This window comes from Sphingomonas paucimobilis NBRC 13935 (assembly GCF_000739895.2).
In the GTDB taxonomy this organism is placed as follows: domain Bacteria; phylum Pseudomonadota; class Alphaproteobacteria; order Sphingomonadales; family Sphingomonadaceae; genus Sphingomonas; species Sphingomonas paucimobilis.
The window spans coordinates 111,111-168,573 of sequence record NZ_BBJS01000043.1; the positions used below are offsets into that span (position 1 = coordinate 111,111).

Consider the following 57,463-nt stretch of genomic DNA (forward strand, 5'->3'; position numbering starts at 1 on the left):
CGCAGCGAAGACGCTCCCCGTGGCGCCAGCGTGATGGTTCGATCCATGTGCCGGCGAAGGCCCCTGCCCTGCTCGCCTTCGCTTGCGCGAACGCTGCCCGGTACCGGGTAGCGCGACCGGGGTCGTTCTTCAGATACTGGATTTCGGGCACGGCAAGACCGGCGCGGATGAGGCGTTCGCCGAGGTCCTTGCCGGCCATCGTCACCGTCGCGATACGTCGCCCGTAAGAGTTGGCAGCGGTGAGGCGGATCACCGCGGTCCTCGAGCGCAGGGCGTTCGCTGCGAGATCCTGGGCGGCCTTGCCGCAAGGCCAGCATCCGGAAGCGCGCTGGCAGAGCTGTCGGCGCTCGAAGGAATCGACGCCGAGCAATCGGAAGTCGACGGCAACGGTGTCGCCGTCGAGCGCGCGCGCCTGCGCTTCAAACGTCTGTGCGCCGCTCGGCGCGGCCGGACCGAGCATCACCATCGCGAGAAGGGAGGGTGCGAGGAGGCGCATCAGGACACCATCTCGACTTCAACACGCTCGCCGCGGCAGGGCATGGTGCAGACGCGGAAAGGCTGCAGCGGATTGCCGGTTCGCACGATGCTGACGCGGCCGGGCTGCAGGTCAAAAAGGCGCGTAGCGACGCGCTGGGCATTCTCGCGACTGCACAGGAGCAGACGCTTCGGCGAAAGGCCGGGGTCGGGAGCAAACATGGGGGTTCCTCTTCGGAAGACATGATACCGGCTCACCGGCTCAGGCAAAGATCGTCTTGTGGACCTTGGTGGTCGGCACAATTTGCCACTGCCGATCCATGAAGCGGCTGATTCGGTAACGACACCCGGTCTCAGGATTCCGGAAGCACAGCTTGCGGCCGCGCTTCTCGACAACAAACTCCTGGCCGACGTGACCATCGTTGAAGGTGAGCGGCGTCTCCAGCCTGATCCGATCGCCATCCTCGAGCTTGCGGGCCCGCCGCTTCAGATTCTCGGCGCAGCGCCGTCGCCAGTCGATGGCATGCTCCCGGTCGGTGGGGGTGAGAAGATCGAGTATGTGCCGCGGGCAGTGGTCCTCGCATGGTCCCATTGCTTCGGTCAGTCGGGTAGGATTGGTGCTGCTCATGGAGTCAGCCCTGATCCCCCCGCCGAACCGCACGTGCAGCTTTCACCGCATGCGGCTCTCCACTGTGACGAACCATCACTTTGCCGTAGATCGGGCAGGCGGCCTCTGTGAGTATCCCAGTGGCATTGCTCGCACAGGACCACCGTCCTGCGGGCGCGTGCCACCTTCATTCTCACGACAAAACCGCGGTGCGAAACATCGGCCATCCCCCGGATATGGTGCACCTGACACGGAACATCGGATCGACCGCAAGCCTCGCATTGCTTGGCATTCTGACGATCAACCCAGTCCGTACGTGAGTGGGTGAACACCTGCGTCCAAGGCTGGATATCAATCCTGGACGAGGTGGCCGGATCACGTTTCAGATGAGCCAGTTTCCAGACTTTGACCGATCGGGGCTGGCCATCGACGTCGTAGCCGATGGTGAATTCCTGCCCCGTCCTCATGCGGGCCACGACCGCTCGCACATTGGTTTTGTGCTTGCTGGCCAAGGTCTTGAACAAGCTCCACCGCTGGAGAAACTCAAGCCTGTTCAGCTTGAAGCTCACATCCTTGGCGAGAGCATAGTAGTTCGCAAAACCCCGCAATTCGGCGTTGTAAGCTAGGACGATCTCAACGTCGCTGCAGCTGAGCAGCAGGCTACGATGACGCGGCTTCAACACCGACAGATCACCATAACCTTTTGCAGAAGCGAACGCGTGGACCTTCTCCCAAGGGACATGCAGCTGCATCACTTCCGACGGCGGCCTACGAAGGAAGCTGACGGAACCTTGTCGGCTCCGGACAACCCGTTGGCGTGTCGTATATGTGCGGACCTCATATCCAAGGAAGGCGGCTCCATCGCTCGCCTTGCGGATACCGCTTTTCTCCTCGGACACCGTGAGCGCCAGCGCCTCGGTCAGGAATGCCCTGACTTCGGCGAACACGCTTCGTGCATCCTCCTTGCTACCGATAACCCCAATCATGAAGTCGTCCGCGTAGCGACAGTAACGAAGTCGGCGATAACCGGGGTCCATCGCGTCTCTCGACGGGATGGACCGCTTTTGCGGCAGTAAGGTTTGGATTTTGGCCAAGGAGGCCGCAACCTTCACCTCGTCGACATTGTCTTTGGCCCGCAGCATGGTGACGCGCTTCCGTTGTTTCTGGATGCGCCCAGCCAGTCGCCCATATTCCGGGTTCGTGGCACGGACCTTCCCCCTCTCGAAAGCCGCGATCCGTTCCGCCATGAACATATCGAGTTCATGGAGGTAGATGTTGGCCAAGATTGGAGAGACGATACCGCCCTGCGGAGTGCCGCTGTAGGTCCGGGTGTGAACCCGGTCTTCCATAACACCCGCCTTAAGCATGCTGCCGATCAAGCCGATGAATTTCTCGTCATCGATCCTTTTCCGCAACAGCCGCAGGAGGATGTCGTGGTCGATGTTCTCGAAGAACCCCGCGACATCCACATCTACGAGCCATTTCACCCCCGTCCATACGGCTTTGACGTGTTCAAGCGCCGTATGACACGACCGGCCCGGCCGGAATCCATGGGAGGCGTTCGAGAACACCGGTTCATAGATCCGTTCGAGCAGTTGCCGCGCCACTTCCTGAACGAGGCGGTCGTCGCGCGTGGGAATGCCCAGCGGACGCCGTTTGCCCTTGCCTTTCGGGATAAACACCCGACGCACTGGTTTGGGATCATAGGTCCCTGCCGTCACGCTGGCGATAATCGGGTCGAGGTCTTCCGGTCCGAAGTCCGCGAAGGTCTCGCCGTCAATACCCGGCGTCATCGCACCCTTGTTGGATCCGATCTTCTGGAGCCCCTCCTCCCAAAGGAGGCGAGACCCCATCAGACGATAGAGTCCATTCACCCTTTTGCCCGACGCAACGAGCGCCGGAATGGCCTCCAACCGGCCTTTCACAGTTTCTGGCAGCATCAGCACACCCCATGATCGGTGGTTGAAGAATCACAGCTGCCGCCCTTCCCCCGGTCTTCCCCGCTTTCGGCCCGATCGCTCGAGACCTTATACAGTTGCACCGCCGCCTCCGAAGAGGTCGATGTCCCGGGCATTACCCCGGGCATTTGAGTAATATGGCGGCTCCGTACCCATGCAGGCCGGCAGAAGCCGCCTGTTTAGGGCATCCCGTAGTTACGCTGAATGGAGATGCGGCGCGGTTAGGTGTCCCGTTCGTCCACTAAACCCCTCGACGAGAGGCGCACCGGATGGGCTGAGAAACAGGCGGCCAAGACATGAGACCGCTGTCATCATCCGGACCTGGCGTGACAGTCGCTTTCGCCAGTATCGCTATATAGATTGCTGCAGACTGGGATTTAAGCAGTGTAGCCTTCACCATACGCACCTTGCCCTGACCGTCATCGCCTCCATTTGCGACTAAGACGCATCTGGCCTTTTCCGAACATGCTATTGTTCCCCGTCCCTTTCGGGATTTCAGACCTTGTGAGGCCCGAGGTTAGTCCGGCGAGCAGAGGCATTCTCAACTTACCTCATCATCACTGATACTCCATTTCAGCGCCGCAACGGCGCACTGTCCTTGTAACCGAACTGCTCGCCCGACTTGCTGGCGGGGTTCCAAAGCACCTTGCAGATGACCGCGAAGACTTCGCCCCCGACCCCGTTCCTCAGGACCTGGACCGCGGCATAGTAGGTTCGGTTCTGCGGACAGGATGAAGCGAGCACTCTCAGGCCTGAGGTGCCACCTTCCACCTCGCGGATATAGGTGAACTGGTCATCGAGATAAGCTTTCGCCGTGGCGTGTCCGCCCATCGAACGGAGCGGCATCGTGAGCCATCCCATAGAAGCATCTCCTTTGCTGGTGGCGGGTCGGCGGCGCGCCTATGCGACTGCGGCCAACGGCTGCTCGGTTGCCGCGACCGGATCGATGCTGGTCGCACCCACCTGCCCGCCGCTGAAGCCGAGCAGATAGTTGAAGGCCTGCTCGGCCTTGGAAGCGGCATGAATGATCGCGGTCTTGTCCGCCCGCAGAATGCCGAGCCAGTGTGCGACGTAACTTGCGTGACTATCGTGGAGCTCGTTCGGGAGCCCGAGATGTGCGCACACCAGGCCGCTGCCGATTTCCGCGACGAGCTCCTCGAAGCTATAGGCCTGATCCCCGAAACGCTTGCCGAAGGTCCGGGCGAGACGGCTGGTACCGCCCGACCAATGGGTCGTCTCGTGCGCACGGACCGAGGCATAATGATCCATCGTGCTGAACGAGCGCTGGTGCGGCATCTGGATGTAGTCGAAGGTCGGATGGAAGAAGGCGCGGTCGCCGCCGTGGCGGACCTCGGCCGGGATGGCGTCGAAGAAGGCGTCGATGGCGCTCTGCCGGACCGACGGGTCGACGGGCGCGATATCGTCTTCGGCAGGATAGAAATAGGCCGGCAGGCCATCGATCTGGTCGGCGTTGAAGACGATGTAATGGCGCAGGAAGCGAATGTTGCGCTCGCTCTCGGCGCCCGTGACCGGATTGGCCTCTGTCTTCTTGAAGCTCGAGTAATAGACCGACAACGAGCCGGTCTCGCCCCGGCGGACATGCCCCCCGAGCGCTTCTGCCTGACGATAGGTCATCCAGTAGCGCGACCGGTAGCCGTTCGCATCGGCGATGGCCCACAGATAGACGGTGTTGATGCCCGTGTAGGGCGTGCCGCAATGGCGCAGCGGGCGGCCGCCGGCGCCGCCGACGCGCCAGGGTCGGCTCCAAGGCGCGACGCCTTCCTCGAGCTTGCGAATGATAAGACCGGTGATCTCCGCCGCGACGTCGCGGCTCGACCTGGATTTTGCGGACATGGCAGTGGGCTCCAAGTGGCAAGGAAGCACCGCCGACGCGCAAGGCGCCGGCGGCAGGTTGCTGAGGAGGTGATGGTCGACGCTGAAGCCGGTCCAACGCCGGCGCCAGCGGCCGGCTGAGTCAGGCGTCAGCGCCTTCGAGCTCTCCGGCGGCTGAACCTCCGGGCACGCCCGGCTCGCCGCCGTCAGCGAAGTCATCGCCGATGTCGGACGCATCTTCGGTCGCGGGACTGGATGCCGAACCGGTGTGGGCATCGGGGAAGCGCATCGCGTTGGGCACCCAGGCGAGCGCGGCCGCCTTGACCTCGGGTTCGACGATCGACTCGCCCGCGAACAGCTTCTGGCAGCTTTCCGAGATCTCCGTCTTCTTGAGCGAGGCATGGCGGGCGGAGAGCGCCGGACCGCCGACGTCATGAAGGAGGCTCATGATGCTGCCCTTGTTCACTCGATCGAAGAAGTTCGCCGACGTCGGGCGCCACCAGCTCGCCACATCGATGTCGAGGATCGAGGCCATTCGATTGTGCAGCGGGATCTGCTCGTTCGAGAGGCCCGGCTTGGCTTCGAGCGACATCGCGACGATGTAGGCAAGCCAGTTCGCCTTGCTGTCATCGTCGAGCGCTCGGAATGCCTCGAACCGGTCGACCTCGCTGTCGAACTCGGTCCAGCCCGCGTCGAGACCGTCATGGGCTTCAGCGAGATATTCGCGCGCGCGAGACGCCGGCATGTCGCCGGTCGCAGGATCCTGCGGACCCATGGCACGGATCGTCGTGCCGTACTCGGTCGAGCTACTGGCGAGACCGCCCGACGGATTGGTCCGGGCGTCGACCATCACGAACAGAGCATAGTCGAGCGCCAGCGCAGGCTGTGCCAGGAGGCAGGAGGCGAGAATGTCGCGGCGCTGGACCGCGAGCTCGTCATAGAGGCGCGCGCTGAGCGGCTTGCCGCCGGGCGCGACCGCCTCGTGCCGGTAGGTCGGTTCGGCCGGAGCGCCGCCGCCGACGCGGAAGCTGCCGGACGGCTGCTCCGGTTCATCGCCTTCCGCGACATGGCCGCCGTTGTCGTCGGGCCGCTCGATCAGGATTTCCTGCTCGCTGTAATACTGCGTGTCGAGACGCATCTCGCCCTGGGGCGTCAACAGCAGGAAGGCGCCGACATGAGGCCGCAGTTCGTCGGGAAGCACCGGCGCGCGGTTCTCGATCGCTTCCGCCTCGGCGATGAGCCGGTCATCTTCCTGGTCGAGCAGCTTGAACGCCTCTTCGGTGAGCTGCTCGTCCTGCATCGCCACCTCGAGGACGCCGCGACGCTCCTCGATCTCGACGAGGCGCGCTTTCTGTTCGTCGCTGAGAGGAGGTGGTTGGAGAATGGCGCGGTAAAGGCCGTGGGCGGCGTTGTGCGCGTAGTTGCTGGCGATCGGCCGGATCCAGGCAAGCCCGGTTTCCTCACCGATGCGCTTCGCCTCCGCTTCCATGATCTCGCCGGCAAGCCGATGCGCGATCTCAGGGTTGATCCAGCGATCGTTTCCATCGGTGAAAAGGTCGCCGTCGATCTTGCCGCCGGCGTGGCGGTAGCGCGCCTCCCCTACCAGCATGGCGATCGGATCGCTCGCCTTGAGCGTTTCGTTGGCGATCACGCGCCGGATTGTGTCGGCCGTGACGTGGCCATGCTGATAGCTGCTCCAGACGAGGAGCTGCTTGTCCTCGCTTTCGGTCGAGGCGTAGGCCTTTGCGATATCGAGCGTGATCTCGCCCTTGCTCAGCGCTTCGAAGATCGGCTCCGCGAGCGAGGCAAGGCGCAGGCGGCCTTCGACGAAGCGCCGGGTGACGCCGAAGCGCTTGGCGACCGCGTCGATGTCTCCGGTCGTGCCGATGAAATGCTGGAAGGCGCGGCATTCTTCCGCCGGCGTCATCTTGAGCTGGTGGAAGTTCGTTGCGGTCGAGGTCTCGGAAAGCTCGGCATCGTCGCCGGTCAGCACCATGACGGGCACGTCGAAGTCGGCATCGCTGATCGACCCGCGATCGGCGAGGAGGCGGAGCGCGCGCCAGCGACGTCCTCCGTCGAATACCTCATAGGTGCCCCTGGGCTTCTTGGCCGGCGTGACGAGCAGGTTTTGGAGGACGCCCTTGGCTTCGATGCTCGCGGCCATGGGCTCGATCTGGAGCTGCTCGTCGGGCGCGGTGCGCACGTTGATCGGCGACAGGCGCAGCTTGTTCAGTTTGACGGTCTGGATCATCGGGGGAACTCCTGGTGGCGTCCGGCATCTCCCGGACACCACCCCCGCTCCCCCTCCCCTTTCCCGAGACGTCCCGACCCTCGGCAGAGTCCGGTCCGTCAGCCGCTGCCGGCCAGGATGCGCTCGAGCACCTCCGCGGCAGCGGGCACCGGCAGGAACACCCGCGTGCGGTACTGGATCACCTCGGTGAAGCAGCCGATCGACTTCAGCCACGCGATCTGCTCGGCAGGCGCGCCGACCAGCTCGATGCGCGGCGATCCGTTCACAAGCGCGCGCTTGATCGTCATCGGGAAGGGGCGGCTGAGGTCGACGCTACGGCCGGAGAAGGCCGATTTCGCGATGTCGCTCGCGGGCAGGTCCTCGGCGCGATCCAGGCCGAGCTTGGTGAAGAGCTGAACAACATGCTCGTCAAAGACGAGACGGCCCAGCCAGCTGTTCCCAGCCTTGTCGGCGATGCGGTTGACGACAAGATGGTCGCTGGGCAGCGCCGACCAGATCGGCAGGAGGAGGCCGGTCGCAAGACGGATCGTCTCGGTGTCGACCTTGTTGGCGGCGCGCTCGGCTTCCTCCAGCCATTTCGCGCAGAAGGCCTCGCGATCAATCATCGTCCAGGCACTCTCGAAGAGCTCCTGCTCGCGCAGATATTCGCGGCGCGTCGGCCGCGTCAGCTCGAAGCGCGGGATTGGGGTGCCCTCCTTCTCCTCCATAAGCGAGCGGGCCCGCGTCTGGAGGGCCACCATGCCGGACTTGCCGTTGACCAGGAAGGCGGCGGTCGCATCGGCGTCGGCGATGTGGAGGATGCGTTCGAGCGGGACCGGCGTGCGTCGATGGGCGATCTCGATCGTGAGAAGATGCGAGGTCGCGCCGCTGACCGGGTCGGTTCTGAGCAGCGTGTCGTCCGTCAGCGTTGCCGTGTCGACGAGGATGGTCTCGACGCCGACGTCGAGCCTGCCGGCGTCGCGCGCGGCCGAGACCCGGGTTTCCACCAGCGCAAGGAACTCGTCGAAGATCCTGTTCTGGAGCGCGATCGGAAGCGCTAGGATGCGATTGAGCCAGCGCTGGATGGGCGGGAGCTCGTCCTTCATGACGCCGTCCTTGTCGCAGAGCTCGAGCCCGGTGCGCCGCTCGAACTCGGCTTGGCTGACGCTGGTCAGCTTGCCGCCTACGAGCAGGTGGAACCAGCTCACCAGCGCCGCACAGGCATATTCGCTCTCGAGATTGTCGGCGGGATCGAAGAGGTTTTGGCCGCCTGTCTGGCGCTGGCCGCGGGTGAGCGCGCCGAGGCTGTCCAGCCGGCGAGCGATCGTGCTCGTGAAGCGCAGCTCGCCCTTGCAGTCGGTCGTGACCGGCCGGAAGAGCGGCGTGCTCGCTTGGTGCGTGCGATGAGTGCGACCGAGGCCCTGGATGGCGCGATCAGCGCGCCAACCCGGCTCGAGGAGCAGGTGAACGCGCTGCTCCTGGTTCACGACATCGCGGGACGCGTGGTACGACCGCCCGGTGCCGCCGGCGTCCGAGAAGATGAGGACGCGCTTGCGGCCTTGCGTGAAGGCAGCCGCCTCGGCCTGGCTGGTCCTGCTGGAGCGGGTCTCCAGCTTCTGCCGACCGTCTCCGGTCGAGATCAGCCGCTTGGTCCGCCCGGTCACCTCTGCCACATTGTCGTGGCCGAAGTGCTCGAGCAGGCCATCGAGCGCCGACATGATGGGCGGCAGCGCGCAGAGATGTTCGATGAGTTGGGTGCGCGCCGCCTCGGCTTCGGGGTTGTAGACGGGATTGCCCGCCTCGTCCTCCATCGGCACGGAGCGCTGCGTTCCCGTGTCGTCGGTAAACACCCGCATCTGCCGGGTCGGGAAGGCGCGTTCGAGATAGTCGATCACATATTCGCGGGGTGAGAGGTCGATCTCGAGGTCGGCCCGCTCGTCGGGGCTCAACGCGCCGAGCCGGCGATCGAGGATGGACTCGGCCGTGGTGACGAGTTGAAGCACGACCGACTGGCCGTTTGCCAAATGGTCCTGAACCGCGGCGATCACGGTCGGCAGCTTCATCGAGAGGAGGACCTGGCCGAAGAAGCGCTGCTTGGTCGATTCGAAGCGTGACCGCGCGGAGGCCTTGGCGCCGCTGTTAAGCGTCGTGCTTTCCAGGCCATCGACGACGCTGGTCAGCTCGAGCGCCCGCTCCATGTTCTGGTGGATGATGGCCCAGGCATCGGCATAGGTGTCGTAGACGGCGATCTGCGCGGGTGTCAGCTCGTGGCGCAGGATCTCGTATTCGACCCCTGCGAAGCTGAGCGCGCGTGCCACGTAGAGGCCGGTCGCCTTGAGGTCGCGCGCGACCAGCTCCATCGCGGCGATGCCGCCTTTGCGTATGCCGCTGATGAACTGCTCCCGGTCCGCGAACGCGGTTTCCGGGCCCCAGAGACCGAGCCGCACCGCGTAAGCGAGATTGTTCACGTCGGATGCGCCGGTCGCCGATGCATAAAGCACGCGCGCACCTGGCAGCTGGTTCTGGAGGAGGACGCCGCAGACTCCCTGCTGTGATCCTTCCTTTGCGCCCAGAGCCCCCTCCCCGCCCGCCACGCCGCCCATCTCGTGCGCTTCGTCGAATGCAATGACACCGTCGAAATCGCCGCCCGCCCAGTCGACGATCTGTTTCAGCCGGCTGTGATCGCGGCGCAGCGAGCGCAAGGTGGGATAGGTGACGAGAAGGACGCCTTGGTCGAGCCTGATCGGCTCGTCGATCTTCCAGTTGGAGATGGGCTGGATGTCGCCGCTGAGACCGCCAAGAGCGGTCCAGTCGCGGCGCGCGTCTTCGAGCAGCGGCGCGTTCTTGGTGACCCAGATATTCCGCCGGCGTCCCTGGAGCCAGCTATCGAGGATGCAGGCCGCGATCTGTCGACCCTTGCCGGCGCCGGTGCCGTCGCCAAGGAAGAATCCTTTGCGGTAGGCTTCGCCGTCCTCGGCCAGGATCAGCCCGACGCCTTCCTTGTCGGGCTTGAAACGTCCCGGGATGGTCTGCGCCCATGCGTGCCCGGCATAGACGACGGTCTCGAGCTGCGAGGCGGATAGCAAGCGTTCGGCGACAGTTCGCTCGGGCAGTGCAGGCAGATAGTCGGGGATAGGCGCGGGTATCGATCCCATCGCCACCGATTCCACGAGCGGGGTCGGGTGATCGCCGGCCTTGGCGAAGAGGATGCGGCTCGGCCGATAGGGGAGGTAGACGCCCGTCTGCTCGAGGAGGGGCGCCGGCGTGTCCAGCTTCTCATATTCGACAGGAAGTACATCGTTGCGGACGGGCGCGTGATAGGCGCGGGGTGCCGGGCGGCTGCTTTTGACGGCCCGAAAGAACGAAATGCCACCCGAGCGGTTGGGCCGTGTCACGGTCGGCTCGGCCCGCGCCGCCGATCGTTCGGAGACGCTGAGCGTGCCGAGGAGATCCGCGATGGAGGAGCGCTGAATGGTGGCGGCCGGTGCCTTGCCCGGCGTCTTGTCGATGACGAACATGCGGACCGCGATCGAGGTCCCATGTTTGAGATAGCAGTTCTCGAGCCTGATGGCGGTCCGGACCGTGACGTCGCGCAGAATGGTTTCATACTGATCGCGCATCCTGGCGCTGGGGCCGAACCAGTCCGGCATGATCGCGACCAGTCGTCCGCCTGCCTGCAGCCGTCGAATGGCTGCCTGGAGATGGCGGACGGCAGCATAGTCGTCTGCGCCGCGGCCGAGAGAGCGCGAGAACGGCGGGTTCATCAGGATGAGCGTCGGGCGGTCGCTTGCCGAAAGCACGGAGTTGATGGTCGCGCCGTCGTGGCCGGTCACCGCAGCGCTGGGGAAGACGTCTGGCAGCCGAACACGACGCGAGCGGTCGAGTTCGTTGAGGTGGAGCGCCCGGTGGGCCGGGATCTGTGCCACCAGAAGCCCGTTGCCGGCGCTGGGCTCCAGGATCACATCGTCGGGCTGACTGTTGGCGAGCAGCACGGCAACGGCGGCAATGTCGACGGGGGTCGAGAACTGCTGCCATTCGATCTGCTCTTCGCTGCGCACGGTCTGGGTCGGCAGCCGAGAGGAAAGGTCGATCAGCGCCGCGACGTCAGCGAATGAGGAGAGGCTTGGCCCGGCAGCCCGCAGGTGGAGCGCGACCGCATGTTCAAGAACCTCAAAGCTGGCGCGCTGAGTCCAGCGACCTTCGGCGTCGGAGCCGCCGAAGGCTTCGACCATGGCCTCATTGAGCAGCCGACGGGTGATCGTGTCCCCTGCGCGCAAATGTGGAAGGAGGAGGCGCGCGGCGCGGCGATCGGCGCCTTCGGCCGCATGGATTGGGGTCGTCATGTGGGGGTCTCCTGCGTGGCTGCACCCTCGGCAGCTGCACGCCCTCGATCCCCCTCCCCTTTTCCGGCGCGGCGAGCCTAGCCGCGCTTATCCCGTTCACGGGCATCGAGAACCTTCGCCCAATCCTTGAAGCCATGCGGTGGAGGTGCCCGACGGATGGCGAGATCCTGCCGGGCATAGCGTTCCTCGGCCTTGTGCGCGGCGCGTCGGCCCTCCGGGTCGTTATCTTGCGCAATCATAAGCGTCGTGACGCTGCCCGGGATGGCAAGCTGGTCGAGGCGGCGCGCGCCGAGCGAGGCCCAGCACGGGATGCCGTGGAGCCGGGTGAAAGCGGCCGCGGTCTCGAAGCCTTCGGCGATCGCGAGGGTCGCACCCCCTTCCCCGCCCCGCCACGCGCCGCTTTGCGGCGTTCCGATCATGAGCTTGCGGGTGTAGTCGGCCGTGGCAGGATCAAGGAAGATCCGCTGGATCGCGACAAGCTGGCGTGGACTGCGGACTGCGATCAGCAGTGCCGGTTCGAAGACCGTCCTGGGCCTCGGAAGATAGGGGCAGCGCGGGTGGAAGCGAATGTCCGAGGGGGGTGGAAGCAGATGACGTCGGCCAAGATAACGTTCGGCGAGCGTGCCGCGCACGTCGACGGCCTGGTCCCAGAGTCGCGACACGTTCCCAGTCCGCGGTGGGCCAGCTTCGGTGGGGCTCGGATAATGGCGATCGGCGCGCACGCGGCGCAGCTCGCGCAACACGTCGTCGCGAGCGCACCCGGCGAAGCAGGTGACGAGAATGTCGCTATCGCCCTGGCGGATCGAGAGACTCGGAGTGGCGTCGCTGTGCGCCGGACAGCGGCACATCGCGACATAGCGATACCAGGTGCCGCCGAGGGTGCCGACGAGGTCGACCAGCTGCTGTGTTGGACGTCGTGCGGTGAGAGGCATTAATTTTCTCCGGGCTCAGACGCTCGGTCCCCCTCCCCTCTTCGTTCTCAAAAAAATATCAAAACCACCGCTGCGCCAGCAGCGGGAGCGATTCTCCGATTCTAGAGATTCTGATTCAGGCCGAGATTACTGCCTGCTTTCAACAGGTTGGTAGACCATTCCTGACCGCTTGGGGGAGATAGCCTGACCTGCTGGGGGCTGTTTCCTGCCGAATCGGGGGCTGAATCCTGACCTGCTGGGGCCTGCCTGTCCTCGTGGGGGCGCTTCAATTTCCGTCGTTTGTCCACTGCTTGCCGGAGCTAATCGGTTGCGGTGTGCCGATCTGATGCGACTCGCGGACTCGGGCCGATTCCTCGGCGTGATTGGGGCCCTTGTATCCTGACCACTTGGGGGCTGTCGACGGCCGCCATTCCTGTCCTGACTTGACGTTGCGGGTCAGGTCAGGCAGCCAACAGGCCCGGAGCCAATGTATGGATGATTCGCCGGTACAGGATGTCGAGCTAAGCGACGACGAGCAAGAACGCGCCGGCCGTGCTATGCGCGTTGCGCATGCGCTCGCGTCCAAGCAGACCGAAGAATTCGCCAAGCCGGGGAAGCTCGTTGAGGTAAGGTTCGTCAAGGGCCAGTCGCTCAGCCTGACCGCATCCCGCTTATTGGCGCTGATGATCCTGGCTGCGGGCGGCGATGCTTGGCGCGACGTGTCGCACCGGATGCGCAAGGCAGATATCCGCCGGGGTCACAAGGGCAACGAGCGCATCTCGGATATGCTCGAGGAGCTTCATCGCACCCTATTTGCCGAAGACGATCGAAGCTGGCGCGGCCGGAAGGCGACGCGTCGCTTCCCGCTGATCCAGATGTCGAAAGAGGAGGTTGAGGACGAAGACGGCGTGGAGAGCGGTTGGATCGAGTGGGAGTTCACGGCAGACGCTCGCAAGCTAATTCAGGAGTCGGAAACATACGCGGTCCTGAATAGACAGGCCGTGCTCGGATTCCGATCGAGCTACGCCCTCAAGCTTTACGAGATCGGCGCGCTGCGGATCTATCGGCGGCAGCCGACCTGGCGCTGCGACATCACGGCGCTTCGGGCCGCGCTCGGCATAGCTCCCGACGTATATAAGGATTTCGCTCAATTGCGCCGCAAGGTGCTTCAGACGGCCAAGAGCGAGATCGACCAGCTCGCGCACTTTCGGGTTGAGTGGAAGGAGACGCGGCAGGGAAGAGCCGTCGCCGAAGTCGAGTTCCGTTTCGAGGCAAAGGATGCGCCTGCGCAGATCGGGACGGTGGACGAGTTGGAGCGGCACTCGGCGGGCCGGCGCGCGCGGCGCGAAGGTACGGTCGAGACGGTCGCAGTCGTCGAGACGCCGCGCCAGGTCAGTCCCCAAGTACGGCTACCTGTTGTTATTGGGCGAGTGAAGGACGGAACCGGTGGTGCGGTTGGCCAGGGGGACGACGCCGGCTCGACCGAGCGCGCGGCTGCCGTCTCGGACCTAGTGCGTCAGGCCGCGGGGCGGATGAGGTCGGCCGACGCGGAGCGGCCGCCCACGAAGTTCGCAAGCTTCCCTTCCGGCTCACTGCGTTGGTCGGGAGCGGAGGAGTTCCTGGCGATTGGTCGGTCCCATGGCGGTGGCTGGGACGTGGATCTCATTGCCGAGGCTTATCGCGGCCATATGGGAGACCGCCTTGCCAGGTTGAGCGGCGCCAAGCTGCAGAAGTCGTGGCAGGGCTTTTGCGAGAGCTATGTCGCGCGAAAGGGTCGGCCGAGCTGAAATTGCACCGGTGCAAATTTGTTTAAAGTAGGTCGAGGACGGCCCCCAAGCGGTCAGGCAAGCAGTACTCCCTGCAGGTCCACGTGTTGGCTTTCGAAATATAGCCTACCGTTGACGGAAAAGTGCAAATGCGGCATGCCATGCTCTCCTAGCGAAAGGACGGCCTATGGCGACCGCAATTGCGCGGGTCAGACCGGATCAGACCCGAATCAGCGCGCTCGCCGAGCGATGCTCGAACATTCTTGAGAAGCTGCGGGATGGCGCGCAGAGCAAGCGCGCCGACGAGCGCCGCGAACCGATCTTCACGATCGGAAAGGCGGCTGACTTGGTCGGGCGCACGCCGGCGGCGATACGCGAGGCTGAGAAGGACGGCCGTCTGCCTGAACCAGGGCGCACCGAGACGAACCGCCGGGTCGGCTATACGCTGGCACAGCTCAACGACATGCGAGGGGTGTTCGGCACGCGCCCTTGGCGCGCAGCGGACGATCGCTGCGCCATTGTTGCCGTCCAGAACTTCAAGGGTGGGGTCGGTAAGTCGACGATCTCGGTGCATTTGGCCCAATTTCTGGCGATCCGGGGCTACCGGGTGCTGCTGATCGACTGCGACAGCCAAGCGTCGGCAACGACCTTGTTCGGTTACGTCCCGGACCTCGACCTTCAGGAGGAGGACACGCTCTATCCGTTCCTGCGGCAGGACGAGCTGGGGAGCCTCGAATATGCCATTCGCGCCACGCATTTCGACGGTCTCGACCTGATCCCGGCGAATCTGCGGCTTTTCCAGTCCGAGTACGAGCTGGCGGCCAGAATGGCGCGGGGGCAGGGGACGCTGCTGGATCGGCTGCAACAGGGCATCGCTTCGGTTGCGGACCGCTACGACGTGGTTGTCATCGACCCACCGCCGGCGCTCGGCGCGATCTCGCTCTCGGTGCTGCGGGCTGCCAACGCCCTTGTCGTGCCGGTACCGCCCACCGTCATGGATTTCTCCTCGACCGCCGCTTATCTCGCGATGCTCGATGAGACGATGCAGGTTCTCCTCGATCACGGCATGAACACCGACCTCGCCTTCCTCCGCTTCGTGGCGTCGAAGGTGGACGAGAACAAATCGATGCAGCGCGAGCTGATGGGACTGATGGGGCAGCTCTTCGGCAATGCGCTCGTCCGCACGCCGCTCAAGGATTCGGCGGAGATCGACAATGCCAGCGCGCGGTTGATGACGGTCTATGAACTGGAGGGCCCGACGACGAGCAGGTCTGTGCGTGACCGGTGCCTGACGTATCTCGACGGGGTGAATTCCGAGATCGAGACGGATATCCGATCGATGTGGCCGAGCCATGAAGGCCGTCTGAGGCGGGAGGGACTCGCATGAGCGCGGATGAAAATTGCACCGGTGCAATTTCGGGTGAAGGAGAGGCGCCATGAGCGCGAAAAACCGTAGTTTTGCGGCTGATCTGGCCGGTGCGATCGACACCCCGGATGATCCGCCAACCCGACCGACACGGCTCGGCATGGGCGTGCTCGCCGGACGCAGCACGCGACTTGCCGAACTCGCCACCGGCGCGCTCGTCAACCGCGCGACCGAGCTGGTCGACCCGGCCCGGTGCCGGATGTGGCACGGGCACAACCGCGACTATGCCGCACTCTCAGAGGAGCGTTGCCGCGACCTGATCGACAGTCTCAAGGCGCAGGGCAAGCAGGAGATGCCGGCGCTGGTACGCCGTGTCCGGGACGATCCTGATCACGACTTCGAGGTGATCTCGGGCGCGCGGCGGCACTGGTCGGTGAGTTGGCTGCGCAGCCACAACTATCCCGAGTTCCGCTTTCTCGTCGAAATCCGCGAACTCACCGACGAGGAGGCTTTCCGGTTATCCGATATCGAGAACCGCGCACGGGAAGATATTTCGGACTTCGAGCGGGCTCGCGATTATCTCCGCGCGCTGGACGCCTACTACGGCGGGAAGCAGCAGGAGATGGCCGAGCGCATCAACGTCACGGCGAGCTGGCTCAGCCGCTATCTCGACATGGCGCGCCTGCCGGCCGAGATCATCGCCGCGTTCGCGTCGCCTCATGACCTAGGCATCAAGCACGTGACGCAGATCAAGCCGCTGTTGAAGCCCGAGGATCGCCGTTCGCGCGTGCTCGCCGAAGGGCGCCGGATCGCAGACGCGCGCGCACGCGGAGAATCGGTTCCGCAAGCCCCCGCGGATGTGGTGCGGATGCTCGCCGCGGCCGCCGAAGCCCCCAAAAAGACAGGCTCCCCCAAGAGGACAGGAAAGGTGTCGAGCACCGTCACGACGAGTGGCGGGACAGAGATCCTCCGCGTCGACGGCCACGGCCGAGCCGGAGTGACCCTGACCTTGCTTCCCAAGGCGGGCGCGAGCCGCGCCGATGCGGAGCACGCGCTTGGCGAGATTCTGGATCGATTCTGGCCGGCGAGTTGACCGGACATGGATCCGGTCTCACCCGCCTTCGGTGGTGTTGAGCCCCAGGCGTGCGAGGCGCTCGTCGATCGCGCGCATCTCGGCATCGAAGTCGGACAGCACCGCATCGAGCGCCGGCCCCGGCGGGGGAGGGGCGAGCGGACGCCCCCGGCGGGCCGGCACGAAGCCAAAGGACTGCGCGAGGTCCGGGGAGAGGTAGGCACGCCAGCTCTGGCGTCCGCTCACCTCGACAAGCAGGCCGGAGGCTGCGGCGCGCGCCAGCAGCTTGCCGGCTCCGGAGATGGTCAGCCGAAGCCGGATCGCCACGGCACGGGGGCTCAGCACCGGATTGACCTGGGCGAGCGCGAGGAGCGGCAAGAGCGAGCCGGGCCGGCGCGCGCGCGACAGCGCCTCGGCCGCGCGCAGGCGGTCGCCTTCGATCGCCTCGAGCCGCTGCAGGCCGGTTTCGGCGGCGCGCCGCAGCTGCTTGAGGTATCGTCTTACGATCGCCTCGCGATCGCCGGGCTGCAGCCGCAGTGCCTTGTCGGCGCAGACCAGATTGGGCAGCGTATTGCGCGTCGCGCCAAGCTCATTGAGGAGCGTCGGCATCGCGAGCCAGGGGGCGCTGGTGCGATCGGCCCGCGCGTGGCGGGCGGTCAGCTCGAGCGCGCGCAGCAGCACCGGCCGGGTGCCCCAGTCGGAAGGGGGATCGAACGTGAAGGGCAGGGCCTCGCGCCAGTGGCGACGGGGGGTCACGCGAAGGTTCGCCTGCCATTCTGTGAGCTGGGACAGGTCGTCGCCAACGGTCGGCTGCCGGGTCCGGGAGGGCAGGGGAAGCCCGCACGCTTGGCCGAAAATGTCGATTTCGTCGATTTCTGCTCCTTGTCCACGCAGCGCTTCGGCATAGCCGCTCCACGCGGCCCGGCGGACCCAGGCGGATCGGCAGTTTGTGGCGGAAAACCGCGCATCCAGGCTACCGACGGCTGCTGCTGTGGTCTCGAGTCCGTGCGCGAGCGGGCCCGTCCAGCTGGGCATCGAAAGATCGGGAATGGGTAAGGCCATCTGGCAGATAGTAGACGCAAGCACAGTGTTCGGTCTAGCGTGCCGGTACGCGCAGTGTTGATAATGGACCCTTATCAACACCCCGTTGTTGAAGCTTCTATATCCCGGTAAGGAATAGGAGCTGGCTGTTCGTGCGCCGGCGGGCCTCCGCACCGGGGCGCAACAGGGAAGACGAGGCGTGTACGAGCATCTGAGTGACCTTGCGCAGCGGCTCGGCCGCCACATGGCCGAGCACAGCCCCAAGGGCCTGCCGACGCATTTTGGCGACGAGCTGCTCGAGGCCTTTCCCCAGGAGAGCCGCAAGACCTTGGGAATGGCGCTGGCCGAGCTCGAGGCCGACGGGCTCGTGACGCTCTCGCACGTGCTGGGGCCGCACCTGCCGCGCGTGCGCACAACGGTAGAGCTGTTCATCGCCAGCGATCCCGCGATCACCGGGCACGACCCGGTCGAGGATTCGGTCGTGCTCGCCCGGCTGCTGCTCGATCAGCCCGAACTGGGCGGGAACGCCAGGAAGCTCGAGGAGGCCGCGGGCTGGGAGCGCCGCCGCTTCAACCCCGCCTTCGCGCTGCTGATCCCATGCGTTCACGACGGCCGCGTGCGCAAGTCGCTGCAGGACGACTATCCGACGATGGGGATCCTGCTCGCCGACGAGGATCTGGTGGAGCTGCGCCGATACGTTCAGCGCAACAGCCAATGATCAGGTTCACCCACAATGGCCGGCCGTTTGACGCAAGCAGGTTCGCCGCTGACATCGAAGCCAAGGCGATCGCGCTCGGCATGCAGGCGCTCGAGGAGAAGGCGAGGGGAGCGGCCGCCTCGATCGTCGATCCCGAGACCGGCCGCCACGCCGACGTCTTCGTCGATCGGCTGTCGGGCAATCGGGTGGCGATCCGCACCACCGGCTCGCCGGCTTTCGCGCGGCTTCTCGAAGAGCGTCTGGGGGTCGACCCGGGAAAGGTTCAGGTCATGAATGCCGCCGACGGCGTCCCGCACCCCAAAGTCTATCTGGCGCATGCGAGCGAGGACAAGGATCGGGTGCGTCCGATCGCAGAGTATCTGATGGCGAACGGCGTCGACGTCTGGTTCGACGAATGGGAGATCGAGCCCGGCGACAGCCTTCGCCAGAAGATGGAGGAGGGCCTCGGCGCCATGACCCATTTCGTCGTGGTGTTGACCGAAACGTCGATCGCCAAGCCCTGGGTGGCCAAGGAGATCGATGTCGGGCTCGTCCAGCAGGTCGGGGGCAAGAGCCGGTTCGTGCCGCTCGTCGTCGATCTCGATCCCGCAAAGCTGTCGCCCTTCCTGCAGGCGATGCTGTTCCTCAAGATCGATCCCGCAAGCGAGGCGGACCTCAAGGGCCTGGCGGACCGCCTGCACGGCGTGAGCCGCAAGCCGGCGCTCGGCGCCGCGCCCCGCTATGTCCAGACGGCGCCGAGCGGGCTGGAGGGCTGGTCGCCAGCGGCGGTCGCGGTCGGCAAGCATGTCGTCGAGACCAGCGCGCATGCGCTGGCCGTCGACCCCGTGGTGACCCTCGAGGACCTCACGGCCGCGCTCGACATCGCGGCGGATGATCTCAGGATCGCGCTGCTCGACCTGAAGGACGGCGGCTATCTGCGCGAGTTGAACGTGAGCGGGCACTATGCTCCGCAGCCGGCGCTGTTCGTGGACTTTGACGAGGCGTTCATGCCGTTCAGCCCCAGCGAGGATGCGCGGACGCTGGCGAACCGGATGGTGACGGGCGAGGAGCGGGCCGCCGACACCAAGCGGCTTGCCGAGGCGCTCGGATGGGAACCGCGCCGGATGAACAGCGCCATCTGCTATCTCGAGCGGGTCGGGGCGATCAAATCCCGGCATGCGCTGGCCTCGGCGCCCTGGCGGGCCGTGCAGCTTGTGCGCACGGACGAGACGTTGCGCTTCGCGCGCAATCATGGCTGAACCTGCGCTCCACCGTGCCGAGGCGGCGCCGATCAGCGAGATCGTCTCGCAGGTCGAGGCGCTGGCGCCGGCCCGCCGGCTCGCCGATCCGCAGCTCGTCGCCGCGGCCGCGCGGGCCTGGTCGACGAACACGATCCGCGCCTTCCTGTCGGACCTGAAGATCTGGGACCAATGGTGTCGGCGGCGCGGACTTGCGACAGCGCGGGCCGATGCGGAGGCGGTCGCGTCCTATCTGCGCGCCTTGTCGGGGGTCGAGCAGGATCCGCGCAATCCGCTGAAGCAGCGGGCGCCGGCGACGATCGAGCGCTATCTGGTGAACATCGGCTGGGCCTATCGCATGGCGGGGCTTGATGATCCGACAGCGGCGCCGCTGGTGCGGCTCGAGCTCAAGGGCTTGCGCAAGCTATTGGGCACGCGCCAGCGCCAGGCGCGCGGCATCCGGTTCAAGGGCGAGGTGAGCGACCTCGACGATCCGGCGACCGGTATCTGCCTGGCGCATCTGCTCAAGGCCTCTCGCCGCGACATGCTCGGCGCGCGCGACCGGGCGCTGCTGCGCGTCGCATACGACAGCGGCTGCCGGCGCTCCGAGCTGGTGGCGATCGTCTGTGACGCGGTCGAAGGGCCCGATTCCGACGGCTCGGGAACCCTGTTCATTGCGAGCAGCAAGACCGACCGCGAGCGCGCAGGCGCTATCGCCTATCTCTCGCCCGCGACCATGCAGGCGATTGAGGAGTGGAAGCGGGCCGGCGCGATCGCGGGCGGACCGCTCTTCCGGCGCGTCGAGACCTATTTCGACGGCTCGGTCCGGTCGGTAGGGGAGGGACCACTGCACCCGAACACGATCACCTTGATCTACCGTCGCCTCATCCGCGCGGCGTTCGAGAAGAAGCTGCTGGGCACCATGAGCGAAACCGAGCTGGAGCGCTGGCTGGCGGCCGTCTCGAGCCACTCGATCCGGGTCGGCGTGGCGCAGGACAACTTCGCCGCCGGCGAGAGCCTGCCCGCGATCATGCAAGCTTATCGCTGGCGCGATCCCAAGACCGTCATGCGCTACGGCGCGCGGCTTGCCGCCAAGAGCGGGGCGTCGGCGCGCCTCGCACGCCGCTTTCAGGAGAACCGTTGAGCGATGGTCAGCACTATGGTGACAAACCCGACTGCACCCAAACGCCGCTTTAGCGGTCGCGCATGCTCGCAACCACCGGGGAAGCCTTACCTCGTTAGTGGTGTTGGGCATACGGGGATTGTGCGCCGGCAGGAGTCAGGTGAGTGCGGCGTGCGTATGGCCTCGATGGTGAGCTGGGGCTTGCGAGAGACCAGTCGCTTCGACCGCTGCTGAAATATCTGCTCGACTGCGGTTGTTGCGGTTGCAGCGCATAGGGAGGCCATACATCTGACTAATCGTCTCGCACGCTATCTTGAGGATACGCTTGCGGCGGGGTGCATGCACATCACCGAGACGATCGAGCGCGCTAGGACAGTCTCATGGCAGGGGCGCAGCCGCAGCATGACGAGAGATCTAGAAGAACCGATAGCTGGCCGGCGTTGTTCGGAAGTCCGACCAACCCTTCCCGTACGCTGTGCCCGCGCCCGCTCAGGCCGGCGCGAGCGCACGCTCGACAATTGCGTCTAGCGCAAGCCCCAGCTCCTCGGCACTCGTCTCCACCGAGAGGCTGACGCGCAGAGCGGCCTTCGCATCCTCATAGTCGACACCCATCGCCGTCAGCACGTGCGACGGTGCTGTTGTGCCGCTGGAGCAAGCGGAGCCCGAAGCGATGACGATCCCCTCCAGGGCAAGCGTTTCGACCAGCTGGTCTGCGCTGATGCCTGGCACGACGAAGCTGGACGTGTTCGGTAGGCGGTGGGCCCCGCTGCCGAGAACATACGCGTGCGGGACCCGCTCGAGCAGCGCGCGCTCGAATTCGTCACGCAACGCCTGCACTCGGTCCATTAGCGGAAGGCGCGCCTGCGCCAGCCTAGCGCTCTCGGCCAGGCCTGCCGCAGCGGCGGTGTCGGGGGTACCGCCGCGACGGCCATCTTGCTGGCTGCCATGGACCAACGCCGGAAGACGGATGTCGCCCGACGCGAACAGGGCGCCGGCACCATTCGGTCCGTGGAATTTGTGTGCCGACAGCGAAACGAGATCGGCCTGCACCAGATTTCCATCGAGGCTCAGCGGTATGCGCCCCACCGCCTGGGTTGCATCGATGTGGAGCAGGGCTGCCGGACTCGCGTCGCGCACCAGAGCGCCGATCTCGGCCACTGGCTGGATGACGCCGGTTTCGTTGTTGGCGAGCATCACCGCGACGAACGCCGTGTCTTCGCGCAGAAGCGCGGCAATGTCGGCCGGCTCCACTCGGCCGCTGCTGCGGGGACGTACGAGATCGACGTCCCAGCCCAGGGCAGCCAAGGCGTCAAGAGCACTTAATAGCGATGGGTGTTCGATCGCCGAGGCGACCAGATGCCCGGCGCTTCGACCGAAGGTGGCGGCGTGAAGCGCCCAGCTATTGGCTTCGGAGGCTCCGGACGTGAGAAAGAAGCGGCCGGCGGCAGTCTCGTCGCCGAACAGCTGCCCGAGCGCCCGCTTCGCCTGCGACAGCGGGCGGGCGGCGCCCATGAGCTCGCCGGCGCTTGAGGAGGCATTCAGGTATAGGTCGGTGAGGTAGGGCATCATCGCGGCGAGGGCTTCAGGCGCGAGCCGGGTCGTCGCGTTATTGTCGAGATAGGCCCGGATCCTCACCTCGCCTCCAGATCCTGGATGATCGCCTCCACCAGGCGCGGAAGCTCTTCCTCACCGACAAAGGGAACCTGCGCATAGATCGGCTCCGTGCCGCCCCCCAGAATCGCGGCGAGATGGCCCTTGCCGAGCAGTCGCTCCGCCCCGCCGCCCTTGACGCCGAGCGAGAGATCCGACGTGCCCGCGCTATCCACGCGCAGCACCAGCCGGTTGCCGAGATTGCTGCGCAACTGCATCGGGAACACCGATGCGTCGGGACGCTGGGCGGCGAAGATCAAGTAGATGCCAGCGGCTCGGGCCTTGACGCCGAGCCTGCTTACCGCTGCCTCCACCCCGGCACGATAGGCATCGATCTGCATCCAGTCGGCGAACTCGTCATGGACGAGCCAGATCGTGGGCAGCGGCGTCTCGGCCTTCTGATTGTAGCTGCGAATGTTGGAGACCCGCGCCTCTTTGAAGAGGCCGTAGCGACGCTCCATCTCGGCGACGAGCGCCTCTAGCTTGGCGAGCGCCGCCTCGGTTGTATCGATGATCCCGTCGGTGAGATGGGGCAGCGTCTCGAACGCGAAATAGTCGACACCGGACTTGGGGTCGATGAGCACGATTTCGGCAAGTTCGGGAAGATTTGTTGCTGCGATACCCAACAGAATGTTCTGAACAAGAACCGATTTGCCGCTGCCGGTGCTGCCGGCGACGAGGCTGTGCGGAGCAGGCTCGGGTTCTAAAAACAAGGGAGCGCCATCCTCCTCCTTGACGGCGATCAGCAGCCGATTGTTCGCTTGGGCCGGCGGAACGATCCAGTCCTTCCATACTTCGGCGAGCGTCAGCACCTCGCGGTGCGGTCGCATGATCGAGATGGCCACGCGTCCGGGTTCGGCGCGAACGCTCAGCACCTCGAGCCCGTGCGTGGTCTCAAGCTCGGTGAGCCGGCGCAGCACCGCGGCCACCGTAAGCTCGTCGCTGCCCTTAAACTTGAGGAGCGCTGCATTGGGCGTAAGGATATTGCTCTCCAAGCGCGCGGACATACCGTAGCGAAGTAGGGCGTTGCGGCAGCGCGTAGTCACGTCCTCAAGCCACGCCGCGTCATTCTGGCGGTGCCGTACTTCTGCAGCGAGGCTGGCGATCAGCGCTTGAAACCGGCTCACGTGCATCGGCAGCGCTTCCACTGGCGCGACTTCAGTTGCTACCGGCAGCTCCGTCCGTTGGCCGATATCCTGCGGGGAGGAAGCCGCAGGCACCGCTTCGTGCGGCATAGCCTTGGGCGACTCCAGAACGTTCGGCGCCACCCGCTCGACATCAGCGAGCCAATCGCCAACCGCGTCGCAGCGCACTGCGTTGGGAGACTGGCGGTTGGCATAGCAGCGCAGGATCTTCCGCAACGATTCCGGAGAATAGCGCTCCTGAAAGCCGGTTTTAGTGGTGCGCACGCCGATACGTTCGTCCGTCACTTGATCGCCGGTGCCCGGCGCGCCATGTGCGAAGACATGCGAGTAGCCGCGTAGCGCGATGCCGCAGCCGGCTTCGCGCAACGCCACTCTCCAGTCCGCGCCAAGCGTCGCCACCGCGCCGCTTGGATCGCGCAGGCCATCAAGCAACATGTCGGAGAGCCGGGCTCGCCAGATATGGCTGTCGGCCGGCGCCTGATCGGCAAGCAGCGCCTCTTCCAGCCGGGTCAGCGTGTCGCGCAGCTGGCGCTCGCTGTCGCCGGCCTTCGCGCTGGCGCTTGCCGCCGCGACATATTTTGCCTCGGTGACCACCACCTCAAGCACGCTGTTGCCCTCCGCATCGGTTCCCGGCGCGAGGCACAAGAGATCCGCGATGCGCTTTTCGTCCTGCCCGAGCCAGGCGGCATAGTCGTCGAGGAACAGCCAGGCTCTCGGCGCCTCCGGATTGAGTTCCGCGTCCACCAGATATTTCGAAAGGACCACCCCGATCAGCTCATTGGCGTTGCTGCCGCGCTTGGCCGCCCGCAGGACGATGTCGCCGGAAACGGCGTTTGCATCGTCGATCAGCCGCGCGGTCAACGCTTCGAGTTCCGCCTCACTATAGTCTGGATCGAGCGCCTTGATCCTGCTGCGCAGGGTTGCCCTCAGCATGCTGTCGGGAGCTTGCGAGGAGATGACCAGGCTACGGCCGTCGGGGCCGGCGTGCTTGTAGCGAATGATCCGGATATGATTGTCGATGAGCTGGCGCCGGTCGAGCAGATCGTCAAAATTGACGACCCAACTGCCGAGGCGGTGCGTCTCCTCGAGGATCTGGCGAGTCGCTGGATCCTGGACGGTGGTCTGGCGCGCCGGAACGAGCGTCTCACCGGATTGCCGCGCCTTGCGCGCCGCGCTCGGCTGGAAAAGCGCCGCCACCGCGTCGAGATAGTCCCAGCCCTCGGCGGGCTGGGCAGGGCAGACGAGATAGACCACCGCATCCCGGTCGCCGCGCCGGATCGGGCGCCTTCGCGACCACTGACCCGGATCGATCCTATCCGCGGGCCAGGTGACCCGGCCAACCTCCACCCAGCCGAGCATCGCGGCTCGTGAGATCACGTCATGGCAGAACACGATGTCGAGCGGCGGGCCGTCAGCGGTCATGGCGGGAACCGATGTGTTGACCATGATCGAAATGCGCAGCCGCGACATGAAATCGCGCGTCGCCTCGCTCGCGTGCAGGCTGTCGTCGCCTATGTCGCGCGACACCAGCTGCTGGTAGAGCTGGCTCAGCCGGTCTTCGTCGCGATGGCGCAGGATCACCTGACACATCGCATCGCCGCCTTCACGCTCGGCCTCCACGCGAAGGCTGTCCACCACGGCCTGTGGCAGGGCGGCCGCGTCGCAATTGTAGAGAACGACCGAAAGGTTGTCCTTCTCGTGCGGCTGCAGCTGCAGATAGTTCTGGACGAGCCCGGTGATCTGGCGCGCGATTGGACCCACATGATCGTTGGTGGCAGCCGCTTCGCCGGCCGCGGTGACCGCTGGCTCGTGCAGGCTGTAATCGTTGACGGCGTCGGTCAGTGCCAGCACTATCGGCTTCGATGCGTTCCAGCCGGTGACCACATCGGGCCGGATCGGCTGCGCCAGCGCCCGGCGCAGCTCGCCGAAATAAAGACCGCCGGCGTCGGTGAAGCCCGAGGCATTCGACGAGAACAGCTGAGCAAGATTGTCGCGGAACATCGTCCAGCGAGCAGCTTGGCCGGCGAGCCGCAACGGATGCCAGGGCGTGACCACCGCCACCGGACGCGCCGCGCCGGGCCCGTCGAGCTGCGCCACGCCGATGTCGAGCAAGGGCTTCAACAGGCGATCGAGCGCCACCGGTGCATCCACCGCGTCCACCACCGCCCCAAGGAGCGCGCCGTACCGCTCGGCCTGGACCGTGAAACTCGCGGCGGCGAGCCCGGTGACGGCAAGGTCGTCCAACGCGGTGCGATAGGCGGTCTCGAAGGCAGCGAACGCCTCCTGCAGCGTATCGGCGGTCGCCGCGCTGGCGAGCTCGTCCGCTGCCACGCCGGCCAGAGCCTGCTTCCAGGCCTTGGTGATCGATTCGGCTCGCGATCGCGGGGGAGCGAAGCAGCCGCGCTCGCGCGACCCTTCCGGCTCGAAGGTGGTGCGGTCGTGGAGGTCGATCCCGCCCGTCTTGAAGCGGCCGATGCCCGGACGGCTCGCGCGACACTGGACTAGCGGTGTTCCCGCGTTGTTGGTGCGCAGGCGGTCGAGATCAGTGTGGAGGCCCATGCCCACGGCCTTCGGATTGCACTCCCAGACCAGGCGCAGCTCCGAGGTCTTGACCGGCACCGGCCCTTCGCGGGTCTCGAGCCATACCTTGAAGCTCAGCTGCCGGCTCCGGCGGCTCGAGGCGTCCGGGGTTCGCTTGGCGAAGCCGGCGATGTCATCGCGGAATTCGAGATAGTCGAATGCCTTGACGTTTCTGAATTCCACCAGGCCCCTCAGCGCCGCGTCGAGCCCATGATAGCGCCTCGCGAAGAAGGTGCAGACTTCGTTGTTGAGCGGAAGGAAGCTGACTTCGCTACGTTCAAGCCCTTCTACCACCAGGATCTGTTCGGCGGCGCTGCCGGCCTGATAGATTCGGCGGATGCACTGGACCAGACCATCGAGAAGATCGCGGCATTCGACGCGCTGGCCGAAGATGAAGCGCTCCCACAGCGCGGCGAGGCGCTGGTCCTCGCGCAGCTCATGGGCATGCGCCGCATAGAATGCCTCGTCCTCGGGCGTCTTTGTGGGGTTCTGGCGGCGCTGCTCGACGAAGATCCTGAGATAGTCGCGCTCGGCGTCGGTCAGCAGCTCGCGGTCCCGGATCCGATAGAAATCATGGGTTTCCTGGCCAAGCGAGCGGCCTTCGCTCTTCTGCGCTTCCTCGAAGAATTGCTGGAGCTCGGACCAGTCGGTGTGGAAGAGCGCGAAGGAAGCTTCGCTCGCGCCGTCGGGGGCATCGATATAGGCCTCGATCGCGCTTTGGACTTCCTCGCGCATCTGCTCGCGCAGCTCGTCAAGCTTTTCGCGCAGCTTCGCGCGGCCCGGGAGCGGCATCTGGCTGCGATCGCGCTTGGCGATGTAGCAATCGCGGCGCCAATGCGCCTCGAAGCGCGAGCGCCACTGCGAGGGCTGGTGCCGGCGCGCGGGCGGCAGGTCGTCGAACAGCCCGTCGAAGCGCGGCAGCCGAAGCGCGGGCAAGGAGCGGCCGAGCGACCGCGACAGCGTCTCGCCGCCGGCGAGCGCCGCGGCGGTGGCCGAGACGAACTGCGCCACCTGCCGCAAGCCCGCCCGGTGCATGCGCAGCAATGTCGTCAGCGCCGCCTGCCACTCGACCTTGGTCTCATCCGCCAGCGACAGCGTCTCGGCCGCGATGTCGATCCAGCGCCCCGCGCGACCTTCATCGAGGAGCGCCTCGGCATCGAGCGGCTCCACCTGCGCCATCGACTGCATTTGGCTGTCGTCGGCGAGCACCATCAGCCGGCCTTCGCGCGGGCATTCGGCATGGCGCAGATAGGTGGTCGCGTGGTCGGTCAGATGCTCGGGCTTGACGCCTTCTAGCCCTTCGAACCGATAGCGCGGCAGACAAATCTCGAGCCGCGGCGCAAGATGGGGATCGCTGTCCACCGCCTCCACGATCGCCAGCACCTCGTCGGGGGCCATGGCATGCACCAGGAACCGTGCGCAGCCGGTCTCGTTCGCACCCTGGTCGAGCGTGGTCTGGATCAGCCCGGCGGCAAGCCGCCCGATCAGCGACAGCTCGGCGGTCATGCCGCCTTCTCCGCGAAGGGGTTGATCACATAGGCGCAGGCGTCCGACAGCCGCTTGAGCAAGCCCATGCTGCTCAGCCGGGCCTCGAGGCGCGCGCGGTTGCGCTCGAAGCTCGTGTCGTCGAAATCGGCCGCGGCCAGCGCGTCCTTGGCCTCCATCGGCCCGAAGACCAGCCCGTAATGGGCGTAGAGGTCGGTCAGGAACTTGCCGAATTCGGTGCGGCCGGGAACACGCGCCATCACCAGCGTCTTCAGCAACTCGTCGGTGGGGGCGTAACGATTACGGTTGGTGCCGCGGCTCGACACCAGCCCGATTCCCTTGCCATAGCTCAAATGGACCGAGCTCCAATTGTCGTCATGCTTGGCTTCGAGCGCCTGACGGAACTGCAGCAGCAGATCCTCGGGCGTGGCGACATGCAGCTCCTTGGGCGCATAGCCGAAGTCGCGCTCGAGCAGATCGGCGGCGAGCTGGAGCCGCTCGCTCTCGGGAAGCTCGGGATCATGCACGTCGCGCCAGTCCTCGCTTGCGATCAGGCGTTCGGCATACGCTTCGGCGGCCTGGCGGCTCAGCGCGTCATTGCCGTAATAGGACGCGATCGAGCGCTGCCGGACGAGCTCGCGCCTCGGCGCGATGATCTCGCACACCAGGCTCGGGCGCGGCAGGTCCACCGTCGCGGCGGCCGTCTCCAGGGCGTAGAGCAGCACGTGCAGGCTGCTGAGCGGCGCCAGATGCTGATAGGCGTCCTGGCCGGGAAGGCCGAGCTTGAAGATCGCGGTCCAGTCTTCCGCCAGCCGATCGAATGTCGGATGGCTGCGATAGGGAAGAAAGCTGTTCCCCGGCATCTCGAGCGGGGCGCGCTGATCGGTATCGGCGCACAACAGGCCGATCAGCCGGTTCTTGGGAAGATCGGGATCGAACAATTTCTCGAAGTGCGGCTTGAGTGCCTCGCCGCCGCGCGCCCTTGTGACCATCAGATAGAGAAGCTCGCCGGTGCGGCCGAAATTGGTATAGTCGCGCTTGGGCGAGCGCTGCTGGATGATCGCGTCGCTGTAGATCGCGTTGACCCCGAACGGGAAGATGAAGCGCGAGGACCAGCGGACATTGTTTGAGGTCTCGAGCGCGGTCTGGCGCACCAGGCCCACCAGCTCAACGAAATCCTGGAAGCGCGGGAAGCGCTGCTTGAGATAGTCGAAGCCTTCCGCCGGCGGCGCGGCTGCCCGTGCCATCTCCTTGAACCATTCCTGCCACAGGCTCTCGTCGTCGAGCTTCTCCTCGGCCAGCCTGCCGAGCTGGCTGTTGTCGAACAGGACGGAGCGCAGCCCCATGCGCCAGCGCAGCGAATATGGCGTGCTGGTCTCAGGCTCGGTGCGTGCGAACAGATTGCCCTCACGATGATGCGCCTCGGCGACATTCATGAACTCGAGGAACAGCAGCCAGGGGTTCTGCCGCGCATAGAGACGATGCCCGAAGACCGCTTCCTCGACCCACAGCTTGACGTCGTCGAACACGCGCGAGGTGCGCGGCACTTGCCCCACATTCTGCGGATCGCGCAGGCTCACAGGCTGATCCCCAGCTGATGCGGCGTCAGGCTGCCGCGCGGTCCGGTGGACAGCACCGCGAGGCTGCCGAGATTGTCGCCCGCGCGCTTGTAGAATTGCGAGAGTACCTGGCTCTTGAACGCCAGCACGTCCTCATTGCACTCCTTGGAAAAGCTCGAGGGCAGCGCGCCCTGCGCCACCCGGCTTAGAAACTCATAGCGCACCAGCCACAAGGGAAAGTCGATGGGCTGCTCGTCGCGGCCCAGCATGACCCGCAGCACCGGCGCTTCGTCCCTGGCGACGATCGTGACCTCGTCGCCGTGCAGGCTTTTGCGCAACGGCACCTCATAGAGATAGATGTCGCTGATCTTGGCCGAGCTGAAGTCGAGGCCCGTGCTCAGGAACAGCCGGTCGAGGTCGCCGGCCAGCATCCCCGTCCAGATACGATTGAGGCCGCAAACGAGCCGCTGAAGGATGATCGTGTCCACCGGCCGGCCACTGCGAAGCGGTTCCAGCACTTGGCGGCGGTAGGCGCCGGCTGAGGGAAAGATGCTGAGCTTCCAAGGGTCGAGCCGCTCGTCATTCTCGGGCAGGCGAAAGAACAGCCGCCGCCGCTCATTGACCAGCGCCTCGAGAAATGCCTGCGCACCGTCGGCGCGCTCGTCCTCTGCTTCGAGATAGGCGAGGCGCAGCCGCTCGAACTCGGGATCGTCGGCGTAATAAGGGTCGCTCGCGAGATAGGCCTCGTGGTCGTTCGCGAGGTTGGGATCGTTGCGCCCGAAGATCAGCAGGCTGTCGAGAAGGTTGGTGGTCTCATGGCCGATGCGAAAGCCGCCCAAGAAACGGAACACCGAGAGCTTGTCGCGGCGCCGCTCGGGCAAGTTCGCGCCGAACAGGTTTCCGTACAGCGCAGCCTCATGAACCTTGCCGCTTTCGGTCAGCGTGCGCAGATCCTCCGCGGTGGCGACATGCTCCTGCGCGGCCGGCCAGCCGAGCAGGCCGTTGACCAGGAGCAGTAGGATTTCGCGGATCGAGACGTGGAGGCCGTTCGAATCCATGAGGTCGGCAAGCGCGCGCAGTCGCGCGCGGACCGCGGCGTCGCCAAGCAGCCGGAAATTACGCGTGAGCGGCGAAGCAGGCGAAAAGGCCAGGTCTTCGGCTTCGCTCTCCAGGCACGACCATTCGGGCCGTGCGAGCAGGCAATCGAGCGCGCGCTCGAGGATGTCGGCGGTCGGCATCCGCGTCAGGTTGAGGAATAACAGATTGAGCGCGTCGAGGCGCGAGAGCTCGTCGGCTAGCAGCTCCTCGATCGCGGGAGCCAGGGTCTTCGCTGGTGATTCGGGCAGGCTGTCGAACGCTTGGATCAGACGCCCATCATTCGCTGCGATGACGAAGAACTCCTGTGGGTCGGGCGAATGCACCGACGCCACGAAGCGATTGATGAGGTCGAGCCGGTCCTCGGGCCAAGGCTGGCCCTTCTCGGGGCACCAGCCGCTGAACTCAAAGATGAAATGGAGTCGCCGCACGCCGTCCGGCGTGTCCACATCGAGCGGCAGGTAATTCTGGCGGTTCTTGCCCGACTTGCGCTCGGCGCTGCCGCCGAAGCGGTGCCAGAGCTCATGGCACAAGGTCGTTTTCCCATCGCCCGCCGTACCGGTAAGCACAACATTGGTGAGCCGTCCTTGCGCCGGATCGAGGACCTCGAGCAGCTTTTCGAGATAGGGGTGCTCGAATTGCAGCGGTTCGAAGCCGAACGCGCGGGCATGCTTGGGAAGCGTCTCGGCGAACATGCCCTCGATTCGGTTGATCGGTCCATAGCCGCGCAGAAATCCCACCCAGCGCTCGCCTAGGCTCGGATGTGCTGGCTTGCCCATGTCTTTGGCAGGAACGGGTGTGCTCACAGCTGGCAAATCATGCACCCGTCGCGCGGTGTGTCATCAAGCTCCATTCCGCCCAGCACGGCGGCGAGCGGACGGTTCGCACGCCGCGCCCGGCGGCGCTCCTGCGATTTTCGCCAATTCTCTTCGATCTCAGCCATGCGCTCGGGCTGCTCGAGGTCGGCCAGCGGTTCGTCGCCCCAATAGAAGACCTGCCCGTTCACCCGGTTGGGCTTCTCATACGCCTTGGCTTCTTCGAACCGCTCTGGATAATGCTGCTTGAGACGCACCCACTCGATCTTCTGCTGGTAGAAGCAGAAGAAGCAGCCCGAGCGCGTGCGGCCCCAGCTGGTATAGGGAGGCATACCGAGTCCCGCGTCCTCGAGGATGCGCACCACGCCCTCATAGTCGATGCCATCCTCGCGAAACGGGAACACCGCCTTGATGTTGGGCTTGTGGCTGACATAGCCCACGCGGTCCTCATCGGCGCGGATGCCGACATAGTTGATGCACGGCTCATCGCCGATATAGGCCTCGAAGGGCTTGAGCTTGAGCAACTCGGTACACCAGCGCCGCTTGTTCGACGGCAGCATGCCGCCCTTGGTGCGCAGCACGTCGTCGAACCCCTCGCGCGTTGTCGTGCGAATCACGCGCTTGCCAAGATATGCTTCGAGCCGCTCGATATAATCGAGCGTATCGGGAAGCTCTTTGCCGGTATCGTGGAAGATATATTCCATTTCGGGCACGCGGTCGCGCAGATAGATGGCGAGCGCCGTGCTGTCCTTCCCCCCGGAAAGACTGAGAATGTGGCGAACGGGTTCGGTGCTTGTCATCAAGTGCCCCTCAACGAGCATCTTTCGCGATTCATCTACTTGGGTCCAGTTCTTACGTATCGGAAGAGGGGACGTTTTCGGCGGCGCGGGCGAGCAATGCCCGCGCCATCGCCAGCATCCCGGCACGCCCATGGGTGTCGATCAGCGCGCCGAGCTGTGCTTCCAACGCAGCCACCGCAGCGTCATCGGCCTGGCCGCGCAGCAGATCCTCGAGCTCGCGGCCGTCGCCCGCGGTGATCACCAGCCGGTAAACCGCCTCGCCGGGCGCGCCTTCCAACGTGAGGCTTTCCCTGTGCGCCGCCTCCACCCGGATGAACCGGCGCGCCAACAGCTTGAGCCGGTGGTGGAACTCGCGCTCGTCAGCCTCGGCCCAACGTTCGGGCGGTTTTCGCGCAAGGAAGCTCGCAATCGATTCCAGCCAGGCCTTGGACGTCAGATTCTCGTCGGCGAGGCGCAGCGCGAAGCTTTTGAGCTCGGGCTCCGCGACGGTCGAAACGAGCGGCGCGGCGCGGCGCGTCAGCGCCGCCTGCAGCGTCTCGATGCCGGCCGTGGATTCGGTCGCCCGCGCCAGCGCCTCGGCGATCCGGTCGAGCAGCGCGGGATAGGCGGCATGGAGATCATGTACCGACTTGGAGATCGCCGACACAAAGGCATCAAGGCGTTCGTCGTCCACCGCCTCGTCGGCGCTGAACGGGTCGAGGCCGCACGCGCGCGGCAGGTCGCGAAATAGCATCGCGCTCGGATCCTGCACGCGCATCAGAACAGTGCGAACCGACGCCGCTGTGACGCTCAGATTACGGGTGCGCTTGGCATGGTCGGGCAGCCTCGCCACAAACTGCATGAGCGGGCGCACCACATCAAGCAGATCAGGCGAATCGCCGGCCTGCGGCACGCCCACTACGCTCGCCAGCCGCTTGAACACGGCGGTCCGCACCCCTTCCACCGCGCAATGCTGGAGCGTGAAGAACTCCGGCTCCTTGAGCATGCGCATGAACTCGGGGCCGCCCACCTGTTCGAGATAGGTGCCCTCCTCATAGACCGCCGTGTGATGCCAATAGGCGGCGAGATAGATCGCCACCAGCAGCGGGATCAGCCCGTCGCGGATCCCGTAATCGGGGGCCTTGAGTTCCTCCACAACCTCAAGAAACGGCACGCGGCGGTCTTCCTCGCGCCGCAGCACCTCGCCGATTCGATCGAGCGCAGGCGCGAGGTTGAGGGGATCGGGATCGGGACGAACGATTTGCCAGCGCCCGTCGCGCAGCACATGGACGTTGCCGGCCCGCAGGATCGAGAGGTAGGCCGCCATTTCCGGCGGCATATGGGTCTCGTCGAGTCCGAGCAGCGGCTTGTCCGAGGCTTGCGCCAGCGCCTCGATCAGGACGGTGCGCGCGCGCGCGGCCGCCGAGCTGAGCTGGCGCCGGTTGAGCAGCTCGTTGGTGACGACGGGCGCCTTTTCGAACGCCCTGTCGCACACGTCCGACAAGGCTTCGGTGAGCTGCCGGCCCGAACGTATGGCGAGCGGTTCGCCCTGGTAGAACCAGCGGGCCGCCACCGACCCGCTGCCCTTGAAGTCGATGAGCGCACCGAGCGCGCGGCGCAGCCGGTCTTCGGCGAGCGCGATCTGCCGCGCCACTTCCTCGCGGGCGAGCCGGTCGCCGGACAAGGCAGGGGTTTCGCTCGCGACCGAGGTCCAGGCATCGAGGTCGCGCAGCAGCGGCGCGAGGTCGCCCACCGCCGGCGGCACGCCCACCACGAGTGTCTTGGGCCAGGCATCATGGCCCGCGATCAGCTCCAGCGCCTGGTCGCGTTCGCGCTGATTGCGGGCAAGCGCCACCAGCAGATGGCCGTCCGATGCCTTGGAGAGCGGCGCCCTGAGCGCGTCGCCAAGCGATGCCAGCGGCGCGTAGCGCACCTCGAAATGCCGCATCGTGCCGGTCTCTATATAATGGCGGCGGGCGACGAGTGGCTCACTGGGCAGCACCGGCCGCAGCGCCGTCACCACATCGCTCTGGTGCGCCACTGCCTCGAGCCCCTGCTCGAAGGCCGCCTGTAAGTCGACGCTGGTGTGCGGCCACAGGCACAGCCCGCCGCCGGCGCCGCGGTCATAGAGGATCCTGCAGTCTTCTTTCAGCCGGCGCACTGCGGCCATGGCCTCGGCGCGTCCCGCTTCGTCCGCGAGCATGCGCACCAGCAGCTTGGGGGTGAGCGACAATCCCGGATCATCGAGCAGATTGATGAGGCCCACAGTCTTGAGCGTGTCGCGCTCGAGCGCAGTCTGCGCGGACGGCGAGCGAACCACGCCCTCCACCAGGTTCCAGCGCACGCCGCTCGTGCCGCTGGCAAGCGCGCCGCTCAGATTCTGCACCAGATAATCGTAGAGATCGTGCAGCCGATAAGGTCGATAGCGCGCCAGCGGCCGGCCCGCATGGGCGAGCAGCCCGCCCGGTTCGGCCGAGGAGAGGAAGCTGAACAGCGAGCGTTCATTCTGCCCGAAGCGCCGCAGGATGCGCGCGAGCACCGGCAGCACGAACGCGTCAAAGGGCGCAAGCGCTGGGGCGATGGACTCGAGGCTGGCGAGATTGGCGCCCGGACCGTACCAGCCGGCCGCCACCGCGGCCTGCATCTGCGCCGTGGCGCGGCCGGAGAGCTTGCCGGGAAGTTCGGCCGTATCGAGGCCGAGCGCTGCGGCCACAAGCGCGGCGCCTTGTTCGAGCGGCGGCGCGAACAGGATTTCCTCGAACCGTCCGCTGACCTTTTCCCACTCCCGCCGATCGAGGCTCGGGAGATCCCGAGCATAGGCCGTCACCGCCTGGTGGAGCACCGCCACCGTCACCAGTGGCGCCGCGCCGCTGCGCGCAGCTGCTTCGGCGAGATCCTGGAGCAGCTGGAGGTCGCCGTCCCCGGGCGAAGCCGCGGCGAATTCGAGGTTCTTGCCGAGTTCGTCGAAGACGATCAGCAGTCCGGAAGCAATCTCCTCTTCGCGAAGCCAATCGCCCATCGCGCCCACCAGCGCGAGCAGGTCCGGGGCGCTCTGCGCCTCGGCGGCGCTCAACTGCCGGACTAATGGCTTGGGCGGGGTCGCGCCGAGCCGCGACACGGTCTGGCGCAGCGCGCGAACCAGGCTGCGGGCGATTGGCTCGCGTTCCCCCACCACCAGCACCGGTTCCAGGCGAACCGCGGCAGTTGTGGGCCGCAGCTCTGCCGGCAGCATCGCAGCGGCGCGTGCCGCATAGCGGGCGAAGGCCAGCATGAAGCTCGACTTGCCCGAACCATAGTCGCCGGTCAGCCGCCACGCCCTCGCCGTGCTGCAGAATTGCAGGCTCTGCGCGATGCGCTCGAAGGTGGCGGCGACGAACGGCGTCACGACATAGTGAGAAGAGGTGGCAGGGTCGGAATAGTCGCGCTCGATCTGAATCGAGCGCAGATGCTGCGAGCGGACCTTGAGCAGGTCGAGCATCGTGGCCGGCTTGGTGTCGGTTTCAACCATGGGCGACGAGCTCCGCTGCGTCGCGCGCATAGATCGCGGCGAGCCGGCGCTTCGCCGGTGGAAATTTCCGCGTTCGGCGAAGCTGTTGCTGATTGAGGCTCTCCACCAGCTGGATCTCGCCGTCGACGCGGCCGAGCATCTCGAGCCGGCTGCGCAATTCGCTTTCGGGCATGCGGAAGATCCGGCCGGGACTCCCCGGGCCACTCACCACGTCATGGAACGGCACCGTCTCCTCACTACCGTCACGCGCCTCCCACCAGGCCATCAGGCAATAGCGGAACAGCGCTTGGCTGATGGCGCGCTTGGGTGCGAGATCGAAGCTGTAGACGGGCTCGCGTCGGCCCACATCCTCGAGTTCGCCTGCTGCGCGGACGAGACCGAGGGAGGCCATCGGGCTGTCGAGCCCATCTTCGCCAAGACGGCTGCCGCGTGGCGGGCAATAGGTGCGCAGCCACACGTCATAATGCTGCTTCAAGCTGATCTCGGACAGGCTTCGCCCGCTGCGGGCGGCTTCCTTGGCGAACGCCGCGAGCACCGCCGAGGCCGTGAACGTTGGGTCGTTCCAGCGATTGAACAAGAGCTCCCAGGCGAAGAAGCGCCCCTTCTCCTGAGTGGCGATCTTCCAATGAAGCCACCACAAAGTCTGAGTGTCCTCGAGATATCGGTCATAGCCCTTGGGGCCGAAGATCGCCTGACCCTCGGGCGTCAGCTGCCAGCCGGCCTCGCCCCGACATGCGACGCCATAGGCGTCTGCCCAGCATCGCAGCGCTTCGACCATGTTCTTACCGAGACCGAGATTGACGACCCCTGCCAGAACGTTGCCGAGCACATCGCGGCCTTCGCTGAGGCCCTTTGCGGCCTTGGGTAACCAAGCGATTCGAAGCGGAAAGGTCTGATGTCCGCCGAAACGGTATGTATCTGCTGTCTGTGCTAGTGCCGTCATCAATCCCGTCGCTCCCGCCGGAGCAACGATAGGCAAGACGGCCGATTAACTCCACCGGCTTGTCGGTGATCGCGACGATTTATCCGCCGGCGAGCGTCGGACCGAGCCACTGACGGGAGCCGCGGATAATCGGGGTACGCGTTGGAGACTGCCACAGCATCAACCATCTCCAGCTTGGACCGCCTTTCCTTCGGGGTGCTCACCGACCGGATGGGCAGCTCGTTGCCCCGTGGCCAGATCGAGATCTGCCTCGGCAACGTGGCGCGGTCTGATGTCATAAATCTTGAACGCGTCGCCTCATGCTCTGCTCGGCCAAAGTGCGCAAATCGGCGAGCCAGCCAGTCCCGCCGTTACGCCTCGCTTGGTTCCGCCCGAGTTGCCGGGAATGCTCCTCGTCCAATTCGAGCGACGCGCGTCGTCAGAGGCCGCACGAGCAACTATTCAAATCATGAACGCGTCACCTATCTCTGCGCCTGATGGTCGCCGGCGCGGAAGTGCCTGATCAGGGCTCCCGTGTCGGCCTCCGCTGTTGAACTGGGAGAGATCATATGACCGCAATGTCTTTTGCCTCCCCCTTCTCCACGGGGAGTGCTTATGCCCGGGGTTCCGCGCTGCTGAGGCGGAACTGGGGTTGGATTGTGTTCCGTGGTGTCCTGGCCCTTCTGCTGGGCGTGGTCACTATCTTGTTTCCGCTGAATGCTCTGTTCGCTTTCACTCTCGTGTTTGCCGCTTATGCCGGCGCAGACGGCATCCTGTCGCTGATCGCGGGTGTACGGGGGGCGACGAAAAAGGAGGATCGCTGGTGGGCGATGGTCCTGCGCGGCGTTATCGGCATCGCGGCCGCGGTGGCCGTTGCGCTGATGCCCGAGGTCGCAACCCTAAGCTATGCGCTGGTCACGCTGGGCGTGCTGATCGCCTGGGCGTTCCTTACAGGTGCCTTTGAGATCGCCGCCGCTATCCGGCTGCGCAAGGAGATCAAGGGCGAATGGCTGCTCGGGATCTCTGGCGCGCTGTCGATCCTGCTGGGTGTGTGGGTGTGGGCCATGCTGTGGCTCTACCCGATCGCCAGCATCCTCTCGGTGGCGTGGGTGATTGCGGCCTGGGCCTTCTTCGCCGGCTTCACGCTGATCAGCCTCGGCATCCGCCTGAAGCGACTTCAGGCTGTTGAGAATGATCTTGAAAGCCGTTCTGACGAAACCAAATAAACTCCTGCCGGGTGCCGACAGGACCCGGCATGGAGAGTGCGTCCGCTCTCTCGGACGCTCTTCATACACTCGTTGCTCAAAGGAGGACTTGTTTATGAGGACCAACTATGACTTCACACCGTTCCGGCGTTCGACTGTCGGGTTCGACCGGCTGTTCGACCTGCTCGAGAACGGTCTGACTTCGCAGGTTACCGACAACTATCCGCCGTTCGATCTCGTGAGCGAAGGTGAGGACCGCTACCGCATCAACATGGCGGTGGCCGGCTTCCGCCCCGGCGAGATCGAAGTGACCGCACAGCAGAATCTGCTCGTGGTCTCTGGTCGCAAGCAGGAAAGCGAGGAAAGCCGCTACATCCACCGCGGCATCGCCGCGCGTGACTTCGAGCGCCGCTTCGGCCTGGCGGATTATGTTCAGGTGAAGAATGCGGAGCTCAAGGATGGCATGCTCTCGATCGAGCTGGTGCGCGAGATCCCCGAGGCGATGAAGCCGCGGAAGATCAGCATCGGCGCGGCTGGTGAAAATGCCCGCCGGATCGAGGACTCGTCCGCGAACAATAACGAGAAGGCCAACGACGGCGCCAAGCAGCGCGAAGCTGCCTGATGCCGAACCGGGCTCGCCGCGCCGTCCGGGGCGGCGAGCCCTCTTCGCCAGCAACCAAGGAGACGAATCATGTCGATGCGTGATTTGATTCCGTGGCGCCGGCAGGAAAACCCGGTGCCCGCGCTCTTCCGCGACGAAGAGCGCAGCCCCTATGTCCAGCTCCGCCGAGAGATGGATCGCCTGTTCGAGGACTTTTTCCGGGCACCGCTCGTAGGCGGCATCGGCCTCTCCAGTAATGTGCAGAGCTGGCCGTATCTGGAGGTTAAGGAGACCGATGATCAGGTGATCGTCACCGCCGAGCTTCCCGGCCTGACCGAGAAGGATGTGGACGTCACCGTCGACGATGGCGTGCTGACGCTCCGGGGCGAGAAGAAGTCCGAGCACCAGGACAAGGATCGCGGCTGGTCCGAACGCTACTATGGCCGTTTCGAACGCTCGATCGTGCTGCCCGACGGCGCCGATGAGGAGAACTGCCAGGGCGTGCTACGCGATGGTGTGTTGACGGTGCGGATGCCCAAGTCGCAGCGGACGACGCGCGGTCGCAGGATACCGCTCGGCGACGGCGCGACGCAGCACTGATCGATACCGCGCGCCGGCGCCGCCGGTGCGCGGCTTTCGAAACACACGCTCCCTGCGCCAGCTGGTGGAGGACGAAGCGAAGGGAACAATCATGGTTCGATCCCATCGGCAATCCAGGGGTATCTGGGCGGCATGGGCTTTGGTGCTCACGTTCGTTGGCGCCACTCTCGGCGGCGCGGCTGTCGAGATGTTGACGAGCGCCGAGCCGGCTGAAGCGACCGGGCAACGGGCGATCTCGAGCGACGCCGTTCCCATCAACCGGCTGACGCTGGCGCCGCTGGTGGAGCGGGTCGCGCCTGCGGTGGTCAACATCGCCGTGCTGCAGAGTTCGCCCTATGCGCAGAACCCTCTGCTCCGGGATCCCTATTACCGCCTCTTTCTTGGCGTGCCTGACGAAGCCCTCGCGCCGCGCATATCGGCCGGATCGGGATTCGTGGTCGACGCCGAACGCGGGCTGGTGGTGACCAACCAGCATGTCGTCTCGCACGCGCGCGCAATCGCAGTCGGCATCGGCGATCGACAGGTCGAGGCGGAACTGCTCGGGAGCGATCCACTGACCGACATCGCCGTCCTGAGAATCCCCGCAAGAGGGCTGAAGGCCCTGCCGCTCGGGGAGTCAGCGAAGGCCCATGTCGGCGACTATGTCGTGGCGATCGGCAACCCCTTCGAGGTGGGCCAGACCGTCACCGCCGGCATCATCAGCGCGGTACGGCCGCCGTCCGCGGGGGGGCCGCCCTATGTTCAGACCGATGCCCCGATCAATCCAGGGAACTCGGGTGGGCCGCTGATCAACATGCGCGGCGAGGTAATCGGCATCAACAGCGCGATCATCGGCCCCAGCGGCGGAAATGTCGGCATCGGGCTCGCTGTGCCTTCCGACGTTGCGCGGAGAGTTGTCGAACGGATCGCGGGCACGAGGCTGGCTGCTGCCGCCGATGGCTGACTTCCCGCTCTCCTCGTTCCCCGCTCCGAAATCAATCGTCAGCGAAGCCACGCCGCTCCGACGCTATTTTAGCAAGGCCGCGGCCACGTCCCCGTACCGAAGCGGGTGAACTCCATCGGCAGAAGCGAAGCGACGGAGGTCGACGGTCTCATCTCGAAAGCGGGCAGCGACAGCGCTGACGGTATAGGCCTGCGGACGGGAATAGGGCAGCAGCCAGATCACACGGTTGAAGCAGAACTGCCCACGTATCTCAGCGAGGCGGGCGGCGAGAGCCGGTCCGGCCATGTCATTGGAGCCCATCGAGAAGATGCACGTATCGTAGCGTTTTCCCGGTCTTCGCCAGGAGAGGACCTGGGCGGCCGTGGCCCGCTCTGTCGCCTTAACGTCACAATGACGCTCATAGCGGGCGTTGATCGCCTGCGCGGTGCCGACGCCCGTGCTGTCCCCAAGGATCAGGCACTCGAACATTAAAGGTTCCCTTGGCCTTCGGTCGGCGGAAGGCATGCTTAGCGAGCCAATCCGTCTAACCCGGTTGAGCAGGTCGCTGGATCTGGTCGCGGTCCATCGCCACGTGGTCGATGCTGGCCCGACCGCCGCGGGTCGGGCCAACGCGTCAGTAGCAGCGCCACACGCGGAGATGCGGTGCTTCCCAGCGCCACCCGCAATGCCGGTACCACCGGCCGTGCCAGCGGTACCAACCATGACGAGGGCCTGGTTCGGCTATCCACACTGGGCCGCGCCATCCTGGCGTCCAGCGATGGTGGCCGGTCCAATGATGCCAGCCCGGCCCCCACGCCGGCGGCGGCGCCCAGACCTGAGCCGCTGCGGGGGTAAGGGACGTGCCGAGGAGCGCCAGCAGACCGACGATTGCCGACGTCAGCACTTTCATCACGCGCGAGGGCCAGCGACGCGCCTCCGATCGGGAGGGTGGCGTCTGGCTCTCCAGATGGCGGAGCGCGTTGTTGTGGGAGCTATCGGCAGCACCGCGCCGCCGCCACGGATCAGATCGCGAACAATCGTCCTCATATCCAAATCCTCTGCATGAGCAATTCGGGCATGAGATGCGCCGGAGAGAGAGCCGGCGCCCTCTAGTCCCAGCCGAACCCGCTATGGCGTTCGGCGTCAGTCGAGCTAGTATTCTTCCGCGCCCCGTCAAGGGTCGGAGGCCAGATTTTGGCGGCCAGCAACGATTGTAGGAACCGGGACGAGGGCAGACACTTACCTGGATGGCGGTGCGAGTAGGTACGGTCGAAATGGCGCAGCTAACGCAACTCGAACTGGCGAACTGGGCAGCCCTCTATGCTGCTACGGCGATGTGCTGTGCGATCGCCCTCGCATTGTCGATTGTCGGCGCTGGCGTGCAGGTCTGCCGCGAACGCGCCTGGGAAGAAGTTCGGAGCGTTCGACAAGCAATCCTCTTCGTGCCCAAGCTCTGGTGGCTGTGGCAACGGCTCTACTTTCGCTCGACGCCGGTTATCATCGCCATTGTGGGCGGGTTCGCGATGACGCTTCGCTGGAGCTGAGAAGCACGGGGCTCAACTCACAGGTCCAGGGCGGCGGCAACCTTTCGCGCTACCCGGCCCAGCTCGAGGTCGCCGGAACTGAGGCAGAGCAGCGGAGCGATCTCGCGCATGCGGGAATGCCCGCTGGTGCTCGATCCGTCATGCTCGTCGTCACCGTGGTCGATGGCGTCGATGGCCAGACGCTTGATCTCCCCGGTGATCCGCGAGCGCGCCTCGATCAGGAAGTCCGGTCGCGCAGGGCCGAGCGGCGTCAGAATATCGAACACGGGCTTTTCGATCGCGGCATCGATGCCATGCCGGTGAAGGTTGCGCTGGATCGACAGCAATTCGCGCAGCAGGCTGCGCTCGAACTCGGAGTCGACCGGGATGAAGCGCTGCCCCGAGTAGATCGGCTGCGCGTAGGCGCGAAGCGGAGCATAGCCACGCGCCTCGGGATATTGACCAGCGACGACGATCACGAGGAAGGGGCCACGGACCAGGTTGCCCCGCACCGACGGGGATTGCACCCGATTGGCGACGCGCACTGGCCGGTTGTCGGCGGTCTCGATGACATGGCCGGTGATCTGATGCGAGAAGAGCGCGAAGAACGCCTGCGGCGCGTGGCCGGGAGGCCAGTCTCGGGAGAGACGCCTCAGAACCGCATAGGCGCGCCGGCTGTGCAGGGCATCGGCGTGGGTCCAGAAGGCGCGGCTGAGCTCGATGCCGGGCGCGATCTCGATCCTGCTGCTCGCCTTCACTAGAGCATCGAACTCCCGCTTGATCGAAGGCTCCTCCGCGCCATCGGACAAGGGAAAAGCCCGGGTCGTCCCTGCAACGTCGAGGAGGCGCCATAGCAGCCGGGCCAGCCTAGGCACCGAGGCGTGGCGCGTGCGATCGTCGCTGGCGTCGCTCTCGGGCTGTTGCGCGAGCTTGCTGGGGGCAGGCCGCAGGACCTCGAAGAAGCCCTCGGGAGGCGCCGCCGGCGTTTCGCGCGATCGCACCTCCGAGATGCGATGGGTGACCTGATCCCGGAAGAAGGGGCAGTCGGCGCGGTGGTCGGGTCGCTTTGCGCTGGTCAGCCGGCGGAGATAATAGGTCTCCGCCTCCGACAGGAAGGCGGGCGTAAGTATCGGCGGCGGATCGTCCGCGGCCAGGCAATCACAGGCGATCCACTTGGCGCCGATGCGGGCGTTCTGGACGAGCGTGATTCCTGCTTCTTCATCGCCGGGCGATCCCTGGCCGATGTACCAACGCACCAGCGCCTCGCGGAGCGGAGCGGGCAGCGCGATCCGAGGGCCGCGGCCATCCGTGTCTCGGTCAATCAGCCACATGATCCAGTTTCGGGCGATCCAATGCAGCCATAGTTTGCCCGCTCCAGGGAATTGACAACTGCAAATCGGCTGATCTCAACTTCCTGAACTAGGGGTCAGGGAGGTTTGATATGCGTGCGTTGTTGCTCGCGAGCACACTTGTCATCGTCGATAGCGGGGCCGCGCTCGCGGCGACCCAACGCGCCGCTTCGCCGGTGCGCAGCGTCCAGCTGATCAGCATGACGGAGCGGTCGGAAGTCGCCGCCGGCGGTCAGGATCGGACGGCTGAGCCCAGCACGGAGGTCCCGGTCGAGGCCGTCGTAGCGGATGTCGAGGGCTTTCGGGTCCACGATCTGAGCCGTCGCTGGGTCGAGTATCAGATGGGTGAAAGGCTCGCGGCAGAGGCCGGTGCAGCGACGGCGGTCGCGGAGGAGGACCCCTTTGCCCCGGTCGGTGTCGCCCAGCTCAGCGCCCCGGCCAATCAGACGGGGACGCTTGCTCCATTTTCCGCGATCGCCGTGCCGGCATGGATGCGCGGCGGCCCGGTATTCGCTGCGGCTGCCACGACCTTCGTCCCCGGATGCGCGTCGACGGGTTACCGGCGAAGCGGCTTCCTGCCCGCCGATGCCGAAGTCCGCCGCCAGACATATTTCTCGATGATGAGCAACGTCGCCTGCGAATACGGGATACCGGTCGGGCTGTTCGATGCGATGATCATTCGGGAGAGCCGCTACAATGCCTCCGCGGTGTCCCCGAAAAGCGCATTTGGCCTCACGCAGCTGATGCCTGGGACGGCCGCCGGTCTTGGCGTGAACCGCTACGACGTGGAGCAGAATCTTCGTGGCGGAGCGCGGTATCTGCGTCAGCAGCTCGACCGGTTCGGTGCCTATCATCTGGCGTTGGCGGCCTACAATGCCGGGCCCGGGCGCGTCAGGAACGGGAGTGTGCCGCGGATCGTCGAGACCCAGGATTACGTCTCGAACGTCCTGTTCAACTGGTCTCGGCTCAGCGGCGTTTCGAGAGTTGCGACCATCCAGACGAGTGCATCGCCGACGCCGCGCCGTGAGCCTTTCGTTCGCGCCGCCACGGTGTCGAGCTTCTGAGAAGTCGTGCCGATCGCTCCGGTGCCGCGCTAGAGGAGCGGGTCGCGCCCCGAGCCGAATTGCGAGCGACGCTGGAGGACCGCCGTGATCTCGGTGACCATCCGCTTGATGACCGCTGACTGGAAGTAGGTGCCCCACTCGCTGCGGATCTCGCTGCCGTCCATGCCCTCAAGCTCCTGAAGGGCCTCGACGAGCCGGTGGGGCAGACCTCTGAACAAGGTGCTCAGCATCGCCACGAGTGCGGTGAAGCGATCGTCCTGCACGAGCTCCATCTCGCGGGTCATCTCGACGCTGATGACTGCCTGCATGAGGTCGATGTTGAGGGCCCTGAGGATCGCCTGAAATTCCGGCAAGGTCATCGAGGCGCGCTTTTCCGGGTCCCGGTGAAGGATCGTGCCGAGCCTGCTCTTCTTGATACCTGAGCGCAGCGCCATCGTCCGGATGCCGATGTCGTTGGCCTCCATCGCGCGCATGATCATCGGCACATAGTCGGCCGCTGCTTCAGCTTCTGCCTCGAGGGGCAGCTCCTGCTCCATTCGATTCGTAAGCGATGACACTTTTCGCCCCCGCAGTCCTTTTGCGGACAGAGCGACACAATCAAACCTTATCCGTCTTGGCAAGCCCTTCGAGAAAAGCGCGGGCACCCGTCACAACCGAATTTATCTAATGCGCACAACCTTTTCGCCCTCGTCACGACCACGCCCGCGCGCGATTTTTGGCGGCTTTTGCTCGTCGATTCCGATCTTGCTCAACAGCTTGGCGGTGCCCTGCTCGACCACATAATCGAACAGCAGCATGGAGATAGCATCGCCGACCGTCAGCGCCGATCCCAGATGCTTTTCGAGTCGCCGCTTGGCCTCCGTCAGGCTTTCCGCGCTGGTCTTCGTGATGCTCAGATGGATGCGGATCGGGCCCTTGGTCGGCACCTTCTCGAGGTGCTTGCGCAGCGTTTCCACGTCGTGCTGCTCGATCGCGCCTGCGGCGCCGGCGGTGGCGCGCGCGTTCACGAGGTTCCCGAGCGACTGGTAGCGCCGTGTCTGATTGGAGTGAATCCGCAGACTTTCGGTGGTCAGCCGAAACAGATACTCGGATACGTCGAGGGTGTACCCCCGCATTGCCTGCCCGCCCATTCCCGCATGTCCTTGCTTGCCTGGCTTCGGCTGAAGTCGCCAAGGTGAAGTGACATCGCCCTATACGACTCGTCCAGGGCGAGCCAAGTGTACCCGCACAGGGACTTGCCCGCAAAGCCGGACCTGGGTCCGCAACCGCGGACAGCGCGCCTGAAAGCCGGGACAAGGTGTCCGCGAATCAAGATGAAGAATCGTTTTTCGCGGACGATGTTTGGCTCTGCCGAAGGTTCTTTAGGCACGGCCGCTAGATAAATCCGCCGAAAGCCCTGCGGTTCCAACAAAAGCCGGTTGTAGCGAAAGTCGTCGGGGACCCACCCTTCAATTGGGCGCGGAGGTGCCGCGTCTCCATCGAAGGGAAACTCTTATGCAGTCTCTGCTGAATCGGAGCGGGCGCATGGAGATGGCGATCCTCGCCCTCGCTGTGATGCTGTTCGCGCTCCTGTGGTTCGCCGGGCCGGCCTTTGCCGGTGCGGATACCACGTTCGACACGGCCCTCACGAAGTTCACCGACTTCCTCGAGGGGTCGGGCGGCAAGGTCATTACCGTGCTGTCGCTCGCCGGCGGCATCGTGGCGCTCGCCTCGGGCCGCTTCTCCATGGGTCAGATCGCCATTCCGGTCGGCGTCGGTGTCGGCGCCGGCACGGGCATTCCGATCGTCACCTCGACGGTGACGGCGACGATCTGACGCAACGAGCCTGGCGCGTCGGGGTGGCAGCCTCGGCGCCGCACAGGGGGAGGGTGGTGCAATGGCCGCAGACAAGTACGCGATCCCATCTCATCTGGACGATCCAGAACTGATCGGGCTGTGGACGCTGGATGAGTTCCTGGCGATGGTTACGCCATTCGTCTGGGGGATCATGACCCAGCACATCGTCATCGGAACGGCGTTGGCATTCGCCGGCTGGTGGGGATTGAAAAAGGCAAAAGCGGGTCGTGCCGCGTCTTGGCTGCTCCATCTGGCCTATTGGCATCTTCCGGCCGGCTTCACCGGCCTGAGGGCCACGCCACCCTCTTATCTCCGACTGATGGCGGGCTGAGATGGACCTCGCATTCAGCCACGCAAGCAACCAGCGGGTTCTTCGCCAGCGCAACTTCCTGGTCGTGGTCGCCGGCGCGCTTGCGGCGATAACAGCGCTGCTGCTCGCCTTCGGCATCTCGCGAGACCGCGAGATCGTCCTCCAGCCCGTACTGCGCTCGCCGGTCACCGTCAGCAGTGCCGGCGTCTCCCGCGAATATCTCGAGATGATCACGCGTGACGTGGTGGTGCTCACGCTCGACCGCAGTCCGCAAAACCTCGAATATTGGATGAACGCGGTGCTCGAGATCACATCGCCGCGCGTTCAGGGCAAGATCAAGGCCGACCTCCTCAAGATCGTCAACGAGCAGCGCGGCTCCTCGATCTCGCAGTTCTTCACGATCGAGTCGATGGACATCGATCCCAAGAACCTGCGGTCCGAGGTGACCGGCGAGCTCCACACCATTGTCGGCAACAAGGTGATCTCCAGGGAGCGCCGCACCTTCCGCTACGACTGGGAGTATGAGGGCTTGTCGCTCCGCTTGGTCGGCTTCGGGATGGTCCGCACCGGCAAGGAGCAAGACAAATGATGGCTTTCTATGCCGTCGGCAGCGCTGCTGCAGGCACCATCCTCATGTCCCGCATCTACTGCATCCTGAGCAGGGTGGCGGGCGCCTGCCTGATCACGCTGGCGGTCTTCCTGTTCGCGCAGCCGGCATGGGCAGACCAGACGGTCGTGGCCGCCGACAGCGCCCAGGTCGACTGTCAGGCGTCGGCCAAGGACCTGACCCGGATCAGCCTGGTCGATGACGAGTTCGCGAGCGTGTCGAAGATCTCGACCGGCAACCCGCAGGACGACTTCTCGGTCGTCAACGAGCCGGTCCGGGGCGACATCTACCTGAGCGTGCCCGAAGGTTTCGGCCGCCCGGCGCTTTCCTTCTTTGGCACGAGCAAGCGCGGCTACGTCTACAAGTTCGTCTGCCGGATCGCCGGCGACCAGGCGGCGCAGGTGTTTGTGTCCAATCCGGCGATCGCCCGGGAAAAGGCAGCCGAGGGCTCGCCCCAGCAGGTCGCCGCCGGGCCGCAGGATGCCGCGGTCGAGCTCGTCCAGGCCATGTACGCCAACAGCGTCGCGGACGGCTATGAGATGCGGCAGCGCGCGCTGAAGCCGGTCTATGTCGGCAAGCTCAAGGTCCAGATGATCGCTGAATATCGCGGGCAGGACCTGACCGGCAAGGTGCTGCGCATCGAGAACACGGGCGATGCGCCGACCGAGTTGACCGAGCGCACGGTTGCTCCGGCAAGCGCGCTCGCCGTCTCCATCGCCGAGCCCAAGCTCGCCCCGGGGAAGGTCACGACGGCCTACCTCGTCTCCCAGAATGTGAGGTAAGCCCATGGCCTTCTCGGACATTTTCACTCGTAAGCGGAGGCCCCTCGACGAGGCGGAGGGCGAGGGGGTCTCGCCTGTCGGAGGCGAACTGGCGGGCAACGAAGCGGTGCGCCGCAAGCAGCGAATGCTGCTCGCCGGGGTCGCCGGCGTCGGGCTGGTTCTGTCCTCCATGTGGATCTTCAGCGGCGACGAAGGCGAGAAGGCCGCCGACGCCGATGGCGCCGAGAAGGTCGAGGTCTCGACCAAGGATCTGGTGAACCGCAACCTCTCGCAGCAGGAGTGGATGGCGCTCTCGGAAAACCGGTTTGAGTCCACCGAGAACCAGCTCAAGTCGGTGAACGGCCAGCAGGCGAGAATGGACAATCTCGCCGCTCAGATCGAAGCACTGAAGGGGCAGAACTCGTCGATGCAGGCCGATGGCCAGCGAGTGCTGTCCGCTTACCAGGCGGAGAATGAGCAGCTCCGCAAGCAGCTGAACGAGCGTCCTTCGGCGCCGCCCCCGGCGCCTGGCCCGGCGGCACTGTACGGGCGAGGCGGCCCGCAGGCCTATCAGCGGCCGGACGCGCCGGGCGAGGCCGGCGCAGCGCCTCCGCTCAGCCGCGCCGCCGAGGTCAAGATGGTCAGCTTCTCGTCTTCCGACACGGGGACTGCATCCAAGGTGGCGAAGGGCAGCACGGTCTATACCGACAGCCCGAACTATCTGCCGCCCAATAGCTTCGCCTCGGCCAAGGTCATCGTGGGGGTGGACGCGAGCGCCGGCGTGAACAGCCAGACCGATCCGTTGCCCGTCGTTCTGCGCGTTACCGGGCCGGCGCGCTCGGTGCTGCAGAACGGCAAGCTCCTCACGACCAAGATCCAGGGCTGCCTCATCAACGGCGCGGCGCGCGGAGACCTTTCCAGCGAGAAGGTCTACGTCAAGCTGCAGAAGATGACGTGCCCACAGCCCGGCGGCCGCTACGCCGTCTCGGAGGTCAAGGGCTTCATCGCGTTCGGCGGCAAGACCGGCGTGCGCGGGCGGGTGGTCAGCCGCGAGGGTTCGCTTGCCATGCAGGCATTCCTCGCAGGCCTCGTCGGCGGTGCCGGCAACGCGCTCAACACGGCCTTTCAGCAGCCCCTCGCGACGATCAGCACCGATGGCGAGGGGGGCATCAACCGCACTCCCAGCCTCGGCAATGTCGGCCTGCGGGCGCTCGGCGGCGGTGCCGCGGAGTCGGGCCGGGACGTCTCGAAATATCTGATCGAGCGCGCCGAACAGTACCAGCCGGTCATCGAAATGCCGACCGGCGTCGATGTCGAAATCGTCTTCCTGGAGGGTGTTTATGTCCGCAATTGATCGCTTGCGCCGGAGCGCGTTCGCGCGCCCCTGGAAGCTGCTCACCGGCGTCGCGGCGCTCGGCGCTGCCAGCGTCGCCCTCGCGGCCCAGGTCGCGGGTCCGAGCAGCGTCGAGGTCGCGAACCTGCTCAAGACGCGCCTGCCTAAGACGCCCCTGACCCAGGTCAATTGCGAGAAGGTGCGTGGCCTCTGCGAGGTGACGGCGGGGTCGAACCTTTTCTACGTCGACGCCGACGCCCGCTACCTCATCATCGGCCGGGTCTATGACATGGAGACGCGCCAGGATCTCACGGCCGCCCGGCTGCTCGAGATCAACCCCGACATGCTCGTCGGCGGTGCGGCCAAGGCCAATGCTGCGGCCGCGGAAGACGAGGGCCAGGGAATGGAAGCGGCGGCTCCGGCGCAGGCGAGGGTCGAGAAGACCGCGCTCCCCGCGCGGCCGACCAGGCTAGCGCTGGACGGACTTCCGAAGGACGGCGCGATTGTCTGGGGCAATCCGGCGGGGCAGACGGTCACGGTCTTCACCGACTTCCGGTGTGGCTATTGCCGCGCGCTGACGAACGTGCTGCGCAGCATGAATGTTCGGGTCGTCGAGCGGCCGATCTCCGTTCTCGGCAGCCGCGACATCGCCGACCGCGTCTATTGCGCCAAGAACCGCGAGGAGGCGCTGCATGCCGCCTATGCCGGCGAGCCGCTCAAGAGCGGCCCGTCGTGCGATACGTCGGGCCTCGATGCGAACGAGGCCTTCGCTCACAAGCACGGCCTGAGCGGAACGCCGGTGATCGTGCGCAGCGATGGGGCGATGCTCGAGGGCTATCGGCCCAAGGAGTTCCTGCAAAGCTGGCTCAAGGACGGACGTTCGTGAGCGCGCCGCGCCTCGGCCGTCGGGCCGCTGTCGCCGCGCTTGGCTTCGGCACGCTGATGAGCCTGAACGGCTGCACAACCTTTGGCGGCAACGTAAAGGGCAGCTTCACCTGCCAGGCGCCGGACGGCATCTGCGCGCCATCCTCCACGATCGACGATCGCGCGCTGGCGATGATCTCCGGTGACGCCGGCGATGTCATGATCCCGGCAGGGCCCTATCCGACACCGGCACAACAGCCCCGCGCCCTGCGCACCGCTGTGGCAGCGCCGCTCTCGGACGCACACGGGCAGGTCGCGCCGCGAACCCGCGAGAAGGTGCTCCGCATCGTGTTTCAGCCCTATGTCGATGACCGGGGCCGGCTGCATGAATCGAGCGCTGTCCACGCGGTCGTCCAATCCGAGTGGCAGGCCCAGGCGCTTGCGGATGCGACTCCCATCCCCGACAGCAGGTCGGCTGATGCACCTGTTCAGCTGAGCCTTGTCGATGCGGTCGAGCGCGAGGTTCCCGGTGTGGTGGACGTCGCCGCGTTCGACCCGAACATGCCGGACCCGGATGTGGTGGCGGCTGCCCGGTCCAGAAAGCCGGATCCGGTTGCAGCGATCAAGGCGGATGTCGCCAGCCGTCTGGCTACCAAGGTCAAGCCGGCGCGCGGCGCGCCGACGGCTGGCGCGCCCGCCTCGGCATCCTCAGCGACTGGGTCGCAGCAACCGACTGCGTCCGCCACGGCCACCAAGCGCGCAGCTGGCGGCGGCGAGACCGCCGCGGCGGGCGTGCCAGCCAGCCGGCGAAGCGAGGCGCCGCCTCAAGCCAAACAGCGCTCGGAGGGTGCTCCCGCCACGAGCACTGCGTCCGGCCAGGAGGCAGCTGCGCGCGTGAAGGCGAGCCAGGAGTACCAGGAAGCGCGCGAGCGGGTCGAGGAGAGCGCGCGCGGAGCCGCCGGAGCCACGCCCGGGTCGGGGCTCACGACCCTGACGAGCCCCACCGTCCGCGCTGCGAGCTTCCCCGCGGCGGTTCCGGAGGACAACTGACATGAGCGCAAAGCCCCGCTTCTACGACAGCCTGCTCTCCGGTCTGTTCGGCGATAGCAAGCGACCAGAGGCCGAGCGTCCGGACCTGGCCGTGCCGATGCTCGCGCATTGGCTGCCCTATCGCAGCTACGACCCGAAGACGGGCATCTTCTACAACTCCGCCTCGCGCGGATTCGTGATCGAGGTCTCGCCGCTCGTCGGGGCGGATGAGCGTACCGGCGAGATCCTGACCCAATTCTTGTCCGAGGGCATCCCGGTGCCCGGATGCCTGCAGTTCCACGACTGGATGAGCCCGCGGATCAGCGAGCGGCTCTCCAAATGGTATCTGCCCCGCTACTCGGCGAGCGGCGTCTACGAGCGGATGGCCAAGCATCGGGTCGACTTCCTCACGGACGGCGTGTGGAACTCGCTTTCGGCCGATGCGCCATTCTGTCTTCGCAACCACCGCGTCGCCATTTCCTATTCGACGCCGGAAAGCTCGCGTGTCTCGGCCGAGGAAATCGTCGCCGTGATGGACGGCCTCATCTCCGTGCTCGGCTCGATCGGGGTCTCCGCGCGCAAAATGGATCCGGTCGCGCTGATCGGGTGGATCGACGACATCACCTCGCCGACCACGGCCGCGGGCGACGACGTCATCAGCTACAATCCGCTTGACCCCATCGCCGACCAGGCGGTGCGCCGCGACATCGAGATGAAGGTCGATCCGGACCGCATCCTGCTGCGGACGGAACGGTTCCGCCCGACCGGCAAGGAGGTCAACGGCGCGCCCGAGATCGGCGAGATCTATCCCGACGTATTCGACGTGCGCTCGTTCTCGGTCCGCAATCTTCCTCAGCGCTGGGCGCCCTGGGACTGCGCGCGGCTGATCGGCGACATGTTCGCCGACAAGCTGCGAATGCCGTGCCCCGTCTCCACGAACCTGTGCCTCGACTTTCCCGATCCCCAGGCCTCGAGCAACAAGGCCGGTTTCAAGTTCATGCGCACCACGAGCCTCGCCGACTCCAAGTCCGCGCGCTTCCTTCCCCAACTCCGCGACCAGTCCCAGGAGTGGAAGTTCGTCAATGACGAGATCCGCCAGGGGCGCAAGCTCGTGCGCCTGTTCTACAGCGTCACGTCCTTCTCTCCCAAAGGGAAGGGAGACGCCAACGAGCGCGTCCTCAAGTCGGTCTACCGGGCCGCAGGCTGGGACCTGCTCGACGACCGCTACCTCCAGGTGATGGGCCTCTTGTGCGCGATGCCCATGACGATGGCGAACGGGCTGTCCCGCGACCTCGAGCGCATGAAGCGCATGCGGACCATGCTCAGCACGACCGCGGCGAACCTGGCTCCCATACAGGGCGAGTATCTCGGTGGTCACACGCCGCACCTGCTCCTGATCGGCCGACGGGGCCAGCCCTTCTTCTGGAGCCCGTTCGAGAACGCCGCAGGCAACCACAATGTGGCGGTGTTCGGCAAGTCGGGGTCGGGGAAGTCGGTCGCCCTGCAGGAGCTGTGCGCCTCGTTGTGCGGCGCGGGATCCAAGGTTGTCGTGATCGATGACGGCCGCTCCTTCGAGCACTCGGCCAAGCTGCAGGGCGGTGCCTTCGTCGAGTTCACGATGTCGAGCGGCTTCTGCCTGAACCCGTTCTCGATGATCGACGCCGCCCAGGCGGCCGAGGACGAGGACTATCTCCTCGACTGCATGGCGATGCTCAAGGCCATCGTGAACCAGATGTCCCGCCACATCGACCGGCTGACCGACACCGAGCGCGGCCTGATCGACGGCGCAGTCAACCGCGTCTGGGAGGCCAAAGGCAGGAACGGCTCGATCGACGACGTGATCGCCGCGCTCAACGAGACTGGCAACGAGCTTGCCTCGCATCTCGCCATCGCGATGATGCCGTTCTCGAGCGCCGGCACCTACGGCAAGTTCTTCCAGGGTGAGGTCTCGTTCGAGCTGCAGGCACAGCTCACGGTGTTCGAGCTGTCCGACCTGTCCTCGCGCGAGGAACTCCGCAGCGTCGTCCTGACCGCGATCATGTTCATGTCGCAGCAGATGATGCGGAAGGTCGACCGCTCGATTCCCAAGGCGCTGCTCCTGGACGAGGCCTGGCAGATGCTTCGCGGTGGGGCGATGGCCGATTTCATCGAAACCTACGCCCGCACGTGCCGCAAGTATGGCGCCTCGTTGGTGACGGCCACGCAGTCGCTCAACGACTACTACAAGTCGGCCGGGTCCATAGCCGCCCTCGAGAACAGCGACTGGTTCGTGATCCTCCAGCAGAAGCCGGAAACGATCGCCGACTTCAAGAAGCACGATCGCTTCGAGATGGACGACTATACCGACGCGCTGCTCCGCTCGCTCAAGCGCAACGGCTTCGAATATTCCGACATCATGATCAAGGGGCCGGAGACGCTGGCGGTCGGCCGGCTGGTCCTCGATCCCTTCTCTGCAGCGCTGTTCTCGTCGAGCCCGCGCACCTTTGCTGCCATCGAGGCGATGGTCGCCGACGGGCTCAGCATGGATGAGGCGATCGAGCGGATCGCATTCCCCGAGAACCCCGAAAAATGGACGATGCCCGCCGCTGATGCGGCGGCAATCGCTGCGGAGTGAACCCATGGCGACGATGCTCACAGAGCCGACCACCCCCAGCCCCCGACGCCCGTCGCGCGGGCTCGATGTCGGCTTTCTGCTTTACTTCTACCTCCACATGGCAGGGTTCCTCGCGTCGACCCTGCTCATCACCTGGGGCCTGTTCGTCCTCTTCTTCCTCGCCATCGGCGGCTTCTCGTTCGACGGGATGATGCACCAGCTCGACAATCTTGCGAGCCGGTACGTCGCCGCCGAGGCCGCTCGCATCACGTCATTCCGGCACGTCTTGATCGTCGCGCACATGCTTCTCGCGGCCGCGGTCATCTTCTTCCGCCGGCACAGCATCCTGCCTTCGCGCGATCCCAAGGGGAGCAACACCGATGTCTGATCAGCCCCAGCTCGACCTTCAAGCTCCTCCGACGGCGCCGAAGGCCGCTGCGCCGGCCCGTTCCGGGCGTGGTTTCGGCGGATTCACGCGGGCTCAGCTGGTGATGGGCGCGATCCTGATCGTCGCACTGATCTGGGCGATGTGGGTGACCAAGGCACTCGTCGAGCCCCGCGAGGAGCATATCGTCAAGGCGAGCCTCTCCAACATCGTTGGCGAGTATGTGAGCGCGCAGGCGCGCTCCGCGTCGCCGCCCGGGCAGGTCGAGGCCGAGATGCGTGCCTTCATGTCCTCGCTCGACCACGAACTCCAGCGCCGCGGTGCGGGGGGGCAGGTGGTGCTGGTCGGCGAGGCGGTGCTGACGAAGAACGTGCCCGACATCACCGACAGCCTGCGGAAGGCCGTCTATGCGAGCGGCGTTCGCCAACCCCGGCCGGCGAGCGCTCAGGAGATGCAGCAGCTCCAGCAGCAGATGGCGCCGGGACCGGCGACGCCATCGATGCCCGGCGGGCCCGCTGCCGCTACCGGCGCAACGCTCGAGCCGATGGTGGCCGTCCCGGCCGGAGCGGCCATGCCGCAGGCCGGCTCCGGTGCCGGCGCTGCGCCTTCCGCGGCAATCCCCGGGGCAGCGATCACCACCTTTGGAGGTCCCGATGGCAGTGCCGGTCAGTAATGCGACGGCCGCCCCCTGGCGGCCGCGCAAACGACTTTGGGGCCTGTATGGCGGGCTCGTCGCGGGAAGCGTGGTGCTCGGCGCGATCAGCGACTGGCGCGACAATCACGCGCTCCTGATCAACACCACAGACTCGCTCCCGAACTGGGCGTTCGTCATCCACCGGAACAAGGTGCCGGTCAGGGGCGAGTACGTCTTCTTCGATCCGCCCCCCAGCGACCTGGTGCGGCGCCATTTCGGCGACAAGCCGCAGATGTTCGGCAAGATCGTCTACGGCCTGCCGGGCGACGTTGTGGCGCACTGGCACCGCGCCGTGACGGTGAACGGACGGGTCGTGGGCTACACCAAGCCCACGACCAGAAGCGGCGAGCGGCTCCCGATCGGGCCGAGCGGCGTGATACCGGCGGGCTGCTACTATGTCGGCACCCCCCACAAGGATGGTTTCGACTCCCGCTACGCGGCGATCGGCTTTGCCTGTCGGCGCCAGATTGTCGGCACCGGCGAGGCGATCCTGTGATCCGCGCGGTCGCTGCCTCGCTCGCCGGTGCTGCCTGTCTGGGCGCCGGGGTCCTGGTCACCGGATCGGAGCGGGGCGAAGCGCGGGACTTCGGCCAGCTCGGGCAGACGTTCCCTGTCATCGAAGCCGACCTGCTCTCCACCATCGAGGCTCGGTTGCAACGCGCGCAGGCGACGGGAGAGATGGACCGCGTCAACGCGGCCTTCGCCAAGCGCGTGGAGGCCAAGGTGCGGCGCCCGGTGCCGGTGGCCGGCATCACGCCTGCCGAGGAGCCGCGGGCCTGGGACTATGACCCGAGCATCACGCTCGAGCGCGAGATCCGGGACCACAAAGGACAGGTGATCGCGCAAGCCGGGCAGAGGATCAATCCGCTCGACTTCGTATCGATGCGGCAGAGCCTCGTCTTTGTCGACGGCGACGATACGGCGCAGGTCGTGTGGGCGACCCGACGGTTCACCGAGTTCAACGCGAAGATCATCTTCGTCAAGGGCTCGCCGATCGAGTCGATGACGGCGCGGAAGCGCCGGTTCTTCTTCGACCAGGACGGTCGCCTGACCGCCAAGTTCGGCATCCGCCACACCCCGGCCGTGGTGTCGCAGACCGGCAGTCTGCTGCGCGTCTCGGAGACCGTCCTCGAGCCGGGAGCAAAGAGCTGATGCCGCTTTGGCTGGACCTTCTGCGGACCCCCATGGCCGCACCGGAAACCGGCGCCCTTCGCCGCATGCGGCTGGTGTGGCAGGGGCTGTGCCTGTCGGTCGCGTCGGTCGTGGGGTTCTTCGCGCAGTTCCATGCCGCCCTTGGCCGGGCTGCGCCGTGCCTCGCGGCCGCGCTGCTCGCCGCGGCGGCGCTGTACACCTGGCTCTATCTTCGCCGGAAGAATGCGGCCGACAGCGCCTTCCTCCAAGAGACGGGGGAGGCGGGCTGATGCGCTGGCTGAGGGCCATCCTCGGCGTCTTGGGGCTGCTGCTCGTGGTGGTGGCCCTGGCGCCGCGCGCCGAGGCGGCGCCGACGTGCACGGGCAAGTTCGTGAATCCCATCACGGACGTCTGCTGGTCGTGCCTCTTTCCGCTTTCGATCGGCGGGGCGAAGATCTGGCCGGGCAGCCGCCCCGACACCAACAATCCTGCGTCGCCGGTCTGCGCGTGCGCCGACCCCTTGCCCCGCATCGGCATCTCGGTCGGCTTCTGGGAGCCCGCGAGGCTGGCGGACGTAACGATGAAGCCGTGGTGCTTTCCCAACCTCGGGGGAACGCGGATCGCGCCGGGCTTCGACATCGGCCAGGGCTACCTAGCCGGGCCGTCGATGGTAGGCGGCCGGTCACAGAGCACGGCGAAGTGGCACGTCCACTGGTACGTCTACCCGCTCCTATACTGGATGGAGATCCTGACCGACTTCATCTGCTTCGAGCAGGCATCGTTCGACATCGCCTATATGACCGAGGTCGATCCGCTGTGGCAGGATGACTCGCTGACCGCGATCATCAACCCCGAGGCGATCGTCTTCGCGAACCCGATCGCAAAGGCGGCGTGCGCGGGCGACTGCATTGCGGGAACGGCCGCGCTGCCGCTCGACGCGCTGTTCTGGTGCGCGGGGTGCCAGGGCAGCATGTATCCGCTCAACGGCAATATTCCCGCCTCGATCGGGCATGTCCAGTCGTCGCGGCTCGCGCTTTCCCGGTTCGCCTACAAGATGCACCGCGAAGGCCTCGCCTGGGGCACGATGGGCTCGCAGGGGCTCTGCAAGAAGTACCTGATGCCGATCATGCGGAAGCAGCAATACCGCTTCCAGATGGTCAACCCGATCCCGACGGTGAGCGGCCGGTTCGCCTGCTCGGCGATCGGCGCCTCGACCATGCCGCCCGATGCTGGACGCGCCTTTCCCGCCGGCGGCGAGGACATGGGCTACCTCGTCTGGCGCAAGCGCAACTGCTGCGTGTTCTGAGGAGAGAGACATGCGTCTTCTGACATCGGGCATCGTCGCGCTTCTCGGCACTGCTGGTCTTTCGGCATTGCTCGCGCAATCCGTCGACGGGGTCGACGTTCAGGCCGTCAAGAAGCGCGCGGCCGACATGGCAGCAGAAGCGCAGGCCTTCGTCGACCAGGTAAAGGACCGCGGTGACGAATTCCGCGAGCAGGCGAGCGCCGTCCGTAAGTCGGGCATCGACAACATGCAGCGGGTTGCCGCGACCGATCTGCCAAAGGGACCGGAAGGTAAGATCGACTTCGACGAGCTGGTGCAGGGCGCGGCGACAAATGCCAATGTCCCGGGGGGCGATGCCCCGCAGTTCATCGTCTTCGCCAGCCTGTCGATGCCGCCGGCGACGCTCAAGCAGCTGATCGCCGATACCGCGCGGGCAGGCGGCGTCGTCGTTTTCCGCGGCTTCCCCAACAACTCGGCCAAGGAGTTCGTCAGCCGTCTCGGCCAGGTCGTGCAGAAGGGCGACATGCCGAATATCGGCATCGACCCGCGGCTTTTCCGCGCCTTCGACGTGCAGGCGGTACCGACATATGTGGCGGTCTCGTCGACCTTCGACCTGTGCGCCGGATTTCACTGCCAGACCAAGGTTCCGCCCCATGATCGCATTGAGGGCAACGTCACGGTCGACTATGCCCTCAACACCTTCGCGGAGGCCAACGGACCGGGCGCGCGCATCGCATCGGTGGCGCTCGGCAACCTGGCGCGGAGCCGGCGCCAATGAACCTTCGCGCCATCGTGGCCGTGCTTGCCGGCGTCTGCCTGACGATCAGCTCTGCTGGCGCGCAGCAGATGACGATCGAGCAGGCGCGCGAAGAAGGCAAGGCGTTTGGCAACGCGAAGCGGGGAGATGAGAGCCTTGTTCCCAATTCGGAGGCGCAGGCCCATGCCGTGCCGGGCTATTCCGGGACCAATCAGCCGCAGAGCACCTACTTCGACGATCCGGATGCGCTCATCGCGGCGGGGACGGCCCAGCGGTCGACGAACGAGTCCTACCGGACCGTCACCGACGCTGATCGCACGCGGCCCGCCTTCAGCAACACGGAGATCCTTGCAACGACGTCGCGCGCAACGTCGATCGAGAACGATCCGTCGGCCTACCTCGCCGATGAGAATATCG

Annotated in this window: 49 protein-coding genes and 1 pseudogene (2 of these 50 only partly in view); 29 read left to right on the plus strand and 21 right to left on the minus strand. The window is 65.7% G+C overall.

All coding sequences use genetic code 11. The annotated features are described in order from the left end of the window. The 9 genes and pseudogenes from SP6_RS13485 to SP6_RS13525 all read right to left on the minus strand — a co-directional run. On the minus strand, positions 1-496 hold the 5' portion of the coding sequence (locus SP6_RS13485) for a thermonuclease family protein (protein WP_053003299.1). It extends 20 nt beyond the left edge of the window; 496 of the gene's 516 nt are visible here — the first part of the coding sequence; it begins with the start codon at positions 494-496; the stop codon falls past the left edge of the window. Beyond that, positions 496-696 (minus strand): hypothetical protein, encoded by a 201-nt coding sequence (locus SP6_RS13490; protein WP_042469284.1) that lies wholly within the window; start codon positions 694-696, stop codon positions 496-498. Before SP6_RS13490 ends, SP6_RS13485 begins: the two co-directional genes overlap by 1 nt. Positions 697-736: 40 nt before the next feature. Beyond that, complete coding sequence (locus SP6_RS13495; protein WP_407695341.1) at positions 737-1,102, minus strand: DUF6927 domain-containing protein; 366 nt, start codon at positions 1,100-1,102, stop codon at positions 737-739. Next, positions 1,099-3,021 (minus strand): reverse transcriptase domain-containing protein, encoded by a 1,923-nt coding sequence (locus SP6_RS13500; RefSeq protein ID WP_024018999.1) that lies wholly within the window; start codon positions 3,019-3,021, stop codon positions 1,099-1,101. Before SP6_RS13500 ends, SP6_RS13495 begins: the two co-directional genes overlap by 4 nt. 612 nt (positions 3,022-3,633) lie before the next feature. Then, positions 3,634-3,900: pseudogene (locus SP6_RS13505) on the minus strand (DUF6927 domain-containing protein); the annotation flags it as partial. Between the two features lie 39 nt (positions 3,901-3,939). Continuing rightward, on the minus strand, positions 3,940-4,893 hold the full coding sequence (locus SP6_RS13510) for an ArdC family protein (protein ID WP_042469316.1): 954 nt from the start codon (positions 4,891-4,893) through the stop codon (positions 3,940-3,942). A 121-nt stretch (positions 4,894-5,014) separates the two neighbouring features. Next, positions 5,015-7,123, minus strand: a complete 2,109-nt coding sequence (locus tag SP6_RS13515) for a ParB/RepB/Spo0J family partition protein (protein WP_042469286.1) — start codon at positions 7,121-7,123, stop codon at positions 5,015-5,017. Between the two features lie 98 nt (positions 7,124-7,221). Then, entirely contained in the window at positions 7,222-11,445 is a 4,224-nt protein-coding gene (locus SP6_RS13520; protein WP_042469287.1) for a strawberry notch family protein, read from the minus strand. Positions 11,446-11,522: 77 nt separating this feature from the next. Then, positions 11,523-12,377 carry a DUF7146 domain-containing protein gene (locus tag SP6_RS13525; protein WP_007406722.1) on the minus strand — a complete coding sequence of 285 codons (855 nt, stop codon included), beginning with the start codon at positions 12,375-12,377 and terminating at the stop codon, positions 11,523-11,525. A gap of 536 nt (positions 12,378-12,913) precedes the next feature. Between SP6_RS13525 and SP6_RS13530 the strand changes: the two genes are divergently transcribed. The 3 genes from SP6_RS13530 (at position 12,914) to SP6_RS13540 (ending at position 16,581) form a co-directional block, all read left to right on the plus strand. After that, positions 12,914-14,143 carry a replication initiation protein gene (locus SP6_RS13530; RefSeq protein ID WP_037569873.1) on the plus strand — a complete coding sequence of 410 codons (1,230 nt, stop codon included), beginning with the start codon at positions 12,914-12,916 and terminating at the stop codon, positions 14,141-14,143. A 166-nt stretch (positions 14,144-14,309) separates the two neighbouring features. Next, entirely contained in the window at positions 14,310-15,509 is a 1,200-nt protein-coding gene (locus SP6_RS13535; protein WP_007406713.1) for an AAA family ATPase, read from the plus strand. Between the two features lie 49 nt (positions 15,510-15,558). Next, a complete protein-coding gene (locus SP6_RS13540) occupies positions 15,559-16,581 on the plus strand; it encodes a ParB/RepB/Spo0J family partition protein (protein ID WP_007406709.1) in 1,023 nt (340 codons plus the stop codon). 18 nt (positions 16,582-16,599) lie between these two features. Here SP6_RS13540 and SP6_RS13545 read toward each other — a convergent pair whose 3' ends face one another. Further along, positions 16,600-17,595 carry a hypothetical protein gene (locus SP6_RS13545; RefSeq protein ID WP_037569861.1) on the minus strand — a complete coding sequence of 332 codons (996 nt, stop codon included), beginning with the start codon at positions 17,593-17,595 and terminating at the stop codon, positions 16,600-16,602. A 205-nt stretch (positions 17,596-17,800) separates the two neighbouring features. On the opposite strand from SP6_RS13545, the gene SP6_RS13550 reads away from it, so the two are divergent. Genes SP6_RS13550 through SP6_RS13560 form a run of 3 tightly spaced genes read left to right on the plus strand, consistent with a single transcriptional unit; the run spans position 17,801 to position 20,680 of the window. Next, positions 17,801-18,319: a hypothetical protein gene (locus tag SP6_RS13550; protein ID WP_007406699.1), complete on the plus strand. Its 519-nt coding sequence runs from the start codon at positions 17,801-17,803 to the stop codon at positions 18,317-18,319. Further along, entirely contained in the window at positions 18,316-19,557 is a 1,242-nt protein-coding gene (locus tag SP6_RS13555) for a toll/interleukin-1 receptor domain-containing protein (protein WP_042469290.1), read from the plus strand. The genes SP6_RS13550 and SP6_RS13555 overlap by 4 nt, the downstream gene beginning before the upstream one ends. Next, positions 19,550-20,680, plus strand: a complete 1,131-nt coding sequence (locus tag SP6_RS13560; protein ID WP_007406702.1) for a tyrosine-type recombinase/integrase — start codon at positions 19,550-19,552, stop codon at positions 20,678-20,680. The genes SP6_RS13555 and SP6_RS13560 overlap by 8 nt, the downstream gene beginning before the upstream one ends. Before the next feature lie 468 nt (positions 20,681-21,148). Here SP6_RS13560 and SP6_RS13565 read toward each other — a convergent pair whose 3' ends face one another. The 7 genes from SP6_RS13565 to SP6_RS13595 form a co-directional block, all read right to left on the minus strand. Continuing rightward, a complete protein-coding gene (locus SP6_RS13565) occupies positions 21,149-22,294 on the minus strand; it encodes a cysteine desulfurase family protein (protein ID WP_037569863.1) in 1,146 nt (381 codons plus the stop codon). Further along, positions 22,291-27,540, minus strand: a complete 5,250-nt coding sequence (locus SP6_RS13570) for an FtsK/SpoIIIE domain-containing protein (protein ID WP_007406718.1) — start codon at positions 27,538-27,540, stop codon at positions 22,291-22,293. The genes SP6_RS13565 and SP6_RS13570 overlap by 4 nt, the downstream gene beginning before the upstream one ends. After that, positions 27,537-29,099, minus strand: a complete 1,563-nt coding sequence (locus SP6_RS13575) for a hypothetical protein (protein WP_007406715.1) — start codon at positions 29,097-29,099, stop codon at positions 27,537-27,539. Before SP6_RS13575 ends, SP6_RS13570 begins: the two co-directional genes overlap by 4 nt. Continuing rightward, positions 29,096-30,913, minus strand: coding sequence for a hypothetical protein (locus SP6_RS13580; RefSeq protein WP_128130746.1), 1,818 nt, complete (start codon positions 30,911-30,913; stop codon positions 29,096-29,098). Before SP6_RS13580 ends, SP6_RS13575 begins: the two co-directional genes overlap by 4 nt. A 62-nt stretch (positions 30,914-30,975) precedes the next feature. Then, positions 30,976-31,788: a phosphoadenosine phosphosulfate reductase family protein gene (locus SP6_RS13585; protein ID WP_007406720.1), complete on the minus strand. Its 813-nt coding sequence runs from the start codon at positions 31,786-31,788 to the stop codon at positions 30,976-30,978. A gap of 52 nt (positions 31,789-31,840) precedes the next feature. Then, the gene (locus SP6_RS13590; RefSeq protein ID WP_007406707.1) at positions 31,841-35,275 is read right to left on the minus strand and encodes a hypothetical protein; all 3,435 of its coding nucleotides are present in this window, start codon (positions 35,273-35,275) and stop codon (positions 31,841-31,843) included. After that, positions 35,268-36,218, minus strand: coding sequence for a DUF4007 family protein (locus SP6_RS13595; RefSeq protein ID WP_037569868.1), 951 nt, complete (start codon positions 36,216-36,218; stop codon positions 35,268-35,270). Before SP6_RS13595 ends, SP6_RS13590 begins: the two co-directional genes overlap by 8 nt. A 548-nt stretch (positions 36,219-36,766) precedes the next feature. Between SP6_RS13595 and SP6_RS13600 the strand changes: the two genes are divergently transcribed. The 4 genes from SP6_RS13600 (at position 36,767) to SP6_RS13615 (ending at position 39,546) form a co-directional block, all read left to right on the plus strand. Next, positions 36,767-37,423, plus strand: coding sequence for an HdeD family acid-resistance protein (locus tag SP6_RS13600; protein ID WP_172463290.1), 657 nt, complete (start codon positions 36,767-36,769; stop codon positions 37,421-37,423). Between the two features lie 94 nt (positions 37,424-37,517). Further along, positions 37,518-38,024, plus strand: coding sequence for an Hsp20 family protein (locus SP6_RS13605; protein WP_007406710.1), 507 nt, complete (start codon positions 37,518-37,520; stop codon positions 38,022-38,024). Between the two features lie 69 nt (positions 38,025-38,093). Continuing rightward, a complete protein-coding gene (locus SP6_RS13610) occupies positions 38,094-38,603 on the plus strand; it encodes an Hsp20/alpha crystallin family protein (protein WP_007406721.1) in 510 nt (169 codons plus the stop codon). A gap of 91 nt (positions 38,604-38,694) precedes the next feature. Further along, positions 38,695-39,546 (plus strand): trypsin-like peptidase domain-containing protein, encoded by an 852-nt coding sequence (locus SP6_RS13615; RefSeq protein ID WP_082052523.1) that lies wholly within the window; start codon positions 38,695-38,697, stop codon positions 39,544-39,546. Positions 39,547-39,609: 63 nt separating this feature from the next. Here SP6_RS13615 and SP6_RS13620 read toward each other — a convergent pair whose 3' ends face one another. Then, positions 39,610-40,014: an SGNH/GDSL hydrolase family protein gene (locus tag SP6_RS13620; protein ID WP_007406723.1), complete on the minus strand. Its 405-nt coding sequence runs from the start codon at positions 40,012-40,014 to the stop codon at positions 39,610-39,612. A gap of 174 nt (positions 40,015-40,188) precedes the next feature. Here SP6_RS13620 and SP6_RS21010 point away from each other — a divergent pair, with 174 nt between their 5' ends. Together SP6_RS21010 and SP6_RS13625 are read left to right on the plus strand one after the other, a co-directional pair. Further along, positions 40,189-40,380 carry a hypothetical protein gene (locus SP6_RS21010; RefSeq protein ID WP_007406716.1) on the plus strand — a complete coding sequence of 64 codons (192 nt, stop codon included), beginning with the start codon at positions 40,189-40,191 and terminating at the stop codon, positions 40,378-40,380. A 419-nt stretch (positions 40,381-40,799) separates the two neighbouring features. Further along, positions 40,800-41,069: a hypothetical protein gene (locus SP6_RS13625; protein ID WP_037569879.1), complete on the plus strand. Its 270-nt coding sequence runs from the start codon at positions 40,800-40,802 to the stop codon at positions 41,067-41,069. Between the two features lie 17 nt (positions 41,070-41,086). Here the strand turns inward: SP6_RS13625 and SP6_RS13630 are convergent, their stop codons facing one another. After that, entirely contained in the window at positions 41,087-42,379 is a 1,293-nt protein-coding gene (locus SP6_RS13630) for a DUF8535 domain-containing protein (RefSeq protein WP_007406700.1), read from the minus strand. A gap of 110 nt (positions 42,380-42,489) precedes the next feature. Here SP6_RS13630 and SP6_RS13635 point away from each other — a divergent pair, with 110 nt between their 5' ends. Beyond that, entirely contained in the window at positions 42,490-43,461 is a 972-nt protein-coding gene (locus SP6_RS13635) for a lytic transglycosylase domain-containing protein (RefSeq protein WP_007406719.1), read from the plus strand. Positions 43,462-43,490: 29 nt separating this feature from the next. Here the strand turns inward: SP6_RS13635 and SP6_RS13640 are convergent, their stop codons facing one another. Continuing rightward, positions 43,491-43,997, minus strand: a complete 507-nt coding sequence (locus SP6_RS13640; protein WP_007406725.1) for a hypothetical protein — start codon at positions 43,995-43,997, stop codon at positions 43,491-43,493. Between the two features lie 123 nt (positions 43,998-44,120). Beyond that, on the minus strand, positions 44,121-44,591 hold the full coding sequence (locus SP6_RS13645; protein ID WP_007406703.1) for a hypothetical protein: 471 nt from the start codon (positions 44,589-44,591) through the stop codon (positions 44,121-44,123). A 364-nt stretch (positions 44,592-44,955) separates the two neighbouring features. On the opposite strand from SP6_RS13645, the gene SP6_RS13650 reads away from it, so the two are divergent. The 16 genes from SP6_RS13650 to SP6_RS13725 form a co-directional block, all read left to right on the plus strand. Further along, the gene (locus SP6_RS13650) at positions 44,956-45,276 is read left to right on the plus strand and encodes a TrbC/VirB2 family protein (RefSeq protein WP_030541416.1); all 321 of its coding nucleotides are present in this window, start codon (positions 44,956-44,958) and stop codon (positions 45,274-45,276) included. Between the two features lie 61 nt (positions 45,277-45,337). Further along, entirely contained in the window at positions 45,338-45,628 is a 291-nt protein-coding gene (gene traL / locus SP6_RS13655; protein ID WP_007406717.1) for a type IV conjugative transfer system protein TraL, read from the plus strand. A 1-nt stretch (position 45,629) separates the two neighbouring features. Next, entirely contained in the window at positions 45,630-46,196 is a 567-nt protein-coding gene (locus tag SP6_RS13660; protein WP_042469291.1) for a type IV conjugative transfer system protein TraE, read from the plus strand. Further along, complete coding sequence (locus tag SP6_RS13665) at positions 46,193-46,996, plus strand: type-F conjugative transfer system secretin TraK (RefSeq protein WP_007406605.1); 804 nt, start codon at positions 46,193-46,195, stop codon at positions 46,994-46,996. The genes SP6_RS13660 and SP6_RS13665 overlap by 4 nt, the downstream gene beginning before the upstream one ends. Positions 46,997-47,000: 4 nt before the next feature. Further along, the gene (locus tag SP6_RS13670) at positions 47,001-48,329 is read left to right on the plus strand and encodes a TrbI/VirB10 family protein (protein WP_007406582.1); all 1,329 of its coding nucleotides are present in this window, start codon (positions 47,001-47,003) and stop codon (positions 48,327-48,329) included. Further along, positions 48,316-49,194 (plus strand): DsbC family protein, encoded by an 879-nt coding sequence (locus SP6_RS13675; RefSeq protein WP_007406579.1) that lies wholly within the window; start codon positions 48,316-48,318, stop codon positions 49,192-49,194. Before SP6_RS13670 ends, SP6_RS13675 begins: the two co-directional genes overlap by 14 nt. Continuing rightward, entirely contained in the window at positions 49,191-50,222 is a 1,032-nt protein-coding gene (locus SP6_RS13680; RefSeq protein ID WP_007406578.1) for a TraV family lipoprotein, read from the plus strand. The genes SP6_RS13675 and SP6_RS13680 overlap by 4 nt, the downstream gene beginning before the upstream one ends. A gap of 1 nt (position 50,223) precedes the next feature. Then, complete coding sequence (gene traC, locus SP6_RS13685) at positions 50,224-52,815, plus strand: type IV secretion system protein TraC (protein WP_007406613.1); 2,592 nt, start codon at positions 50,224-50,226, stop codon at positions 52,813-52,815. A 13-nt stretch (positions 52,816-52,828) separates the two neighbouring features. After that, entirely contained in the window at positions 52,829-53,182 is a 354-nt protein-coding gene (locus SP6_RS13690; RefSeq protein WP_007406604.1) for a hypothetical protein, read from the plus strand. Beyond that, positions 53,175-53,852 (plus strand): type-F conjugative transfer system protein TrbI, encoded by a 678-nt coding sequence (locus tag SP6_RS13695; RefSeq protein WP_037569809.1) that lies wholly within the window; start codon positions 53,175-53,177, stop codon positions 53,850-53,852. Before SP6_RS13690 ends, SP6_RS13695 begins: the two co-directional genes overlap by 8 nt. Beyond that, on the plus strand, positions 53,833-54,369 hold the full coding sequence (locus tag SP6_RS13700) for a S26 family signal peptidase (protein ID WP_042469292.1): 537 nt from the start codon (positions 53,833-53,835) through the stop codon (positions 54,367-54,369). The genes SP6_RS13695 and SP6_RS13700 overlap by 20 nt, the downstream gene beginning before the upstream one ends. Continuing rightward, on the plus strand, positions 54,366-55,025 hold the full coding sequence (gene traW, locus SP6_RS13705; protein ID WP_007406603.1) for a type-F conjugative transfer system protein TraW: 660 nt from the start codon (positions 54,366-54,368) through the stop codon (positions 55,023-55,025). Before SP6_RS13700 ends, traW begins: the two co-directional genes overlap by 4 nt. Then, a complete protein-coding gene (locus SP6_RS13710) occupies positions 55,025-55,294 on the plus strand; it encodes a hypothetical protein (protein WP_007406606.1) in 270 nt (89 codons plus the stop codon). Before traW ends, SP6_RS13710 begins: the two co-directional genes overlap by 1 nt. Further along, complete coding sequence (gene traU / locus SP6_RS13715; protein WP_007406589.1) at positions 55,294-56,310, plus strand: conjugal transfer pilus assembly protein TraU; 1,017 nt, start codon at positions 55,294-55,296, stop codon at positions 56,308-56,310. The genes SP6_RS13710 and traU overlap by 1 nt, the downstream gene beginning before the upstream one ends. A 10-nt stretch (positions 56,311-56,320) precedes the next feature. Then, a complete protein-coding gene (gene trbC, locus SP6_RS13720; protein ID WP_007406615.1) occupies positions 56,321-57,067 on the plus strand; it encodes a type-F conjugative transfer system pilin assembly protein TrbC in 747 nt (248 codons plus the stop codon). Further along, positions 57,064-57,463, plus strand: the beginning of a protein-coding gene (locus SP6_RS13725) for a conjugal transfer protein TraN (protein ID WP_007406612.1). Its footprint extends 1,442 nt past the window's final position; only the first 400 of its 1,842 coding nucleotides appear in the window; its start codon is at positions 57,064-57,066; its stop codon lies off the right edge, out of view. The genes trbC and SP6_RS13725 overlap by 4 nt, the downstream gene beginning before the upstream one ends.

Excerpts from the sequence above, each read along its gene's own strand:
- SP6_RS13595 (WP_037569868.1), bottom strand. The coding sequence starts at position 36,218 with ATGACGGCACTAGCACAGACAGCAGATACATACCGTTTCGGCGGACAT.
- SP6_RS13710 (WP_007406606.1), top strand. The coding sequence starts at position 55,025 with ATGCCGCTTTGGCTGGACCTTCTGCGGACCCCCATGGCCGCACCGGAA.
- SP6_RS13525 (WP_007406722.1), bottom strand. The coding sequence starts at position 12,377 with ATGCCTCTCACCGCACGACGTCCAACACAGCAGCTGGTCGACCTCGTC.
- SP6_RS13675 (WP_007406579.1), top strand. The coding sequence starts at position 48,316 with ATGTCCGCAATTGATCGCTTGCGCCGGAGCGCGTTCGCGCGCCCCTGG.
- SP6_RS13520 (WP_042469287.1), bottom strand. The coding sequence starts at position 11,445 with ATGACGACCCCAATCCATGCGGCCGAAGGCGCCGATCGCCGCGCCGCG.
- SP6_RS13590 (WP_007406707.1), bottom strand. The coding sequence starts at position 35,275 with ATGGTTGAAACCGACACCAAGCCGGCCACGATGCTCGACCTGCTCAAG.
- SP6_RS13585 (WP_007406720.1), bottom strand. The coding sequence starts at position 31,788 with ATGACAAGCACCGAACCCGTTCGCCACATTCTCAGTCTTTCCGGGGGG.
- SP6_RS13490 (WP_042469284.1), bottom strand. The coding sequence starts at position 696 with ATGTTTGCTCCCGACCCCGGCCTTTCGCCGAAGCGTCTGCTCCTGTGC.
- SP6_RS13700 (WP_042469292.1), top strand. The coding sequence starts at position 53,833 with ATGGCAGTGCCGGTCAGTAATGCGACGGCCGCCCCCTGGCGGCCGCGC.
- SP6_RS13670 (WP_007406582.1), top strand. The coding sequence starts at position 47,001 with ATGGCCTTCTCGGACATTTTCACTCGTAAGCGGAGGCCCCTCGACGAG.
- SP6_RS13695 (WP_037569809.1), top strand. The coding sequence starts at position 53,175 with ATGTCTGATCAGCCCCAGCTCGACCTTCAAGCTCCTCCGACGGCGCCG.
- SP6_RS13635 (WP_007406719.1), top strand. The coding sequence starts at position 42,490 with ATGCGTGCGTTGTTGCTCGCGAGCACACTTGTCATCGTCGATAGCGGG.
- SP6_RS13510 (WP_042469316.1), bottom strand. The coding sequence starts at position 4,893 with ATGTCCGCAAAATCCAGGTCGAGCCGCGACGTCGCGGCGGAGATCACC.
- SP6_RS13610 (WP_007406721.1), top strand. The coding sequence starts at position 38,094 with ATGTCGATGCGTGATTTGATTCCGTGGCGCCGGCAGGAAAACCCGGTG.
- SP6_RS13495 (WP_407695341.1), bottom strand. The coding sequence starts at position 1,102 with ATGAGCAGCACCAATCCTACCCGACTGACCGAAGCAATGGGACCATGC.
- SP6_RS13540 (WP_007406709.1), top strand. The coding sequence starts at position 15,559 with ATGAGCGCGAAAAACCGTAGTTTTGCGGCTGATCTGGCCGGTGCGATC.
- traC (WP_007406613.1), top strand. The coding sequence starts at position 50,224 with ATGAGCGCAAAGCCCCGCTTCTACGACAGCCTGCTCTCCGGTCTGTTC.
- SP6_RS13500 (WP_024018999.1), bottom strand. The coding sequence starts at position 3,021 with ATGCTGCCAGAAACTGTGAAAGGCCGGTTGGAGGCCATTCCGGCGCTC.
- SP6_RS13660 (WP_042469291.1), top strand. The coding sequence starts at position 45,630 with ATGGACCTCGCATTCAGCCACGCAAGCAACCAGCGGGTTCTTCGCCAG.
- SP6_RS13615 (WP_082052523.1), top strand. The coding sequence starts at position 38,695 with ATGGTTCGATCCCATCGGCAATCCAGGGGTATCTGGGCGGCATGGGCT.
- SP6_RS13530 (WP_037569873.1), top strand. The coding sequence starts at position 12,914 with ATGCGCGTTGCGCATGCGCTCGCGTCCAAGCAGACCGAAGAATTCGCC.
- SP6_RS13560 (WP_007406702.1), top strand. The coding sequence starts at position 19,550 with ATGGCTGAACCTGCGCTCCACCGTGCCGAGGCGGCGCCGATCAGCGAG.
- traU (WP_007406589.1), top strand. The coding sequence starts at position 55,294 with ATGCGCTGGCTGAGGGCCATCCTCGGCGTCTTGGGGCTGCTGCTCGTG.
- SP6_RS13625 (WP_037569879.1), top strand. The coding sequence starts at position 40,800 with ATGGCGCAGCTAACGCAACTCGAACTGGCGAACTGGGCAGCCCTCTAT.
- SP6_RS13600 (WP_172463290.1), top strand. The coding sequence starts at position 36,767 with ATGACCGCAATGTCTTTTGCCTCCCCCTTCTCCACGGGGAGTGCTTAT.
- trbC (WP_007406615.1), top strand. The coding sequence starts at position 56,321 with ATGCGTCTTCTGACATCGGGCATCGTCGCGCTTCTCGGCACTGCTGGT.
- SP6_RS13690 (WP_007406604.1), top strand. The coding sequence starts at position 52,829 with ATGCTCACAGAGCCGACCACCCCCAGCCCCCGACGCCCGTCGCGCGGG.
- SP6_RS13545 (WP_037569861.1), bottom strand. The coding sequence starts at position 17,595 with ATGCCCAGCTGGACGGGCCCGCTCGCGCACGGACTCGAGACCACAGCA.
- SP6_RS13605 (WP_007406710.1), top strand. The coding sequence starts at position 37,518 with ATGAGGACCAACTATGACTTCACACCGTTCCGGCGTTCGACTGTCGGG.
- SP6_RS13515 (WP_042469286.1), bottom strand. The coding sequence starts at position 7,123 with ATGATCCAGACCGTCAAACTGAACAAGCTGCGCCTGTCGCCGATCAAC.
- SP6_RS13645 (WP_007406703.1), bottom strand. The coding sequence starts at position 44,591 with ATGGGCGGGCAGGCAATGCGGGGGTACACCCTCGACGTATCCGAGTAT.
- SP6_RS13535 (WP_007406713.1), top strand. The coding sequence starts at position 14,310 with ATGGCGACCGCAATTGCGCGGGTCAGACCGGATCAGACCCGAATCAGC.
- traL (WP_007406717.1), top strand. The coding sequence starts at position 45,338 with ATGGCCGCAGACAAGTACGCGATCCCATCTCATCTGGACGATCCAGAA.
- SP6_RS13650 (WP_030541416.1), top strand. The coding sequence starts at position 44,956 with ATGCAGTCTCTGCTGAATCGGAGCGGGCGCATGGAGATGGCGATCCTC.
- SP6_RS13640 (WP_007406725.1), bottom strand. The coding sequence starts at position 43,997 with ATGGAGCAGGAGCTGCCCCTCGAGGCAGAAGCTGAAGCAGCGGCCGAC.
- SP6_RS13570 (WP_007406718.1), bottom strand. The coding sequence starts at position 27,540 with ATGACCGCCGAGCTGTCGCTGATCGGGCGGCTTGCCGCCGGGCTGATC.
- SP6_RS13630 (WP_007406700.1), bottom strand. The coding sequence starts at position 42,379 with ATGTGGCTGATTGACCGAGACACGGATGGCCGCGGCCCTCGGATCGCG.
- SP6_RS13555 (WP_042469290.1), top strand. The coding sequence starts at position 18,316 with ATGATCAGGTTCACCCACAATGGCCGGCCGTTTGACGCAAGCAGGTTC.
- SP6_RS13620 (WP_007406723.1), bottom strand. The coding sequence starts at position 40,014 with ATGTTCGAGTGCCTGATCCTTGGGGACAGCACGGGCGTCGGCACCGCG.
- SP6_RS13665 (WP_007406605.1), top strand. The coding sequence starts at position 46,193 with ATGATGGCTTTCTATGCCGTCGGCAGCGCTGCTGCAGGCACCATCCTC.